The sequence below is a fragment of the Frankia gtarii genome, from assembly GCF_025403375.1.
GTDB lineage: Bacteria > Actinomycetota > Actinomycetes > Frankiales > Frankiaceae > Frankia > Frankia gtarii.
Window position 1 is genome coordinate 1 of sequence record NZ_JAMPTM010000012.1, and the last position, 56808, is coordinate 56808.

A 56808-nucleotide genomic window follows, 5' to 3' on the forward strand; every position below is an offset into this window, starting at 1 on the left:
GGCCTGGGGCCGAAGGCCGAGGGCCTGGGGCCTGGGGTCTGAGGCCTAGGGCCTAGGGCCTAGGGCCGATTCTTGTCGGCCGGCAGGATGGCGGGGGCGTTGCGCCAGTCGTCCAGGCCGTACTCGGCGGTGCCGACGTACACCTTGCCGCCGGAGACCTCGCTCCAGTGCGCGTGGTTGAGCTGGTGCAGGGTGAAGGCGGCGTCGAGCGCCGAGCTGAAGCCCATCGCGTCCTGCGCCTGGTTGACCGACTCCTTGACCAGCAGCGCGGCCATCGTCGGGACCTTCGCGATCCGGGCGGCGAACTCCACCGTCCGCTCGGAGACCTCCTCGACTCCGAAGACCTTGCTGACCATGCCCAGCGCGTGCGCCTCGTCGGCGCCGAGGGAGTCGCCGGTGAGCAGCAGCTCCTTGGCCTTGCGCGGGCCGAACTCCCACGGGTGGGCGAAGTACTCCACCCCGCACATGCCCAGGCGGGTGCCGACGACGTCGGCGAACACGGTGTTGTCGGCGGCGACGATCAGGTCGCAGCACCAGGCCAGCATCAGCCCGGCGGACAGCACGTTGCCGTGCACCTGAGCGATGGTGATCTTGCGTAGGTTCCGCCAGCGCTTCGTGTTCTCGTAGTAGTAGTGCCACTCCTGGCGGGTGCGGTTCTCCGCGCCGCCGTAGGAGGCCCCGTTGCACTGGAACGTCGGGTGCAGGTCGGGGCCGTCCGGATTGCGCTCGGCGACGCTCTCCGGAGTGCCGAGGTCGTGGCCGGCGGAGAACGACGCGCCGGCGCCGCGCAGGATGACCACGCGCACGCCGTCGTCGGCCTCCGCCCGGGTGAACGCCTCCCCGAGCTCGACGAGCAGGCCCCGATTCTGGGCGTTGCGCGCCTTCGGCCGGTTGAGGGTGATCCGGGCGATCCGGCCGTCGGCCAGCGTCTCGTAGTCGATGTAGCGGTAGCTCACGCAGGCACCTCTCGCGGCGCGGCCAGCCGGGCACGCAGCGCCTTCTTGTCGATCTTTCCGGTGGGCAGGACGGGCAGTTCGTCGACGACCACGGCGGACCGCGGTGACTTGTAGCGGGCGATCCGGGTAGCCACGTGTTCGCGCAGCTCGCCCGAGGTGAGCTCGGTGCCGGGCAGGAGGACGACGACGGCGCACACGGCCTCGCCCCAGCGCTCGTCGGGCACGCCGACCACGGCGCACTGCACGACGGCGGGGTGGGTCAGCACAGCGTCCTCGACCTCCAGGGAGTAGATGTTCTCCCCGCCGCTGATGATGACGTCCTTCTTGCGGTCGACCAGGTGCAGCAGGCCCTCGGCGTCGAACACGCCGACGTCGCCGGTGTGGCACCAGCCGTCGGCCAGCGTCACGCCGGTGGTGGCCGAGTCGTTCCAGTAGCCGCGGAACATCGCCGGCGAGGCCACCACGATCTCGCCGGGCACGCCCGGCGGGCATTCGGCCCCGTCGTCGTCGAGGATGCGGATCTCGGTGTCCGGGTAGGGGAAGCCAACCGAGGTGAGCCGGCGGTCCCGGTCGGGCCCGGAGCCGCGGTGCAGCTCGCGGGGCAGCCCGGAGGTGATCACCTCGGTCTGGCCGTACAGGTTGAGGAAGCCGGTGTCCGGCATCGCGGCAAGCGCTGCGGCCAGCGTCGGCGCGGTGATGGGCGCGGCCGAGTAGACGATGGAGCGCACCCCGCGCAGCGCCGCCACCGGCGCCGGGTCGGCGACGCCCGGTCCCGCCCCGGCCTCGGTCAGCACCGCCTGCAGCATGCTCGGCGCCAGGTGCAGCACCGTGATGGCGTCGGCCGGCACCGTGGCCAGCAGCGCCGCCGGCTCGAACTGCCGGTGCAGCACCGCGGTCCCACCGCGGGCGTGCAGGCCGAAGGCCATCGCCATCGCGCCGATGTGGAACAGCGGCATCACCAGCAGGATCCGGTCGTCGCTGCCGGTGCGCATCTCGACGTTCATCGTCTGGCCGACGCGGAACATCTCCCGCTGGCCCATGATGCAGCCCTTCGGCCGACCGGTGGTGCCGCTGGTGTAGATCAGGCAGGCGATGTCGTCGGGCCGGGCGGCGAACGGCAGCTCATCGCCGAGCGCGGCGTCGCGGAACTCCGCCAGGCCCACGACGTCGCCGCCCGCGCCGCCCGCGCCGCCCGCGCCGCCCGCGTCGTCGAGGCGGACGACCAGTTCGAGGCCGAGCTCCGCACGCAGCGTCGCCACGATCGGCAGGAACTCGGCGTCGACGAAGATCGCCCGAGGCTTCGCGTCGGCGAGGATGCGGGCGATCTCGGGTGCCGCGAGGCGGAAGTTGACGGTCGCGACGACGATGCCGCTGAGCTGCCCGGCGGCGAGCACCTCGCCGAAGGCGATGCTGTTGCGACCGAGCAGGGCCACCCGGTCCTGGCGGCGCAGGCCGGCTCGGGCGAGGGCGGCCGCGATGGCCGTCGCGCGACGCAGCAGCTCACGGTGGGTGATGCTGCGTCCCTCGTACAGGTAGGCGGGGACGTCGCCGAAGCGCTCCGCGTTACGGCGAAGGATGTCGGCGAGGCAGGGATCCGGGATGTGTTTCGTCGGCACGGGCTACTCCATCGAAGCTCCGAGCGTTAATGTTTGACGATGATGTCAAACAACGACACCCCGGGCAAGCGCCCCCCGCGGCCGATCGACCCCCGGACCAGCGCGGTCGTTCTGGTGGAGTGCCAGAACGGGGTGCTCGGCCCGGACTCCATGCTGCCCTCGCTCGCGGCGGATTCGGCCGACATCCGCGACGGCCTGCGCCGGCTGGTCACCGCCGCGCGGTCCGCCGGGGTGCTCGTCGTGCACGCGACGTTCGAGGGCTGGCTGGGTTCCACCGACCCCGGGCCCGCGCCGCTGTGGAAGGCCGCCGCCCAGGGCAGCAAGGACTGGGGCCCCGGCCACCCGGCGACCCAGGTCGTGCCCGACCTGCTCGACCCCACCGACCTGATCATCCCGCGCCACCACGGCCTGTCGCCGACCTGGGGCAGTGAGCTGCTGCCGATCCTGCGCGGCCACCGGGTGAACACGGTCGTCTTCGCCGGCGTCTCGCTCAACGTCGCGATCCCGCTCGCGGTGGGGGAGACCGTCCACCAGGGCTTCCACGTCATCGTCCCGCGCGACGCGGCGGCGTCGACCCCGGCCGAGTACGGCCAGCACATCCTGGCGAACACGATCGCCATGCTCGCCCGCGTCACCACCGTCGACGACCTCGCCGCCTCCTGGGCCGCCGCCACCGCCACCGTCTGAGCCGCTGGGGCGTCTGAGCTGCCGGCTCTCCGAGGCGCGGTTGACCGTCGGCGCGGTGCGGACGGTCGCGGGTAGCGGCTTCGTGGCAAGTGTTGGCGGAAGTGTCAACTGTGGTTAGGGTCAGGCGGAGCGCGAGGGCCGCGGTGCCGTGCCCGTGACGGTCCGCCGAGCGTCCTCGCGGACCCGTACCGAACGTGACCGCAGCACCGGACCGGCCGTGGTCCCCGCGGCCGATCCGGCATCCCTTCCCGGAGGCGCCCCATGACCACCAGCACCGAGCCGACGGCGAGCGGCGTCCCGGCGGCATCGCCGTCCGGCCGCCCGGCCCACCATGCCCACGCCGTGCTGCACTGCAACCTCAACACCGTCGACGTCGACCGCTCCGCCGCCTTCCACCTGTCGCTGTTCGCCGGTGAGCCGCGGATGCGCTCGATCAGCACCGACGGCGACACCGCCACCATGGGTCTGGGCTCCGGCACCGCCAGCGTCACCACGTTCCTCTACGACCTGCGCGGCCCGCGCTCGGCCCCCGCCGTCGAGCTGGTCGGCTGGACCACGCCGCACACCACGCCCGCCACCGCCGACCAGCGGCCCACCGGCTTCTCGGCGTTGGGCTACCGCGTCGAGTCCCTGCGGATCGTCTCCGCGCGCCTGGAGGCCACCGGCGTCGCGTTCACCCCGGTGCCCGAGGGCCTAGCGGTCCGCGGCGCCGTGCGCCCGGCGCTGCGGCTGAGCGATCCCGACGACGCCGTCATCGAGGTCGTCGAGATCCCCGCCGCCCCCGGCGACCCGCGCCGGCTGCCGTTGCTGTCCCACGAGCGGATGCGCTGCACCGACCTCGAGCGCACCATCGCCTGGTACACCGGGATCGGCTGGACGGTGCGCGACCGCGGCGAGAGCCCGGCGGGTCCCACCGCGTCGCTGGTGCTGCCCGAGGACCCGACGTTCTCCCTGGAGTTCACCCAGCAGCCCGCGCCCGCGGGGGCCACGGCGACGCCGCCGGCCAACGTCCAGGGCCTGTACCGGATCGCGCTCGCGGTCGAGGACGTCCGCGAGGCGCACGCCTCGCTCGTCGCCGACGGCGCGCTCGGTGACGTCGACGACCCGGTGGTCATGCCGATGCCGGACACGCCGACCGGTGGCTTCACCGTGCTGTTCCTGCACGACCCGGACGGCGCCGTCGTCGAGTTCGTCGACCGTCCCCGCTCGGCGGTGCGCCGCCCCACCGAACCCGCCTGACCCCGCCCGGCGCGTCATCCGCCCGGCGCGCCTGGCCAGCGCCGGGCGCGGGACTTATCCGGCCAGCCGAGGGTGGATCGTGGCGACGAGCAGGGCCGCGGCCTCGGCGATGATGTCGGCCTCGTCCATCCGGATCTCGGTGGCCCGGATCTTGTACCAGCAGCGGTCGAGCATCGCGAGCACGACCAGGCCGACCGCCTCCGGCGAGCCGGCGGGATCGCGCTGGCGGGCGTGCAGCAGCTCGCCGAGCTTGCGGGCGACGCGGACCTGGATGCGGTGGGAGTCGTTGCGGAAGGCCACGTCGGTCGGCGCGGACAGCATCGCGGCCAGCGCGAAGGCCCCGTGCTGGTCGAGGTGGGTGAAGTAGAGCCGGATCCACTCCTCGACGGCGGGGGCCGGCCAGTCGTCGGGCACCGCGGTGAGCCGGGCGACGACGGCGAGGGTGGACTGGTATCCGGCCCGGCCGAGCTCGGCGAAGATCTCCCGCTTGTCCCGAAAGTAGGTGTAGAACCCGGCGCGCGAGATGCCGCACGCCTCGGTGATGTCGGCGACGCTGGTGCCCGCGTAACCATGGCGCAGGAACAGCCCGCGGGCGGTATCGACGATCACCTGTCGGGTGCGTGCGGCGCGCGGTCCGAGGTCCGCCACCGAGGCGGGGACGCGTTGTCGGGGGGTGTCGGGCGGTTGCATGGCATCATCTCGGCGCGTCGACCGGCCATCCCGGCCGGGCCGGACGGCCCCACGGGGCGCCCGGCCCGGCCAGGGCGGCGGTGATCAGATCGCGACGACCGGCTCGAGCTCGGCGCCGCCGAGCAGCTCGGTGCCGAGCTGCTCGGCCAGCGCGCGGTGGTCACCGAGCAGCAGGTCGAGCGCGGCGGTACGGGCGACGAAGCGGTGCAGCTCGCTCTCCAGCGACAGCCCCATCGCGCCGCAGACCTGCACGGCGTGGCGCATGACCTCGGCCTGGGCGTATCCGGCGCGCAGCTTGACCAGCCGCGCCGCCCAGGCGCCGCCGTCCGCGTGCCCGGCGCTGCCCCACGCCACGGTCAGCTCCGAGCGCAGCGACTCGACCGCCACGTGTGCCTCGGCGAGCCGGTGGCGCACGGCCTGGAAGGTCGCGATGGACCGCCCGTACTGGACGCGCGCCGAGGTGTGCGCGACCGCGATCGCGAGCGCCGCCTCGCAGCCGCCGGTGATCTCGGCGGCGAGCGCGCGGCGGCCGGCGGCCACCGCGCGGGTCCATGCGTCGCCGGCCGGGGTGGCCGGGCCCGCCGGTCCCACTGGCGCCGCGGAGACGGTGAGCCAGCCCGCGGCGGTGTCGAAGCCGCGTACCGGCTGCGCCGCCGCCGCGACCAGCTCGGCCGGCAGGATCCGCAGTGTGACGCCGCCGGCGAGCCCGGCCAGGCCGGTCGCGTCCGGCTCGTCGGCGGTGGCGCCCGTGTCGAGGACGGTCGGGACGACGACCTCGGTGATGCCGTCGAGGGGGCCGAGCAGCAGCCCGGTCAGCGGCCCGCGCGGGTCGGCCGGGTGATCGGAGTGCAGCGGGTAGAGCAGCGCCCGCGCCGCGGTGGCGGCGGGCAGGGCGGGGGCGAGTTCGGCGAGCAGGACGTCGTCGAGGACGCGGGAGTGGGCCAGTGCCCGCCCGTGCTCGGTGAACAGCAGGGTGGTGGCGCGGGCCGGGTCGTCGGCGAGCACGTCGGCCCAGCCGAGCTCCGCCAGCGCCGCGGTGAGGTCACCGCCCTCGGCGAGCACCTCCCGCAGGGAACCGGCCAGCAGCTCCGCGGTGGCGTCGTCGAGGCCCGCCGGCGCCGGGGACGCGCCGGCGGTGGGGGCGGCGGTGATGGTGGCCGGACTGGTCACTTCGCCTCCTTCGGCAGGCCGAGGACGTGATCGGCGATGATCGTGCGCTGGACCTCGGCGGAGCCGCCGAGGATCGTCGCCGAGCGGGAGAACCACCACTCGTTGCGCCAGGCCGCGACCTCGTCGGTGGCACCGAGGACGAACTCGGCACCCAGCAGGTCGCGGGCGAGGTCGAACAGGGAGATCTCGACGGTGGCGAGCAGGACCTTGTCGACGCTGGCCTCGGGGCCCACCGTGTCGCCCGCGGCGAGCCGGCGCACGGTGGCGGCACTGCGGGAGCGCAGGGCGATGATCTGCTCGTAGACGGCGCCCAGGCGCGCGGCCGAGCCGTCGGGCAGCCGGGCGCCGGCGGCGAGCCGGGTGGCGACCTGCCCGCGCAGGTCGCGCAGCCGGCGCAGCGCGTCGGCGGCGCAGATCCAGGCGTACATCGCCCGTTCCCACTGCAGCAGGTACATCGCGACGGCCCAGCCCTTGCCCTCGTCGCCCACCAGGTTGGTCGCCGGGACGACGGCGTCGTCGAAGAAGACCTCGGCGAGCTCGTTCTCGCCGCTGGCCAGCGCGATCGGCCGGATGGTGACGCCCGGTGTGTCCGCGTCGAGCATGATCATGGAAAGGCCGCGGTGGCGGGACTCCGGCGTGCCGGTGCGCACCAGGCACACCAGCCGGCTCGAGGTCGCGCCATGGCTGGTCCACAGCTTCGACCCGGACAGGACGTAGGTGTCGCCCTCACGGCGGGCGCGGCAGCGCAGCGACGCCAGGTCGCTGCCGGCCTCCGGCTCGGAGAAACCCTGCCCCCACCACTCGTCGCCGCGCAGGTAGGCCGGCAGGTAGGCGGTGGCGAGCTCGGGGGCGAAGTGCACCACCGGCGGGCCGAGGGTCTCCAGCATCAGGTGCGGGGCGGGGATCGGCAGCCCGGCGGCGGAGAGGGCGTCGTAGAAGATGGCGCGGTGGCGCTCGTCCCCGCCGAGCCCGCCGGCCGACTCCGGCCAGCCGTAGCGGTTCCAGCCGGCGCGGAACAGCACGCCCATGAACCGGCCGTGGTCGGCGATGCGCTCCTCGGTGTTCGGGTAGTGCCGGCCGCGCCACTGGTCCAGCACCGGCTCGCTCGCCAGCCACGCGCGCAGCGCACGGGCGTAGGCGTCGAGGTCGTCGCGCAGGACCGCCGGGTCGATGTCCGCCGGATCGATGACCGTCGGGTCGGCGGCCGTCGCGGTGGTCATGCGGGGCTTCCCGCCGCGGCCGCGCGGGCCTTGGAGCGCTCGAGGAAGCTGCGCACGAGCGCCTGGTGCTCGGGGGTGTCGAAGGAGGCGAACTCCTCGCCGAGGGCGTACTCCAGCACGCCGGCCACCGCCCGCTTGATGTGCATGTTCAGCGCCCGCTTGGTGCTCTGCACGGCCTGCGGCGGCTGGGCGGCGAGCTTGGCCGCGACCTTCAGCGCCTCGTCGAGCAGCTCCGCGTCGGGCACCACCCGGTTGGCCAGGCCCAGCGAGACGGCCTGGTGGGCGGGGATGCGCTCGGAGGTCAGCAGGTACTCCTTGGCCCGCAGCATGCCCATGAGCAGCGGCCAGGTCGGCGCGCCGCCATCGGCCGCGGTGAGCCCGACGCCCACGTGCGGGTCGGACATGAACGCGCTCTCGGCGAGCAGCACGATGTCGCTGCACACCGCCAGGTTGCAGCCCAGGCCCACCGCGGCGCCGTTGACCGCGGCCACCACCGGCAGCGGGAAGTCGACCATCTCGTTGAGCAGGCGGCGGGCGCCGTCGATCTCGGCGCGGCGCAGCTCGCGGTCGTCCCACAGCTCGACGAAGTGCTGGAGGTCGCCGCCGGCGCTGAACGCCCGGCCCGCCCCGGTCAGCACGACCGCGCGCGCGCCCGGGTCCTCCGCCAGGTGGCGCCACACCCTGACCAGGGCGTGGTGCAGCGCTTCGTTCGTCGCGTTGAGCGCCTCCGGTCGGTTCAGGGTGACGAGGCGGACTGGACCCCTCTCCTCGATGAGCAGCTCCGGCGCGAACGGGTTGTCCATCAGTTCTCCTGTCGGTCCTGCTGTGCGCCTGCGATACGTCGGTAGGGTCGGCGGCTGTCCGCGGTGTCCGCCGAGACGGAACCGCAGGCGCGGCGCGCCAGGCCGCGGCGGGGGACGCCCGCGGGCGGGAGGGAAGCCTGCGGGCGGTCGCGTGACCGCCGAGGTGAACCTCTCGTCAACTGTCCACTGCCCTGCCTGGGAACGCCGCCAGTGGCGCGCCACCCCGGCCATGAGACCGTTGTTTGACGGAAATGTCAAGTTCTCCTAGGGTGCAGCTGGTGGGGGCGCCAGCCGCCCCTGAGGTCCAATGTGGGACCTACGGACGACGCCATCGAGGGCGTCGTCCGTCGAGCGCGCGGCCCGGCCGATGCCGTCCACCGCGACGGCGCCGGGGGCCGTGGGAGGAGGCGGCGTGACGGATACACATTCCCCTGCGTACGCAAGGCCCGAGCGACGGCTGCTGCCGCAGCCGACCGCCGAGTCGGCGGCGTTCTGGACCGGCGGGCGCGACGGCCAGCTGCTGATCAGCCGGTGCCGGGCCTGCGGACATTTCTTCCACCCCCCGGGCCCGGTGTGCTGGCGCTGTCGCAGCACCGACGTCGGCCCGGAGCCGGTCTCCGGCCGGGCGACGGTGGCCGCCTACACGATCAACCGCCAGCCGTGGATCCCCGGCTACCCGCCGCCGTACGTCGTGGCGATGGTGGAGCTCGCCGACGAGCCGGACGTCCGCCTCATCACCAACATCGTCGACGTCCCGCTCGACGAGGTGCGCGTGGGCCTGGAGGTAGAGGTGTTCTTCGAACAGTGGCCGGCGCAGCCCGGTCCGGATGACTCGCCGGTGTGGCTGCCGCTGTTCCGGCGGGCCACGGCGACGGTTGGGGGAGCGCGATGAGCGGCGGGCCATTCGACGGCAAGGCGGTCGTCACCGGGGCCGGCAAGTCCCAGGTGGGCCGGCGCCTCGGCCGCACCGGGCTGGATCTGACCATCGAGGCGGTGACCCGGGCGATCGCCGACGCGGGCCTGTCCGTCGACGACGTCGACGGCATCGCCAGCTACCCGGGGCCCGGCGTGCCGGACCTGGGTTTCTCCGGGGCCTCCATCACCGAGGTCCGCAACGCCCTCGGCCTGCGCAGCCGCTGGTACCTGTCCTCGACGGAGACCGCCGGGCAGATCGGCCCGGCGATCGAGGCGTGCATGGCCGTCACCCTGGGGCTGGCCAACCACGTCGTCGTCTACCGCTCGGTGTGGGAGTCGACGGCACAGGCCGGCGCCGGCCGGGCGTCGGTGCTGTTCGGCGGCGGGACGGTGTCCGGGCACCTGGAGTACACGGGGCCCTTCGGCGCGCTGTCCGCGGCGAACTGGCTGTCCATGCCCGCCCAGCGCTACATGCACGACTTCGGGCTCACCCGCGAGCAGCTCTCCGCGATCCCGCTCAACGCCCGCGCCAACGCCGGGCTCAACCCGGACGCGATCTACCGCGACCCGCTCACGCTCGATGACTACCTCAACGCCCGGATGATCTCCGAGCCGCTGTGCCTGTTCGACTGCGACGTGCCCTGCGACGGCGCGACCGCGGTCGTCATCTCCCGGCGCGACGCCGCGGCCGGGCTGCCGCGCCACCCGCTGACGGTGGAGTCGGTCGGCACCGGGATGTTCGAGCGGGCCACCTGGGACCAGCGCGTCGACGTCACCACCATGGCGGCGCACGACGTGGCCGCCACCCTGTGGGAACACACCACGCTGCGTGCCGCCGACGTCGACCTCGCCCAGCTCTACGACGGGTTCAGCTTCCTGACCGTGATGTGGTTGGAGGCGCTGGGCTTCTGCGAGCACGGCAAGGTCGGGCCGTTCATCGAGGGTGGCGAGCGCATCGCCCTGAACGGGCCGCTCCCGCTGAACACCTCGGGCGGGCAGCTCTCCGGCGGCCGGCTGCACGGCATGGGCTTCCTGCACGAGGCGTGTGTGCAGCTGTGGGGCGAGGGCGGCGAGCGACAGGCGCCGAACAGCCCCGAGGTCGCCGTGGTGGGCGTCGGCGGCGGCCCCGTCGGCGGTGCGATGCTGCTCAGCACCCGCTGATCTACCGGGCACCCGCTGAGCCAGCCGGCACCGCCGACCCGAGCATCCGCCGTAACCAGCAGGGAGAACGGACCATGGAGATCTACCGCAGCGCGGCCGACCTGGAGGCCGCGCTCGGCACGGAGATCGGTCCCACCGACTGGCTCACCGTCGAGCAGTCGCGGATCGATCTGTTCGCCGACGCCACCGAGGATCACCAGTGGATCCACGTCGACCCCGAGCGGGCCGCCGGCGGCCCGTACGGCGCGACGATCGCCCACGGCTTCCTCACCGCGTCGCTGGTGCCGTACTTCATGAACAAGCTGCGCACCATCGAGGGCATCCGGATGGGCATCAACTACGGCCTGGACCGGGTGCGCTTCCCCTCGCCGGTGCGGGCCGGCGCGCGCATCCGCGCCCGCGCGACCCTCATCGACCTGCGCAAGCTCGACGACGGAGCCGTCCAGGTCACCAACCGGGTGACGATCGACGTCGACGGCTCCGCCAAGCCCGGCTGCGTCGTCGAGCTGCTGGCCCGGTACTACTTCGCCGACGCCGCCGGTTCCTGAGCCGACGCCGGTTCGTGGGCCGGCGCCGTCCACTCGCGCAGGACCTCGCCGGTGTGCTGGCCCGCCGTGGGCAGCACACCGGCGTCCGGGTCGCCGCCCGTGGCCGGGTCGCCGCCCGTGGCCGGGTCGTGAGTGGCCGGGTCGCGAGTGGCCGGGTCGCCGGCGGCGCGTGGGGCCGGGGCCGGCACGGTCACCGTCATGCCGTCCGGGGTGCGCAGCGTCCGCAGGGCTCGCCGGTGGCGCAGGTGCGGGTCCGACACCACGTCGTGGGCGGTGTTGACGGGCGCCCCGGGCAGCCGGGCGGCGGCGAGGCGTTGCACCGCCTCCGCGCGGTCGAGTCCGCCTGCCCAGATCCGCACCGCCTCGCCGAGTGCCTCGCCGGCGGTCCCGGTCGGCGCGCCGACGACGGCGGCGAGGTCGCGTAGCTGGCGGGGGGTGGAGACGCTCACCGCGAGCCAGCGGCCGTCGGCGCAGGCGAACACGTCGCGCAGCGCCGAGCCCGCGAGCCCACCGCCGAGGCGCCCGGGTGGTTCGGCGCCGGCCGCGAGCTGCGCTGCCGCCGACACCAGCGTCGGACCGACGACGTGCAGCATCGCCTCCACCGGGTTGACGTCGACGACCCGGCCGGGTGCCCCGTTGACCCGCACGTCGTGGCAGGCGGCGGCGACCCCGAAGGCCCCCGCGTAGGCCATCACGGCGTCGCCGAGCGGGACCGAGGGCAGCATCGGTGGGCCGCCCGCGTCGCCGGTCATGTGGGTCAGGCCCGCGAACGCCTCGCCCATCGTCCCGTTGCCCGGTCGCCCCGCGGCGGGGCCGTCGGCGCCGTAGCCGCTCACGTGCGCGACGACGAGGCGCGGGTTGACCGCGAGCATCGTGTCGGGATCCAGGCCGCGCGCCGCCAGCCGCGCCGCGGGCTCGTTGACGACGACGACGTCGGCCACGGCGACCAGGCCGCGCAGCGCCGCCCGTCCGTCCGCGTCGGCCGGGTCGAGCATGATCGACCGCTTGCCCCGCGCGACCAGCGGCCAGAACCCGGTGGCCCGGTAAGCGTCCCCTCCGGGCGGCTCCAGCTTGACCACGTCCGCACCCTGGTCGGCGAGAAGACTCGCGAGCAGGGGCGCGGCGTACAGGGAGGCCGCGTCGAGCACCCGCAGCCCGGCGAGCGGACCGCCGGCGGGGGCGGACGGCCGGGCCGCGGTGCCGCCGCGATCGTCTCGCGGTCCGTCGGGGCCGGCCGCGGCCGGTTCGCCGCCTGCGATCATCAGGTCGTCTCCTTGTGCGGCATCCCTCGGCGCGGTGCGGCATTGCGGTGCGCTTCGTACGGTCCGAGCCCGCAAACCGTACCCACCGCACCGCAACGCGCGCAGCGCGCCGCAACGGCAGGGGTGATCGGACGCCGTCGGAGGCCGATTGCCGGCAGCTCACCTGATATTGACAAAGGATTGAACTTTTTGATGTGGTTGCCCTGGTCAAGCAGAGCATCGTCCGACATCGTCGTCAATCACGGACCCCGCCGCGCCGCCGGAGGCAGCGCGGTCCGCTCGCCGGACCCCGACATCGCCAGGAGGCCGTCATGACGTCCGTGCCGAGCAAGCAGTCCACGGCGGCCGATCCGGTGGCTGCGGCCGATCCGGTGGCTGGGACCGATCCGGTGGCTGGGATCGAGGCGGTGGATCTCGCGCGGGCCGCCGAGCAGTGGCCGTGGCTGCTGACGGCCCCCACGGTCGACGGGTTGGTGGCCCGCCGCTCACAGGCCACCCCCGACGCACTCATGCTGGTCGACGAGCACGACGCGCGGCTGACCTTCGCCGAGTTCGACGCCAGGGTCGACCGGGTCGCGGCCGCGCTGGCGGGTGAGGGCATCACGGCCGGCACCCGGGTCGCCTGGCAGCTCCCGACGCGGATCAGCACCCTGCTGGTGATGATCGCGCTGCGCCGGCTCGGTGCCCTGCAGGCGCCGGTCATCCCCATCTACCGCGAGCGGGAGGTGAGCGCCGCGCTCGCCGCCATCGACGCGGAGGTCTTCCTGGTACCGGGGACGTGGCGGGGCATCGACTTCACGGCGATCGCCCGGGAGGTCGCCGCCGCCGGCGGCCCCGCACCCCGGCTGGTGGAGATCGGCCACGACGCACCGGAGGCCGACCCGCCGCGCGCGGGCGTGCGCCCCGACCATCTCCCCGACGAGGTGCGCTGGATCTACTTCACCTCCGGGTCCACCGGCATCCCCAAGGGCGCGCGGCACAGCGACGGCACCCTGCTCGCACCCGCGGTCTGCTTCGCCGGCCTGAGCGGTCTCGGCCGGGCAGCGGGGGAGGTCGGCGCGGTCGGCTTCCCGGTGGCGCACGTCGGCGGGATCCAGTACCTCATCGCCGCGCTCGCCGGCGGCTTCCCGATCCTGCTGCTGGAGGCGTTCGTCCCCGACCAGGCCGTGGAGCTCTTCCGCGCGCACGGCGTCACCGCCACCGGTGGTAGCACGCCGTTCTACACCGCGCTGCTGGACCTCGCCGCGACCCGTCCGGGGGAGCGGCTGGTCCCGACGCTGCGTTCACTCAAGGGCGGCGGCGCCCCCTGCCCGCCGCACCTGGTCGGCGAGGTGGACCGGGTGCTCGGCGCGGTGCTCGCGCACGACTACGGGATGACGGAGGTGCCGATGGTGGCGGTGGCCTCCATCGCCGATCCGCCCGACGTGCTGGCCGCGACGGACGGCCGGCCGGTGCCGGTCAACCGGCTGCGCTTCGTCGACGAGGGCGGCGCGCCGCTCGCGCCGGGCGCCGTCGGCGAGGTGCAGGTCAGCGGGCACGGGGTGTGCCACGGCTACACCGATCCCGAGGCGACCCGGGCGGCGTTCACCGCCGACGGCTGGTTTCGCACCGGCGACCTCGGCCGGCTGGTTCCCTCCGGTCACATCGAGATCGTCGGCCGGCTGAAGGACCTCATCATCCGCAAGGGCGAGAACATCGCCCCCCAGGAGATCGAGGCCCTGCTTGGTCGCCACCCCGACGTGGCCGAGGTCGCCGTGATCGGACTGCCCGACCTTCAGCGCGGCGAGCGCGTGTGCGCCGTCATCGTCGCCCGCCCCGGCCGGCCGGTGCCGTCGCTGGCGGAGCTGACGGGCTGGCTGCGGGAGGCCGGGCTGATGCGCCAGAAGCTTCCCGAGCAGCTCGAACTGATCGACGTCATGCCGCGCACCGGGCTCGGCAAGGTCGCCAAGGCCCAGCTGCGCACCCGCTTCGAGCCGCGCCAGCCCTGAGCGGCGCCACCGCGCTGAGCGGTGGGCGCGGGCGGCCTCAGGCGGTGAGGACCGCCATGATGAACCCGGCGATGGTGTTGACGACGTCGGCATCGTCGACCGGCAGGCGCTGGCCGTGGCAGTGGTACCAGGTGCGGTCCATCATCGACTGGACCGCGAGGCCCAGCGCCTCGGGGGCGTCGGTGGGCGTGCGCTGGCGGCACCGCAGGTGGACCCCGAGCAGCCAGACCACACGCAGTTGCATCTTGTTGCTCGCGCTGCCGACGGCCTGGTCGTCGGGGCCGGACTGGGCGGACAGGATGAACGCGCCGTGGCGGTCCATGAACGCGAAGTACTGCCACACCCATGTTGCGACGTCCGCGTGGGTGCACGGGCGCGCCATGGTCTCCCACAGGGCCATGACCTGCAGGATCTCGTGGTAGGTGGCCTCGCCCAGAGTGTCGAAGATCTCCCGCTTGTCGCGGAAGTACGTGTAGAAGCCGGCGCGGGAGATACCGCAGGCGTCGGTGATGTTGTTGACGCGGGTGCCCGCGTAGCCGCGCTCGAGGAACAGCCGGCGGGACGCGTCGAGGATGAGGCCGCGGGTGCGGGCCGCGCGGCGGCCCATGCTCCTGCCGTTACCCGTCGCGGAACTCGTCCCGCCACCGGGCGGTGCGGACGCGTCGACGGCGTCGACGGCAGAGGAGTCATCCATAGCTTCTCCCAGTGTAGGAGGGCGTGCCGCGGCCGGGCCTGACGGACCTGTCGATGCTGGTGCCCGCCATCGGTCGAAGTGACCGCGTGACGGCCCACATGTCCGTGTCAGCTACGTTCTGCCAAAGTTGACAGTTTCGTCAAGTCGGCTTAGTGTTGGCTCGCGCAGCAGTACCCGAGACAGCACCGAGGTGGCGAAAGCCCGGTCGCCCACGGCCCATGGCCGGCGGCATGCGGCGGGGCGGCGGGTTCCCCCGGGCAGCGAGGAGCAGCAGCCGTGACGCAGTACACCGACGCGCCGATCTTCGACGCCGACCAGCACATGTACGAGACCCCGGACGCGCTCACCCGGCACCTGCCGGAGCGCTACCGGCGCGCGGTGCAGTTCGTGCAGGTCGGACGGGCGACCCGGATCGCGATCCGGGGAAAGATCACCGACTACATCCCGAACCCGACGTTCGACCGGGTGGCGGCCCCCGGCGCCTGGGAGAAGTTCTTCTCCGGCCAGAACCGCGACGGCCAGTCGCTGCGGGAGATGACCGGGCGGGCCATCGAGTCCCGCCCGTCGTTCCGCGAGCCCGCCCCGCGCCTGGTGGAGATGGACGCCCAGGGCGTCACCGAGGCGCTGGTCTACCCGACGCTGGCGAACCTGGTCGAGCACTCCGCCGCCGAGGACCCCGAGCTCGTCGTCGCCATGATCCACGCGATCAACCGCTGGATGCTCGAGACCTGGGGCTACACCCACGCCGACCGGCTGTTCATGACGCCGGTCATCAGCTGCGCCCTGGTCGACGACGCCCGCCGCGAGCTCGACTACGTGCTGGAGAACGGGGCGAAGGTCGTCCTGATCAAGCCGGCGCCGGTCAAGGGCCTGCGGGGCTGGCGCTCCCCGGCGCTGCCGGAGTTCGACCCGTTCTGGGCGGACGTCGAGCGCGCCGGCATCCCGGTGGTGCTGCACTCCAGCCAGCCGCCGCTGGACGACTACATCAACCGGTGGGAGCCGCCGGACTCCAACGACTTCACCGAGATGAGCGCCTTCCGCTGGGTGACCCTGGGTCACCGCGAGATCGCCGACATGCTCACCAGCCTGATCTGCCACGGCACGTTCACCCGGTTCCCGAAGCTGCGTGTCGCCAGCATCGAAAACGGCAGCGCCTGGATCCACCCGCTGTTCGACGACCTGCAGGCCGCCTACGGCAAGATGCCGCAGGCGTTCCCCGAGCATCCGCTGGAGGTGTTCCGTCGCAACGTGTGGGTCAGCCCGTTCTGGGAGGGCTCCGTCGCCGACGTGATCTCCACGGTCGGCTGGGACCGGGTGCTGTTCGGCTCCGACTTCCCGCACCCGGAGGGCCTCACCGAGCCCCGCGGCTACTACGCCTACGCCGAGGGCATGGACGAGAAGCGGACTCGCGACTTCATGGGTGACAACGCCCGGCGGCTGCTCGGCCTGCCGGTGCGCGACCCCGCCGGCGACCGGACTCCGGTCGCGGTCTGACCGGCCGCCGGCGAACCGAGGAAGGACGACAGTGCAGCTGAACTACCAGTTCCCGACCCGCGCGGTGAAGCACTGGGAGCGGTGGATCGGTGAGCGTGACCTCGCCGACGTGGCGGTCGCCGCCGAGGAGAGCGGATTCGACATCGTCTCCACGACGGACCATCCCTTCCCCTCCAGCGCCTGGATCGAAGGCGGCGGTCACCACTCCTTCGACCCGTTCGTCTCGCTGGCGTTCATGGCGGCGGCGACGCGGCGCGTGCGCCTGCTGACGTTCATCCTCGTCGCCGGCTACCGCAACCCCTACCTGACCGCGAAGTCGGTGGCCAGCCTCGACCTGCTCTCCGGCGGCCGGCTGATCGTGGGCATGGGCGCCGGCTACCAGAAGCCCGAGTTCGACGTGCTCGGCGCGCAGTTCGACGGCCGCGGCGGTCGGTTCGACGCGGCCATCGCCGCGATGCAGGCCGCCTGGACCGGCGAGGTCGTCGAGCGCGACGACCCGCACTTCCCGGCGTCGGGCCACGTCATGCTGCCCCGGCCGGCCCAGCGGCCCGGCCCGCCGATCTGGATCGGTGGCAACAGCCGGGCGGCGATGCGCCGGGTGGCCGAGGTCGCCGACGGCTGGCTGCCCTTCGAGCAGCCCGCGCAGATGGCGGAGATCACCACCACCCCGAGCCTGGCCGCCGACGAGATCGGCGAGCGGATCGCCACCCTGCGCGAGCTGCGCGCGGCGGCGGGCCGTCCGAGCACCTTCGACGTCTGCTTCACCCCGCAGGTCAGCCGGGACCCGGCCCGCGCCGCCGAGGCGCTCGCGGCCGCCGCCCCCGGGTACCAGGCCGCGGGCGTCACGCACCTGTCGGTCGAGTCGCATGCCCGCAGCGTCGACGACTGCCTGGCCGAGATCGAACTGTTCGGCAAGGCCCTCGCGCCCCCGGCGCCCACGCCCACGGCCCTCGCCCCGTAGCCGGGCGGTGGCACCCCCAGACGACGACCGACCATCCGGATGAACGCCGAACGAGGAGAGTTCATGACCACCCTGGCAGCCCCCGGCGACACGGCCGTGCTCCCGTCGCTGGGCTACCCGCTCTACGACGCCGACCAGCACTACTACGAGACGGCCGACGCGCTCACCCGCCACCTGGCGCCCGAGTACAAGCGGCTGATCAAGATTCTGCAGACGCCCGACGGCCGGACCCGGATGGTGATCAACAACAAGCTCTACACCACCAACCCGGACCCGACGTTCCCCACCGTCGCCGCCCCCGGCGTGTTCGAGCAGTACTTCCGCAGCAACAACACCGAGGGCCGGGAGCTGGCGTCCTTCGTCGGCAAGCTGCAGGAGAGCCAGCCCGAGTACACCGACCGCGACGCGCGCATCGCCAAGCTCGACGAGCAGGGCGTCGCCGCGACGATCATGCTGCCGACGGTCGGGGTGGCCGTCGAGGGGCTGCTCACCGACAAGCCCGACGCGCTGCACGCCATCGTCGAGGCGTTCAACCGGTGGATCGAGGACGAGTGGGGCTACTCGTACCAGGACCGCATCATCTCGACGCCGGTGCTGTCGCTGGCCGACCCCGACCTGGCCGTCAAGGAGCTGGAGCGGGTGCGTGACCTGGGCGCGCGGATCGTCGTGCTGGTGCCGGGGCCCGTCCGCGTCGGCGCGATCACCCGCTCCCCGGGTAACCCGGTCTTCGACCGGTTCTGGGCGACCGCGGCCGAGGCCGGCATCGTCGTGTCCTACCACACCGGTGAGGCCGGCTACGAGTGGGTCGCCGAGAAGTGGGGCGAGGGCGCCTTCGAGGGCCTGCGTACCACGCCGCTGCCCGAGATCATGCAGCTCCACGTCGAGCGGCCCATCCAGGACACCATCGCGGCGCTGGTCGGCCACGGCGTGTTCGAGCGGCACCCGGCGCTGAAGGTCGCCACCATCGAGGCCGGTTCCACCTGGGTGCTCGACCTCGTCCGCCGGATCCGCAACGCCTACGGCAAGATCCCGCAGAAGTTCGCCGTCGACCCGGTGGAGAGCTTCCGCGAGCACGTCTGGGTCGCGCCGTTCTACGAGGACGACCTGCTCGCGCTCAAGGACGCCATCGGCATCGGGCACATCATCTTCGGCTCGGACTGGCCGCACCCGGAGGGCCTGCCGACCCCGGGTGCCTTCGTCCGTGACGCCGCGGTGCTCTCCGAGGAGGACCGCAAGCTGATCCTCTCGGACAACCTCAAGTCCCTGCTGCAGCTCTAGCGTCGGCGGGCCCCGGCCGCGGGCTGCCGTCTCCCGGTGGGAGCAGGCAGCCCGCGGCCGCGCTGCGTCCGACCTTGCGGGCCGCGCCCGGGGACCGGCACACCGGTTTACTTTTGACGAAATCGTCAACTACGATGTGCGGGCTGGATCGCACCCCCCGGGCCGCGGTGCGAAGCATCTCGCCGACATCGGTGCGAGCGCCGTCCCGCGGCGGCTGCGCACTCGGAGGAACTCTCATGATCGTCGCCCGCGACGAGGTCGGCTGATGGCCGACCCCCACGACAAGCTGCGCCGGGAGGTCCGCGCGTTCGTCGCCGCGGCCGGCATCGCGGCGCGCAACGACAGCTGGCTGCGCGGCTACGACCCCGACTTCACCCGCGAGCTCGGCCGCCACGGCTGGATCGGCATGACCTGGCCGACCGAGTACGGCGGCGGTGCCCGGTCGAACACCGAGCGGTTCGTCGTCACCGAGGAGCTGCTGCGGGCCGGGGCGCCGGTCACCGCGCACTGGACGGCCGACCGCCAGATCGGCCCGACGATCCTACGGGTCGGCACCGAGGGTCAGCGTGCCGAGCTGCTGCCGAAGATCTGCCGCGGCGAGGTCGTCGTCGGCCTGGGCCTGTCCGAGACCGAGGCCGGTTCCGACCTCGCGGCCGTGCGCACCCGGGCGACGCCCATCGACGGCGGCTGGTCGATCACCGGGGCGAAGGTGTGGACGACGTCGGCGCATCACGCCACCCACCTGTACATCCTCGCCCGCACCGGCGAGGGCGCGTCCAAGCACGAGGGCCTGACCGAGTTCCTCGTCGACGCCGACACCCCCGGCATCACCGTGCGGCCCATCCTCGACCTCGTCGGCGAACACCACTTCAACGAGGTGATCCTCGACGACGTGCACGTGCCCGACGGCCGCGTCCTCGGCACGGTCGGCGCCGGCTGGAAGCAGGTCACCGAGCAGCTCGCCTTCGAGCGCGGCGGGGTGGAGCGCTACCTGAGCACCTACCCCGTGCTCGCCGCGATGATCCGCACGGTCGCGCGCCATCCCGACCGGGCCGCCACCGAGCGCCTCGGCGAGCTGGCCGCGCGCCTCACCGCGCTGCGCCAGCTCGGCCTGCAGCTCGCCGGCGCCATCGACAAGGGAGAGGCGCCGGTGCGCCTGGCCGCGGGGCTCAAGCTCGCCGGCACCCGGTTCGAGAAGGACGTCGTGGAGACCGCCCGGTACGTCTTCGACGTCTGCGAGGGCGACGCCGAGGCCCACCGGCTGCTCGTCGACGGCCTCGCCGTCGTGCCCGGCGCGTCGATCCGAGGCGGTTCCTCCGAGGTCCTGTACACCGTCATCAGCCGGGCGGAGCTACCGCGATGATCTTTGATGCCGATCTGCGTCCCGTCGTCGACGACGTGCTCGGGGCGAACACCGACACCGCCCCCGGCGAGCTGTGGGCGCTGCTGACCGAACTCGGCTGGCCGGTCGTCGGCGTCGCCGAGGACGACGGCGGCGCCGGCGGGGATCTCGCCGCGGTCGCCGAACTCGCCGCCGGCGTCGGCCGCCACGCCGCCGCCGTCCCGCTGATCGAGACCGGCCTGGCCGCCTGGGCGCTGGCCAGCGCCGGGCTGCCCATCACCGCGACCGCCGAGCGCGCCGCCCTGGCGCTGGCGCCCGCCGGCACCGTCGAGGCCCGCCGCGACGGCGCCGACGGCGACTGGATCCTCGACGGCACCGTCCCGCGGGTGCGCTGGGTGCCCGAGGTGCCCACGGTCGTCCTCGTCGTCGAGCAGGCCGACGCCACCGTCGTCGCCATTGTTGACGCCCCGCCGAGCGCCGCGCCGTCCGCCGATCCGACCGCGCCGGGTGGTGCCGCCGGTGCCGCCGGCGGGGTCGAGCGTGACCTGGCCGGCGAACCGGTGGGAACGCTGCGCCTCGACGGCCTGCGGCTGCCCGCCGACCGCGTCGCCGTGGCGCCCGCGGGCCTCGCCGGGGACGTGCTCGCCCGCGTCGCGGTGCTGCGCGCCGCGGCGATCTCCGGCGCCGTCGAGCGGGCCTGCACGCTGACCAAGGACCACGTCAGCACCCGCCAGCAGTTCGGCCGGCCGCTGTCGGCGCTGCCCGCGGTGCGTCAGCTCGTCGCCGGCCTCGCCGTCGAGCGCGACCTGCTCGACGCGGCGCTCACCGTCGCGGTCACCCGTCCGGGGTCTGCCACGGCGGCGGCGGTGCGCGCGGTGGCCGCCCGGACCGCCGGGACGGTGGCCACCGACACCCACCAGTTGCACGGCGCGATCGGCATCACCCAGGAGTACCCGCTGCACCTGGTGACCCGCCGGCTGTGGTCGTGGCGCGACGACGAGGGCACGCAGCGGCGCTGGGAGCGCCTCCTCGGCGACGAGGTGGTCCGCACCGGTTCGGACGAACCGCTGTGGTCGCTGGTCACCGGCGCATCCGCCTGACGGCTCGACCGCTCGACGGCGCGCTCGAAGACTCGAAGGCTCGAAGGAGAGTGGGAATGGCACAGCAGGTACCCCTGGCCGAGGATCTTTTCACCTGGCCGGCGGAGGAACCCGCCCTGATCGGCGGCCGGTCGTCGGACGGCAAGGTCGTCTTCCCGTACCGCAGCCACAAGCTGGTCGGGGGCGTCAACGAGGAGCTGGAGCGGGTGGAGCTGCCGCGCCGCGGCACGCTGTGGACGTTCACCGGCCAGCGGTTCCGCCCGCCGTCCCCGCCGTACGCCGGCGATGACACGCCGAAGACGTTCGAGCCGTTCGCGGTCGGCTACGTCGAGCTGCCCGGCGCGCTGCGGGTCGAGACCCGGCTCACCGAGGCCGACCCCGACAAGCTGCACATCGGCCAGGAGATGGAGCTGCGCATCGTCCCGTTCGGCACCGACGCCGACGGCAACCAGACCATGATCTACGCGTTCGCCCCGGTCGGGGCCGAGGAGGGACACGGCGATGGCTCCGAGTGACGTTGCGATCATCGGCACGGGCCTGCACCCGTTCGGGCGCTACCCCGGCAAGTCGGCGCTGGAGATGGGCGAGGACGCCGTCATCGAGGCCCTCGCCGACGCCGGGGTCGAGTGGTCGGCCATCCAGGCGCTCTACGCCGGCAGCATGGAGGTCAAGAACCCCGAGGCGATCGTCGGGCTGCTCGGTCTGACCGGCGTGCCGGGCCGGGCGGTGTTCACCGGCTGCGCGACGGGAGCGACGTCGCTGGCGATGGCGGCGAACGCGATCCGCCTCGGCGACGCCGACATCGCGATCGCCATCGGCCTGGACAAGCACCCCCGCGGCGCGTTCTCCGACCATCCGTCGGTGTCCGGGCTGCCCGGCTGGTACGGCGAGGCCGGTCTGTTCCTCACCACGCACTTCTTCGGCATGAAGATCAACCGCTACATGCACGACTTCGGCATCACCCCGGTGACGCTGGCCCGGACGGCGGCGAAGGCGTTCCGCAACGGTGCGGCGAACCCGCGGGCGTGGCGGCGCACCCCGATGACCGAGGAGCAGATCCTCGAGTCGCAGTACCTGAACTACCCGCTGACCCAGTACATGTACTGCTCGCCGGACGAAGGCGCCGCCGCGGTCGTGCTCGCCCGCGCGGACCTGGCGTCGAAGTACACCGACAAGCCGATCTACCTGCGCGCCAGCACCCTGTTCTCCCGCCGCGAGGGCGCCTTCGAGCTGCTCAGCCCGTCGCTGCCGCTGGAGACCGCGCCGAGCCCCACCGTCTTCGCCTCCCAGGCCGCCTACGAGCAGGCCGGCATCGGCCCCGAGGACGTCGACGTCGCCCAGCTGCAGGACACCGACGCCGGCTCCGAGGTCATCCACCTGGCCGAGAACGGCTTCTGCAAGGACGGCGAGCAGGAGACGCTGCTCGCCGAGGGCGCCACCGAGATCGGCGGGAAGCTGCCGGTCAACACCGACGGCGGCCTGCTCGCCAACGGTGAGCCGGTCGGCGCCTCCGGGCTGCGCCAGATCCACGAGCTGGTCACCCAGCTTCGCGGCCGCGCCGGGGACCGCCAGGTCGCCGGCACCCCGCGGGTCGGCTACGCCCATCTTTACGGTGCCCCCGGCACCGCCGCCGTCACCATCCTGTCCACCTGACCGAACCGACTGCGAGGGCGAAGGCGTGAGTGTCGAGAGCGGGAAGCTGGCGGAGCTCGTCGAGCCGGGCAGCCGGGTGGCGCTGGCCGACGGGATCGGCGCGCCGCGGTCGGTGTCCGGCGAACTCGCCGCCGCGGCCGCCGCGGCGGGCGGGGTGCGGCTGCTGCTCGGCTGGCTGCCCGTCGCCGACCGCGACCTCGACCTCACCGCCTTCACCGACGTCCGCGCGGTGATGTCCGGCTGGGGCCTGCGCCGCCCGGTGGACGACGGCCGGGTCCACTCGCTGCCGGTGCGGCTGTCGGCGGTGCCGGCGCTGCTGCACGGCCCGCTGCGCCCGGACCTGCTGGTCGCCACGGTCGTGCCGGCTGTCGGCGGCGGGTACGCCTTCGGTACCGAGGTGGCGTGGATGCACGCCGCGATCGCCGCCGGCGCCCGCGTCGCCGGCGTCGTCGCCCACGCCACCCCGCACTGCGACGCCGGCCCCGCGCTGCCCGCCGACCGCCTCGTGCTGGTGGGGGAGACCGACACCCCGCCGGTCGCGCTGGAGTTCAGCGCCCCCGGCGACGAGCACCGGGCGATCGCCGAGCGGGTCGCCGCGCTCATCCCGCCCGGCGCCCGGATGCAGGTCGGGCCGGGGGCGCTCGGCGTCGCCGTGCTGGAGGCGCTGCGCACCCCGGTGCACATGGACTCGGGCCTGCTGCCCGAGGGCGTCGTCGACCTCGACCGCCGCGGCCTGCTCGCCGGCACCCCGGTGACGACCTATCTGGCCGGCGGCCCCGCCCTGCTGGCCTGGGCGGCCGGCCGCCCGCTGCTGCATCCCATCGAGCACACCCACGACCTGGGCCGGCTGTCGAGCGGCCTGCCGTTCGTCGCCGTGAACACCGCGATCGAGCTCGACGAGCAGGCCCAGGTCAACGTGGAGGGCTTCCCCGGTGCGACCGTCGGCGGCGTCGGCGGACACGCCGACTACGCCGCCGCCGGCGCCCGCTCGCCCGGCGGCCTGTCCATCATCGCGATGCCGGCGACCCACCGGGGCCGTCCGACCCTCGTCGAGCGTCTGTCCGCGCCGGTCAGCACCCCCGGCCACGACGTCGACGTCGTCGTCACCGAGCACGGCACCGCCGACCTGCGCGGCCTGGACCGCCGCGAACGCGCCGCCGCGCTGCACCACCTCTGGGACCGCGCCCCGACGAGCTGACTCCGCTATGCGGTGACCGGGTGGGCGCTCTCCCACGTCTGCGCCCCGACCCGTCGCCCGTCTCGCGATCCGCTCAACCACACCACCAGATGTCGCGGAACGTGGCAGCCGGCCAGGGCGGCGAGCATCGGCGCGTCCAGCCGCTCGCGGGCTATCATGGCCGCACCATGAAGCTCTGACACCACCCACGCCCGTGGCCGAGGCAGCGTCCCGGCGGGCGAGAGAAGCGATCCTCTCGGTGGTGTCCGCATGGCCCAGCCCGCGCTGTCCGCGCACGATCTCGTCCGCTCCCTCGGGGGGCGCCGCGTCCTCGACGGGGTGTCGCTCACCGCGGCGCCGGGGCGCCGCATCGGGCTCATCGGTGAGAACGGAGCTGGCAAGAGCACGCTGTTGCGCCTGCTCGCCGGTGTCGACGAACCCGACGGCGGCGCCGTCATGCGGCCCGCCGACCTCGGATTCCTGCATCAGGAGATGCCGTTCGATCCGGCTGCGACGATCGCTGGCGTGCTCGACGAGGCGCTGCGCGAGGCCCGCGAGGACCTCGCCGAGCTCGACCGGCTCACGACCGCACTCGCCGAGACCCCGCCGGACGGCCCCGACCATGCGGCGTTGCTCGCCGCGTACGGCGCGCGGCTGGACCGGGCGCAGGACCATGTGGCCTGGGACGCCGACCGGCGCGCCGAGATCACCCTGGCCGGTCTCGGGCTTGACGGGATCGGTCCGAGCCGGGCGCTGGCGACGCTGTCCGGGGGCCAGCGGGCCCGCCTCGCTCTCGCCGCGCTGCTGGTGCGCCGGCCCACCGCGCTGCTGCTCGACGAGCCGACGAACCATCTCGACGACGACGCCGCCGCCTTCCTGGAGGAGCAGCTGCGTGCCCTGCCCGGCGTCGTCGTCGCGGCCAGCCACGACCGGGCGTTCCTCGACGCCGTCTGCACCGATCTGATCGACCTCGACCCGGCCGTCGACGGCCCGACCCGCTACGGCGGTGGCTACACCGCCTACCAGGCGGCGAAGCAGGCCGAGCGGGACCGCTGGGAGCGGCGCTTCGCCGAGGAGCAGGCCGAACTCGCCGCGCTGCGCCACGCGGTCGCGACCACCTCGCGCACCATCGCGGCGAACCGCGGGCCCCGCGACAACAACAAGATGAGCTTCGGCCTGCTGACGAACCGGGTGGAGCAGCAGATCTCCCGGCGGGTGCGCAACGCCGCCCGCCGCCTCGACGACCTGGAGCGCCACCAGGTCCGCCGCCCTCCGCAGCCGCTGCGCTTCGCCGCCCCGGCGCTGACGAGCCCCGCACCGGACGGGACGCTGCTGGCGCTGCGCGACGTCCGCGTGCCCGGCCGCCTGGCGCTGGAGCGGCTCGACCTGACCGCCACCGACCGGGTTCTCGTCACCGGTCCCAACGGTGCCGGCAAGTCGACGCTGCTCGCCGTGCTGGCCGGGCACCTCGCAGCCGGCGGCGGTGAGGTCCGCCGCCGCGCCAACCTGCGGGTCGGTCTGCTGGCCCAGGACAGCGTGTTCGACCGACCGGAGCGCACCGCGGCCGACACCTACGCGCGAGCGGTGGGGCAGCGCCGGGCCGAGACCGTGCCGCTGGTCGAACTCGGCCTGCTCGCCCCGCGGGAACTGGGCCGCCCGGTGGGGGAGCTGTCCGTGGGTCAGCGCCGCCGCCTGGCCCTGGCGATTCTCGTCGCGGACCCGCCCGACCTGCTGCTGCTCGACGAGCCCACCAACCATCTCTCGCCGCGCCTCGCCGACGAGCTGCAGGACGCGCTGGGCCCCGGCCCCGGCGCGATCGTCGTCGCCTCCCACGACCGCTGGCTGCGTTCCCGCTGGCCCGGCCGCGAACTGCGCCTGCCCGCCCCGGCCTGAGCGGTCAGCGGCGGCTGTCCGGCTTCGGTGGCGTCGGTCGCAGGTGCAGCATGGCGCGGTACATGGCGGTGCGGCTCGGTGGTGGGGGCAGTTCGGCGTGGGCGGTGCCGCTTGCTCCGTCGACGGCGAAGGAGCGCAGCAGGTGGCCGACCAGGCGTCGGGAGGCGGTCTCGGCGGCGGGGCCGCTGGCGGCGACGACGCCGGCGTTGGCCATGAGGATCACGACGAGATCCTGGTGGGCGAAGTCGGGTCGCAGCCGGCCGGCGGCCTGGGCCCGGTCGATGAGCCGGCCGAAGTCGGCCGCAACCTCGTCGCGCTGCGACTCCAGTGCCCGGGTGGTGGGGAAGGTCCGGGTCAGGACCTCCGTGAAGCCGAGGTCGGCGACCTGCATGCCGCAGACGGTCTCGAGGAACCGGGTGAACCCGTGCCAGGGGTCGGGGTCGGCGAGGGCGGCGGACGCGGCGGCGCGGTAGCCGGCCATCTTCGGGGAGAAGACCGCGCCGACGAGGTCGTCGCGGGTGGGGAAGCGGCGCAGCACGGTGGCGATGCCGACGCCGGCGTGCCGGGCGACCTCGTTGGTCGACACCGACAGCCCCTGCCGGGTGAACAGCTCCCGGGCGGCCTCGACGATCCGGTCGCGGTTGCGCCGTGCGTCGACGCGGATCCGCTGGCCGTCATCCGTCACGGCTCCGACCGTACCGCACCATCTGGAGCGCCTTATCCGGTTATCCCGTAGGCTGCGCACATGCTCGAACTCGGGGTGCTTTCGCTCAGTGACACGCAGATCCGGCTGGGTACCGGGGAACGGGTCGGCCACGGCGAGCGGCTGGACGAGATCGTGGGCCACGCGACGCTCGCCGAGCGGGTGGGACTCGACCTGTTCGCCCTGGGGGAGCACCACACCCTCGACTTCGCGGTCTCCTCGCCGGCGGTCGTGCTCGCCGCCATCGCCGCCCGGACCAGCCGGATCCGGCTCACCAGCGCGGTGACCGTGCTGCCGATCCTCGACCCGGTGCGGCTCTACCAGGACTTCGCCACCCTCGACCTGCTCAGCCACGGCCGCGCGGAGATCATCGCCGGGCGCAGCGCGTACGCCGAGCCGTTCGAGATGTTCGGCGAGCACCTCGCCGACGCCGACGCGCTGTTCGACGAGAAGCTCCGCCTGCTGTTGACCCTGCGCGAGCAGGAGCGGGTGACGTGGCGTGGCCGCTTCCGCCCGCCGTTGACCGACGCGCCGATCACGCCGCGGGCCGAGCCCGGTTCGCTGCCGGTGTGGGTCGGGGTCGGCGGGTCGCCCACCAGCGCCGAGCGGGCCGGCCGCCTCGGCCTGCCGATGGTGCTCGGCTACATCGGCGGCCCGCTGAGCCACGCCCGGCGCGCCGTGGACATCTACCGCGCGGCCGGCGAGCAGGCGGGCCATCCCGAGCGGCTGAAGGTCGGCATCTCGACGCACTTCTACGCGGCGGCGTCCGAGCAGGACGCTCGCGCCGTCCACCCGTACTACCACGAGTACCTGCGTCCCAAGACCCCCGGCGGGCGCGGCTTCATCGTCTCCCCGGAGGCGTTCGCCGACGGGATGCGCCGCGGCAACGCCATCATGATTGGCACGCCGGCCCAGCTCATCGAGAAGATCCTCGACGCCCATCAGACCCTCGGCCTGGACCGTTTCTACGGCCAGATCGACTGGGGCGGCCTGCCCCGCGAGCAGGTCGGCGAATCGATCCACCGCTTCGCCGAGGCAGTCGCCCCCGTTGTGCGCGCCCACACCGACAGCCACACCAGCGCCGCCCGCTGACCGTCGCCGCCGAAAGGCGGCTGGGTAGTACCGCGGACCAGGCCGGTCGGGCTCCGGGGCGCGGTTCCGCGGAACACCAAGATCGCCGGGCGGTCGGCGGAGCGGTGATCAGCGCGGCTCGGTGAGGGTGGCCACGAGCTCGCCGATCAGGTTCTCGTCGACGGGTTGGCTGGTGGCGAGGATCCGGTACCAGATGACGCCGAAGACGATGTCGGCGACGGTGCCCGGGGACGGGATCTGCGGCAGGTCGCCTCGGGTTCGGGCGCGGTCGAGGATGATCCCGAGCGCGTCGCGGCGGCGTTGCAGGAACGCGGAGCGGAACCGCTGCTGGAACTCCTCGTCGATCTGGGCGTGGGCCATCAGGGCGCGCAGCGTGTCGACCACCCGCTGGTCGCGGCCCAGCCGGAAGCTGGCGGTGAGGAAGGCGCGCAGGTCGGCGGTGTAACTGCCCTCGTCCGGGATGGGCACATGCAGGTCGGCCTTGATGGCCAGGGCGTCGAGCAGCACGTCCGCCTTGGACGGCCACCAGCGGTAGATCGTCTGCTTGCCTGCGCCGGAGCGGGCGGCGATGCCCTCGATTGTCAGGCCGGCGTAGCCGACCTCGCCCGTCAGCTCGATCGCCGCGGCAAGGATGGCAAGCCGGCTTTCCTCGCTGCGCCTTCGCCCGGGCCGGGCTGGCATGGGGTGGTCGGTCACGGAAACCATGCTAGCCTCAATTCGAGACGAGACGTCACGGTTCGATTTGGGAGATCACATGAGTGAGCGCACCGCACTGATCGTCGGCGGAACATCCGGCATCGGGCTGGCGACTGCTCGGCGGCTGCACACCCTCGGCGCGACGGTGCACGTCGTCGGCCGCGACAAGCAGCGCCTCGACGACGTCGCGGCCACCGATCCGGGGCTGATCGGCCACCGGGCGGACGGCGGACACCGCGCCGAGATCGCCGCCGTCCTCGCCGCCGTCGGCAGCGTCGACTGGCTGATCATCACCCTCAGTGGCAGCGATGGCCCGGGTGCCATCGCCGACCTGGACCTCGATCTGCTCCGCGGGGCGTTCGACGCGAAGTTCTGGGCGCACCTCACCACCATCCAGGCGGCCCTGCCGTACCTCACGCCGACCGGTTCCATCACGCTGCTCGGCGCAATCAGCGCCCGCGTCGGGATGCCGGGAACCGCGGGTATCGCGGCCCTCAACGGCGCCGTCGAGGCCCTGGTCAAGCCGCTCGCCGTCGAACTCGCGCCGATCCGGGTCAACGGCGTTTCCCCCGGTCTGGTCGACACCCCCTGGTGGAGCGGCATGCCCGACGACGCACGGCAGTCGTACTTCGCGCAGGCCGTGCAGGCTCTGCCGGCGCAGCGGATCGCGACCGCGGACGACATCGCCGAGGTCACCGTCGTCGCGGCGACCAATCCGAATGTCACCGGCACCGTCATCGAGACCGACGGCGGGGCGCGGCTGGTGTCGATGGGGTGAGCCGGGGCTCGTCCTCAGCGGCGGGGGCCCCAGGGGGTGTCGGCGCGCAGGCGGGCCTTGTCGACCTTGCCGGCGGCGTTGCGGGGCAGTGGCTCGGTCAGGATGGCCACGAACTGGGGAATCTTGAAGTCGGCGAGGCGGCCGGCGGCATGGGTGAGCAGGGCGTCGACGTCGACGGTCGTGCCGGGGCGGGGCACGATCGCCGCGGCGACCCGCTGGCCCAGGCGCGGGTCGGGCACGCCGACGACGGCGACCTCGCCGACGCCGCCGAACGCGGCCAGCACCCGTTCGACCTCGATGCTGTAGACGTTCTCCCCGCCGCGGTTGATCATGTCCTTGATCCGGTCGAGCAGGTGGATGCGCCCGGCGTCGTCGATGCGGGCGAGGTCCCCGGTGTGCAGCCAGCCGCCGTCGAGGACCTCGGCGCTCACCTCGGGCCGGCGCCAGTAGCCGCTCATGAGCTGCGGGCCGCGCACGAGGAGCTGGCCGACACCCGCCGCCGCCCCGGGGCCGTCGAGGCGCAGCTCGGTGGCGGCCACCGCGGGCCCGACCGTGTCGGCGTGGGCGAGGACCTCGTCGTGGTCCAGGCCGCTGACGCAGGCGGCCTCGGTCAGCCCGTAGCCGGGGCCGAACCGGGCCGCGGGGAACGCGGCGAGCAGCTCCGCGACCTGGCTCGGCGGGGTCGGCGCCGCGCCGTAGCTGACCAGTCGGACGTGGGAGACGTCGGTGCGGGGGAAGTCGGGGTGGCGCAGCGCCTGCCAGTACATCGCCGGCACGCCGTTGAGCACGTCGATGCGCTCGTCGCGGATCGCCCGCAGCCAGGCGCCGGTCTCGAAGTGGGTGGCGATGACGACGGTGCCGCCGGCGAGCAGGGCGGGCAGCCACTGCATGCCGAAGGCGAGGACGTGGAACAGCGGCGCGGCGACGAGCGTCCGGGTCACCTCCGTCGGGCCGAGGTGCAGGGCGCGGCGGCACTGCTCGGCCGCGGACAGCAGTGCCCGGTGCGACAGCATCGCGCCCTTGGGCACACCGGTGGTGCCGGAGGTGTAGAACAGCGCCGCCAGCGCCTCCGGGTCCTCGGCGAGGCGGACGGTGGCCGGGCCGTCGGGCAGCGCGCCCGGGTCGTCGACGACCAGCGTGGCGCCGGAGTCGGTGACGATGTGGGCGACCTCGGCCGGGGTCAGCCGGGTGTTGACCGGCACCGGGACGGCGCCGGCGAGGATCGCGCCGAGCACCGCCGCGCACCAGGGGGCGCCGTTGGGCAGCCGCACGGCCACCCGGTCGCCCGGGTCGACGCCGGCGGCGACGAGGCCGCCGGCGACCCGGGTCGCGGCGTCCCACAGCTCGCGGTAGCTCAGCCGCCGGCCGGTGGCGAGGTCGACAAGCGCCTCGGCGTCGGGCACCCGCTCGACGGTGGCGCGTGCGCCGTCACCGACGGTCGCCGCGAGGCCGGTGAAGCGCAGCCCCGCCGCGGTGCGCACCGTGCCCGCGACGTCCGGGCCGGGACCCGGTGCGGCAAGCCCCGGACCCGGCTGCGGCGCGGTGGGTGGGACGACGGTGCCCGTCCCCGCGCCGGGCGCGGTGGCCGGATCCGGGGCGGCGCTCACACGCCGGCCTTCGCCAGCAGCCGCTCGTAGTAGACCGCCGGGCCGCCGAACAGCAGCTGGGAGGCCTTCGCCCGCCGGTAGTACAGGTGTGCGGCGTGCTCCCAGGTGAAGCCGATGCCGCCGTGGACCTGGATGTTCTCGGTGGCCACGGCGAGGAACGCCTCGGAGCAGACGGCGTGCGCGACGGCCGCGGCCACGCCCGGGTCGGGGGCGTCGGCGACGCCGTCGACGGCGCGGGCGGCCTCGCGGGCCGCGGCGTCGGCGACCTGGACGCGGGTGAGCATGTCCGCGGCCTTGTGCTTGACGGCCTGGAAGCTGCCGATCTGCCGGCCGAACTGGACGCGGTCCTTGGCGTAGGTGGTGCTCGCCTCCAGGCACGCCCGCGCGCCGCCGACCTGCTCGGCGGCCAGCGCCGTCGTCGCCACGTCGAGGACCCGGTCGAGGATCGCCGCCGCGCCGCCGGCCGCGCCGACCAGACGGGCCGGGGCGGCCGCGAAGCTCACCTTGGCGATGCGGCGGGTCAGGTCCAGCACGGGCAGCGAGGTGCGGGTCAGCCCGGCGGCGCCGGCGTCGACGGCGTACAGGCCGGGCCCGGCCGGGCCGCCCGCGACGACGAGGAGCACGTCGGCGCCGGCGCCGTCGAGGACGAGCGGCGCGGTGCCCTCGAGGGTGACCTCACCTGTGCCGGCGCTCGCGGTGACGGCCAGGGCGTCGCCGGCGCCGCGCCCGCCGAGCGACCAGCCGCCGTCGACGGACGGCGGGGCGAGGGTGGCGGTGGTGGTGCCGGCGGCGATGCCGGGCAGGATCCGCCCGGCCTCGTCCCCGCCCGCGGCGACCAGCGCGGTGCCGGCGAGCACCACCGAGGACAGGAACGGCGAGGGCAGCAGCGCCCGGCCCATCTCCTCCAGCACCACGGTGAGCTCGACCAGGCCGTAGCCGTCGCCGCCGTGCTCGGTGGGCAGGGCGAGCGACTGCAGGCCGAGCTGCTCGGCCATCTGCGCCCAGACCTTGTCGTCATAGCCGCGCTCGGAGTCGATCGCGGCGCGCACGGCGCGCTCGTCGGCCTTGGCGGCCATGAAGTCGCGTACCGCCGAGCGCAGCTCGTCCAGCTCGGTGCTGGTGGTGTCCTCGGTGCTCATTCTCCAGACCTTCCCGATCCCGTGGAACCGACCGACCGACGGAGCTCCCGGAACGGCGACCTGGTGTCGATGCCGGGCTCCTTGGGCAGACCGAGCACCCGCTCCGCGAGGATGTTCTTCATGATCTCCTCGGTGCCGCCGAGGATGCGCAGCGCCGGGGTGGACAGCAGCAGCTCCGTCCACGAGTAGGTGCCCCACTCGCCGGTGTCGGCGATCAGGCGGGGGCCGATGATCTCGGCGGCGAAGTGGGTGCCCCGGGTGAGGTTCTGGGCGTACATCAGCTTGGACACCGACGCCTCGGGGCCGGGCTGCTCACCCGCGCGGAACTTGCGGATCATCTGGTGGTTGAGGTACTCGGTGGCGAGGGTGTCGGCGTGCAGCTCGGCGAGGCGCCGGCGGGCGGCGCCGTCGTCGAGGCGGCCGTTGGCACGCAGCAGCTCGGTGAGGAACGGCAGGGCGACGGCGCGGCCGACGGGGCCCGCGCCCTCGCCGCCGACGCTGGCCCGCTCGTTCATCAGGGTGGTCAGAGCCACCCCCCAGCCGCCGTCGACCGGGCCGAGGCGGTGGTCGTCGGAGACGTGGACGTCGGTGAGGAAGACCTCGTTGAACTCGGAGCCGCCGCTCATCTGGCGCAGCGGGCGGATGTCCACCCCGGGGGCGGTCATGTCGACGATGAACGCGGTGATGCCCCGGTGCTTGGGCTTGTCGGGGTCGGTGCGGCACAGCGCCAGCCCGATCGCGGCGTGGTGCGCCACCGACGTCCAGACCTTCTGCCCGTTGAGCACCCAGCCGTCGCCCTCGCGCACGGCCTTCGTCTCCAGGCCCGCCAGGTCGCTGCCCGCGGCCGGCTCGCTGAACAGCTGGCAGGCGATGATCTCGCCGCTGTAGAGCCTGGGCAGGTAGCGCTGCCGGAGCTCGTCGGTGCCGTGGGCGAGGATCGTCGGGCCGATCATGCCGAGGCCGATGAGGGAGAGCACCCCGGTCTCGGGCACCTCGTAGGCGGCCTCCAGGCCGTCGTAGACGAGGTCGTGCAGGGTGGTCAGGCCGCGCCCGCCGAACGCGGTCGGCCCGGTGAGCCAGCCGAAGCCGTTGTCGTAGCGGGTGCGCTGCCATGCCTTCGCCGCGGCGACCTTGGCGTTCTCGACGTCGGGCGGGTCGGTGCTGAAGTAGGTGATCCGGTCCTCGCCCTCACCCCAGGCGACGTCCTCGGCCGCCCGGGCGCGGCGGGTGGCATGTGTGTCGAGGAACGTGGTGACCTCGGCGACGAACTGGTCCATCTCGCTCGGCATGGGCAGTCTCCTCGGGGGTCGGTGGGGTGCCTGCGCCGGCCCACCGGAGGCGGCCGCGGTGCCGGAAACCCAGATGCCGACTGGGGTGTCAAGTATGGCGGAAAATCCCGGCTTACAGGGGCACGCCGGGGCGGCATGAGCAAGGATTATGGCCTCATGACACTAAGGTTTGACGAATATGTCAAGTAGCCCCTAGAGTCGCCAGCGTCGCCGTGCGGACTGACCGGGCAGAGGAGCTTACGGGTGCAGCAACAGGGTGAGGGTCTGCTGGCGGGACGCGTCGTCATCGTGACGGGCGGGGGCCGGGGAATCGGTCGCAGCCACAGCCTCGAACTGGCCGCGCACGGGGCAACTGTCGTGGTCAACGACCTGGGCGTCGGCGTCCGCGGGGAGAACTCGCAGGAGGAGCCGGCCGACGCCGTCGTCGCCGAGATCGAGGCCTCCGGCGGGGTCGCGGTGCGCGACACCGGCAACGTCACCGACTGGGCGGCGGTGCGCTCCCTCGTGGCGAACACGGTCGAGCGGTTCGGCCGGCTCGACGCCATCGTCAACAACGCCGGAATCCTGCGGGACGCGACGATCACCTCGCTCACCGAGCAGGACTGGGACGCGGTGATCGGCGTCCACCTCAAGGGCACCTTCGCCCTGACCAAGCACGCCTGCGACTACTGGCGGGCCGAGTCCAAGGCGGGCCGCCCGGTCGCCGGGCGGATCGTCAACACCACCTCCGGCACGGGCCTGGCGGGCAACGTCGGCCAGGCCGCCTACGGCGCCGCCAAGGCCGGCATCGCGAACCTGACGCTCACCACGGCGCTGGAGGCCGGCCGCTACGGCGTGACCGCCAACTGCATCTCGCCGGTCGCCGCGACCCGGATGACCGCCGGCACGGGCCTCGCCCAGCCCGGCGCCGCCGAGGGGTTCGACCGGTTCGACCCGGCGAACTCCTCCCCGGTCGTCGCCTGGCTGTGCTCGCAGGCGTCCGGCTGGCTGACGGGGCGGGTCCTGCGCATCGACGGCAACACCGTGCATCCGGTCGACCCGTGGAGCGTGCGCCGCGGCTACAGCGCCGCCCGTGGCGGGCGCCTCGACGCCGCCGAGCTCGACGCCGGACTGCGCGTCGTGCTGGGCACCGCCCCGGCGGGCCTGGCCGGGCTGAGCATCGTGTCCTGAGCGGTGGGCGCGGCGAACGGTCGTGACCCGAACGGTCGTGACCCGAACCGGTCGTGACCCGAGCGGTCCCGGCCTGATCGGCGAAAGTCCTGGCTGGCGGCGAGAGGAGAAACGCGATGACGACGGTGGCCGCTGTCGGTACGTATCTGCCCCCCTGGGGCAGCGCGCGGGGACGGGTCCTGGGGCCTGATGAGGACGCGCTGACGCTGGCCGTCGCCGCCGCCCGGGCGGCGCTGGCGGGCGCCGGCTCGGAGCCGGACGTGCGCCGGGTGGTCTTCGTGACCCGGGAGTTGCCGCTGCTCGTCGGCGGCAACGGCGCCGCGCTGCTGGCCGGCATCGGGCTGCCCGACGACGCCTCCGTCGTCGAGCAGGTCGGCGGTGGGCCGGCGGTGTTCGACGCGCTGGCCGGCGCCGAGGCTGGCACGCTGGTGGTCGGCGTCGACGCGACCGAGACCGGCGCGGTCGGCGCGGCCGCGGCGCTGGTCGCCGCCGGTGACGGCGTCGGCGTGGAGCTGGTCGGCCGGGTCGTGCGCAGCCTGCCGGTGCACAGTCGCGAGACCGGCGGTGGCGTGCGCGACTACTCCGACGCCCGGCTGGAGCGCGAGCGCGGCGTCGGGGTCGCCATCGAGCGCCTCGACCTGCCCGACAAGCCGGTCGTCGTGGCGGGGCTGCCCGCCAAGCAGGCCCGCGCGCTGTGCGCCGGGGTGCCCCCGACGCTGCCGACGACCGGCGCGAGCGCGGCGCTGTTCGCGCTGGCGGCGCTCGCCGAGGTCGGCGCCGGCGGGCTGGTCCTCGCCGTCGAGCAGGGCTCGGCGACGGCGCTGCGCGTCGACGGGGTGCCCACGGTGCACCGCGACGAGCCGGCGCTGCTGGCCCCGGAGAAGCTGACCCGCACCCCCGGCCCGGACATCGCGATCTCGCTGGCCGCCTACGAGCGGGCCTTCGACGCGAAGCTGCGCTGGGACGCGGGCAAGTGCGACGCCTGCGGCACGCTGGCGCTGCCGCCGCGCCGGCGGTGCATCACCTGCGGCTCGGAGGACGGCTGGTCGCTGACCCCGCTGCCGCGCACCGGCGAGGTGTACACGACCGTCACCGTGCACGTCCCCGTGCCGGGCCTGCCGACGCCGTACTCGCTGGCGATCGTCCAGCTCGACGGCGTCGAGGTGCGCGCGCTGGTGAAGGTGACCGGTGCCCCGGCCGGAACGGTGCAGATCGGCGACCGTGGCCGGCTGGTGCTGCGCCGGGTCGCGGTCCGCTCAGGAATTCCGGACTACGGATATGCGCTGTATCCGGATACGGCCGACGCGGCCGCGGGTGCGGGTGCGGGTGTGACCGAGGGAGCGGTGCGATGAGACGGGTGGCGGTGGTCGGCGCCGGCATGACGGCGTTCGGCGAACATTTCGACCTGGGCATCAAGGAACTGCTGCCGATGGCGGTCTCCGAGATGGCCGCGCACGTGGACAAGGGACTGGACCGCGCCGACATCCAGGCGGCCTGGTTCGGCGAGCTGACGACGTCGGACGGTTTCCCCACGGGCATCCTCGCGGACACCTGCGGGCTGCTCGACATCCCCGTCACCCGGGTGGAGAACGCCTGCGCGACGGGGAACGACGCGGTGCGCAACGCCTTCTACGGCGTCGCGTCCGGGGCGTTCGACGTGGTGCTCGTCGTCGGCGCGGACAAGGTGCGCGAGTCCTCGGCGCGCAGCACGTTCTGGGAGTGGGCGGGGCTGACCCGCGACATGGCCTGGGACTACCCGCTCGGCCTGGTCGCCCCGGCGAACTTCGCCCTGCACGTCGCCCGCTACCTGCACGAGTCGCCGGCGACCAAGGAACACCTCGCGATGGTCGCGGTGAAGAACCACAAGCACGCCGTGCCGAACCCGAAGGCGCAGCTGCGCTACGAGATCACCGTCGAGCAGGCGATGAACTCGCCCGTGGTCGTCGCCCCGTTCAACCTCTACGACTGCACCCCGCAGAGCGACGGCGCGGCGGCGCTGCTGCTCGTCTCCGAGGACGTCGTCGACCGTTACACCGACCGTCCGGTCTGGGTGCGCGGTGTCGGGCTCGGTCTTGACCGGGTCATGCACCAGCACAAGAAGGACATGACGACCTTCCCGCCGACGGTGAAGGCGTCGAAGGCCGCCTACGCGATGGCCGGGATCGGCCCGGCGGACATCGACGTCGCCGAGGTGCACGACTGCTTCACCGGTGTCGAGCTGATCAGCTACGAGGACCTCGGGTTCGCCGAGAAGTTCGGCGCGTACAAGCTCATCGAGAACGGCGTGACCTCCGTCGGCGGCGCCAAGCCGGTCAATCCCAGCGGCGGTCTGAAGGCGAAGGGGCACCCGCCGGGCGCCACCGGCGTCGCGCAGTGCGTGGAGCTGTTCGAGCAGCTCCGCGGCGAGGCGGCCAACCAGGTCGACGGCGCCCGCACCGCGCTCGCGCACAACATCGGTGGCCCCACAGCGGTGTCCGCGGTGACAATTCTGTCGTCCCAGCGGGGCTGAACGACACACAGACGGGAAAGGGACCGGATGGAACTGGCAGGCAACGTCGCCCTGGTGACCGGCGGCGCCGGCGGCCTCGGCGAGGCCACGGTACGGGCGATCGTCGCCGCGGGCGGGTCGGCGATCATCGCCGACCTCAACGACGAGCGCGGCGAGAAGCTCGCCGCCGAACTCGGCGACGCGGTGAAGTACTCGCGCACCAACGTCCTCGACGACGACTCGGTGCTCGCGACGATCGAGGCGGCCGGCGAGCTCGGCACGCTGCGCTTCGCGGTGGCGTCCCACGGCGGCTTCGGCGTCGCCGAGAAGGTCGTGCAGCGCGACGGCTCGCCGGCGTCGATGGACGGCTTCCGCAAGACCGTCGACCTGTACCTCAACGGCACGTACAACGTGCTGCGCCTGACCGCCGCGGCGATCGCGCGCACCGAGCCGGGCGAGGACGGCGAGCGCGGCGCGGTCGTGACCACGGCCAGCATCGCCGCCTTCGAGGGTCAGATCGGCCAGTCGTCGTACTCGGCGGCCAAGGGTGGCGTCGTCGGCCTCACCCTCGCCGCGGCCCGCGACCTGGGCTCGCTCGGCATCCGGGTGGTCTGCGTCGCCCCGGGCACCATGCGCACGCCGATCATGGAGTCGGTCGGGCCGGAGGCGCTGGCGAAGTTCGGCGCGGCGGTGCCGTTCCCGAAGCGCCTGGGTCACCCGTCGGAGTACGGCGCGCTGGTCACCCACATCCTGACCAACCCCTACCTCAACGGCGAGACGATCCGCCTGGACGGCGCGCAGCGCTTCGGGCCCCGTTAGGGCCCGCGGCCGCGGGACCGCCCGCCGCGCCCGGCCCTGCCCGGGTCCGGGCGCGGCGGCGACGGCGTTCCCGCGGCCGGTCCATGTTTCATCCGAGCCTGAGCCGAGCCTGACCCGGGCCTGACACGGGGAGTGGCGATGATCAGAGCAGGCCATCCCGGCCATGGGCCGCGCATCCCGGCGGCGGCCGCCCCCCGGCGCCGGCCGGGCTCGATCCGGCGTACCAGTACCGTCGACATCGCGGGCGGCCGGGCGCTGTCCGGCCCGCTGGTGCTGCGCGGGCGGGGCCGTGACCTGCTCACCGATCCGTCCGGGACCGGGTTCGAGCGGGCGCACGCGGCGGTCGAGGTCGAGATCGACCGCGCGGCGCGCCCCGCCGTCGCCCGCGTCACCGCCGACCCGCCTCTGCCCGGCGTCGAGGCGCTGGTCGGGGCGAGCGTGCCCGGCGGTTTCCGCAAGGCCATCGCCGCGGCCCTGCCGGCCGAGGCATCCTCGCTGGGGCACCTGCTGCTCGACGACGTGCCCGGCGCGGTCATCATCTCCGGCTACGCCTGGGCGGTGGAGCCCGGCGAGAACGGGCCGCATCCGGGCGGCATGGCCCAGGCCGACATCTGCTCGGGCTGGCGCTCCGACGGCACGATGATGATCTCCATGCGTACCGAGGGCGGGTTGCCGCCGATGGCCGGCCCCGTGGCCCCCGACCTCGCCGACCCCGACGACCCGGCCGCCTGGCACGAGCTGCCACCGCTGGGCGTGAACGGGGTGCGCCGCCGTCGGCGCCTCGACCTCACCGTCCGCGACGGGCTGCTCGACATCGACGCGATGTTCCGCGACACCTACGTCGACTCCGACGGCGACGAGACCGTCGTCCACGAGTACGGCCTGACCGCCGAGATCGACGCCGCGACGTTCACCGTCGTCACGGTCGCCGCGCAGCCGCGGGTGCTGCCGTGGGTCGAGTGCCCGCTGGCCGGCGCGAGCGCGGACCGCCTCGTCGGCACCGACGTCCGCGCCGTGCGCGGGCTGGTCGGCGGCGCCTTCCGTGGCATCTCCACCTGCACGCACCTCAACGACCTGCTGCGCTCCCTCGGCGACGTCGAAGCCCTGGCCGCCGCGCTCGCCCCCACGCCGGCCGCCAGCTCCTGACCCGGCTGGTCTCCTGACCTCCTGGCCCACGGGGCGGAATGAATTCCGTGGTGGTGTCGCCGCGGTATTCTTGTAGTACCGTCCAGGAATGGTCAGGGATATTCGTGAAGTCACCCCGGAAGAACACTGGAAGCAGTTCGAACAGGCCTGGACGGCCTTGCTCAGCTACCGGTATCTGGGAAAGCTGAGCCCCGATCTCGACAGTGCCGTCGAACTCGAGACGATGCCGCTGCGCCACGACATGCGCAACTCCACCGGCGGCATCATGGCGGCGCCGCTGTGCATCGCCTCGCCCGAGCCCTACTGGCTGGACAGCCAGTGCGTGCCGGCGCCGGTGGTCATGTCCTACGACATCCTCGACAGCGCCCGCGACGTCCGCGGTGTCGTCGTGCACCGCGACGTCATCCATCTCGGCCGCACCATGGGCTTCAGCCGGTCGCTGACGGTCGACGCCGACGACCCGAGCCGGGTGATCGCCGTGTCGTGCGGTACCGGGGTGAGCCTCGGCGACGTCCCCGAGGACTACCAGAAGGTCGCCAATCCGCCGGTCCCGGTCGTGGACTCGCCGTCGCTGCCGCCGCTGCACCAGGTGTTCGGGGCGCGCCGCGGCGAGGACGGGTTCTGGCGGCTGCCCGAGGTCACCCCGGAGCTGTCCTCGCCGCACGCGGCTCTGCACCTCGGACCGATCAACATCGCTTTCGAGGCCGCGGCGATGGACGCCGCCGCCGCGCACGCGGGCACCGACGCCCTGCAGGTCGACAGCTGGATCGTCATGTTCGTCCGTCCCGGTGTCGCCGGGCCGTTCCGGGTCGAGGCCGAGGTCGTCAGCGGGCGCTCCGAGCGGATCGCGACGCAGCTGACCCTGCGCGACGAGGGCCGCGCGGATCGTGTCGTCAGCGTCGCCCGTGCCGTCTTCCGTCGGGTCTGATCCTGTCGCGGACACACGTCGAGTAAGCGGGCTGCTCCGGGGCGTCCCGTCATTGACGCTACTTGCGACGGTTTCATAGAATAACGTTCTACGCTCGGCGAATTGGTGTCCTCCGTATCCTGCGCCGGGATTCCTCCGCCATTCGCGGGAATCTCGTCTGCGTCGGTTCCACCTGCCGAGGCGCATCGAGTTCGAGGGGTGCTTCGCGTGCCGGTCTCCGTCATCAATGACGCCGCCACCTGGTGGGAGTTGATCGAGCGCCGGGCGCGGGCGACCCCGGATCTGGCGATGCTCGTCGACGCGGGCGGGCGGCGGCTGACCCACCGCCAGTTCCGCGATCTCGCCGAGCGGGCCGCCGCCGGGCTGTGGGAGCTGGGAGTGCGCCCGGGGGAGACGGTGAGCTGGCAGTTGCCGACGACGATCGAGGCCGCCGTGCTCATGTCCGCGCTGGCCCGCCTCGGCGCGGTGCAGAACCCGCTCATCCCGGTCCTGCGCGAGGCCGAGGTCGACTTCATCGTCGGCCAGCTCGGGACGCGCTGGATCGTCGTCCCCGAGCTCTTTCGCCGATTCGATCACCGGACGATGGCGGAGAAGGTCGCCGCCCGCCACGACGCCCGCGTCCTCGTCTGCGATCCGGGCGCAGTGCCGGCCGCGGCGTCGACCGCGATGCCGGGGGCGGGGTCGGGCGCCGCGGCGGGGATCGCGATCGCGTTGCCGCTGGGCGATCCGGCCGTGCTGCCGCCCGCCGGCGCCGACGGCGACGCGGTGCGCTGGGTGTTCTACACCTCGGGCACCACCGGCGTGCCCAAGGGTGTGCGGCACACCGACCGTTCGGTGCTCGCCAGCTCCAACGGGATGGTCTACCAGCTCGGGTTCACCGACGCCGACGTCGCCTCCATCCCCTTCCCGCTGGCGCACATCGGCGGCCCGGGGATGCTGGGCCTCATGGCCAGGGTCGGGTGTTCCGGCGTGCTCGTGGAGACCTTCGACCGGGAGACCACCCCGGGGATGCTCGCCCGCCACGGCGTGACGATGCTCGGCAGCGCCGCCCCGTTCTTCCACGCCTACCTCGACGCGCAGCGCCGCCACGGCGCCGAACCGCTGTTTCCCCGGCTGCGGCTGTGCGTCTCCGGCGGGGCGCCCAACGAACCGGGTCTGCACACGCGGATCCGCGCCGAGCTCGGCGGCGCCGGGATCTGCAACGGCTGGGGCCTCACCGAGCATCCGGTCGTCGGCTACGCCGCGCCCGGGTCCCCGGACGACCGGATGGAACGCACCGCCGGCCGCCCGGCGCCGGGGGTCAGCGTGCGGGTCGTGCGCGCCGACGACACGCCCGCCGCCCCGGGGGAGGAGGGCGAGCTGCGCCTGCGCGGCCCGCAGCTGTTCGCCGGCTACACCGATCCCGCCCTCGACGCGGACGCCTTCGACGAGGCCGGCTACCTGCGCAGCGGCGACCTCGGCTATGTCGACGCCGACGGCTGGCTGCACCTGACCGGGCGGCTGAAGGACATCATCATCCGCAACGCGGAGAACATCTCGGCGCTGGAGGTCGAGGCGGTCGTGCTGCGCCATCCGGCGGTCGCCGAGGTCGCCGTCGTCGGGCTGCCCGACGCCCGCACGGGCGAGCGCGCCGTCGCCGTCGTCGTGCCCGACCCGGACCAGCCGGCGCCGACGCTCGCGGCGCTCGTGGCGTTCTGCCGCGCCGAGGGCCTCGCCCCCTACAAGATCCCCGAGCAGCTCGAACTGGTCGCCGAGCTCCCCCGCAACTCCATGGGCAAGGTCCTCAAGCGCCAGCTCCAGCTCGCCTTCTGACGCGGTTCCGCGGAACACCATGATCATCGGGCCGGGGCTGGTGTCAGGCGACCTGGCGCGGACGTTACGCATCATGACGCTGGCGATGCCGATCGGCACATCGACGGCGCGGTCGCCGGAAATCATGCGAGTGTGGATATCGACCCCACCGCAACCGACTCGCAATCCGGTCGAGTCCCGCGGCGGGGATGGTGTCCTGGCCTACAGGGTGACAGCGCGGATGCCGCGGGCGGTCCTTGTGCTCCCCGGCGTACAGGTCGTCAGCACCGTCGAGCACCGCCAGGCGCCGGACGCGGTGGGGAATACGTGTCCGGTGTTCGACCTCGCCGTCCTGTCTCCCACGGCCCGGTCCGACGTCTGGAAAAGCTGGCAGCGCGAGCATGGTTCGTCATGAGCCGCGGTGCCCGTCCGCGCCTGACTCGCGTCCATGGGGCGTCGAGAACTGACTGAGCTGCATGAATAGACGAATTAGGGTGGGCCGTAGGGCGATTTCGGTGGAGACTTCGGCAGGAGGGCATGGGATGAGCGGCGCGTATGACGGCGTGCGGGTCCTCGACGCGAGCGGGGCGATCGCGGGCGCGATGGCCGCGATGTACCTCGCTGACCAGGGCGCCGACGTCGTGCGATTACTCCCGCCGGGGCGGGGCCCGCTCGACGATGGCCCGGGCCGGCTGTGCTGGGACCGCAACAAGCGGCTGTGCGCCCTCGACCGGACGAGCCCCGCCGGGGCGGCGCAGCTTCGCCGGCTGCTCGGCGCCGCCGACGTGCTCGTCGTCGACGGCACCCCCGACGACCTCGACCGCGACGGCCTCGACCCGGACCGCGTGCGCGCCGCGCAGCCGGACCTGATCCACCTGTGGCTGCCGTTGCTCGCCCCGGCGGCGCCGTGGGGCGGGCTGCCGGCCGACCCGCTGCTCGCCGACGCCGTGTCCAGCGCGTCGGGTGAGCACGGCTCCTACGACGGTCACCCGCTCGCGCTGGTCACCCCGATCGTCGCCTACGGCCAGGCCATTCTCGGTGCGACCGCCGCCGCGGCCGCCCTGCTGGGCCGCGACGGTGCCGGCCGCGGGCGGGCGGTGCTGGTCAGCGGGCTGCACGCGACGGCGGCGATGGAGGCCGCGAGCCTCACCGACGCCGAGGGGATCATCCGCGCGAGCCAGCCCGGCGGCGGTGGCTCGTCGGCGAACTACCGGCTCTACCGCTGCTCCGACGACCGCTGGCTCTACCTCGGCGCGCTCACCGAGCCGCTGTTCCTCACCGCGCTCGACGTGCTCGACCTGTTCGAGGTACTGACGATGCCGGGCGTGGACGGCTTGATGCTGAACATGCTGCGCCCCGGGGTCGGCGCCCCGGTCGTCGAACGGTTCGCGGCGAGGTTCGCCGAGCAGCCGCTGGCCCACTGGGAGCGGGTGCTGACCGAGGCCGGGGTGCCCAACGCCCCGGCGCAGACCCGCGACGAATGGTGGACGGGCGACGTCGTGGCGTCGAACGGGATGCGCCGGGTGCACGTCCATCCTGACCTCGGCTCGGTGGAGATCCCCGGTGATCCGATCCGGTTGAGCCGCACCCCGGGGGCGTTCTCCCACCTACCGAGCGCGCAGGCGTTCGTCGACGTCGCGCGGGTCTGGACCGATCCCCGCCCCGCCGCGGCCGGGGCGGCCGGGGCGGCCGGGGCGCAACCGCCGGCGCCGCTGGCCGGGCTGCGCGTGCTCGACCTGGGCAGCTTCGTCGCCGGGCCGTTCGGCTCGACGCTGCTGGCCGACTACGGCGCCGAGGTCATCAAGGTCGAGGGGCCCCACGGCGATCCCTACCGGATCTACACCGTCTCCTTCCTCGCCTTCCACAAGGGCCAGGACGACATCGTGGTCGACCTGAAGACGCCCGCCGGCCGGGAGACCTTCCACGACCTGGTGCGCAGCGCCGACGTTCTGCTCGACAACGTTCGCCCGGGGGTACGCGAGCGCATCGGCACCGACTATGCGACCCTCGCCGCGATCAACCCGCGACTCGTGCGCGGCACGGTCACCGCCTGGGGCACCGGCAACCCGCTGAGCGCGACCCCCGCCTTCGACCCGCTGCTGCAGGCCCGCTCCGGGCTCATCGCCGCTCAGGGCGGCGCCGGCGCACCCTGCCAGAGCGCCATGCTCGTGCACGACATCGGCACCGGGTCGCTCGTCGCGTTCGGCATCCTCGCCGCGCTGTACGCCCGCCGGCGCGACGGGCTCGGGCAGGAGGTCGTCACCACGATGGTGAACTCCTCGGTGATGATGCAGGCCGGGGAGTTCGTCCGCTACACCGGCCGGCCCGCGCCGGCGGTGGGCGGCCACGAGTACGTCGGCGACACCGCCGTGCACCGGCTGCACCCGTGCAGGCAGGGCTGGGTCGCCGTCGCCGCCACGACGCCCGAGCACGCCGCCGCCCTCGCGACCGCCCTCGACCTCGATGCCGTGCCCGACCGTGGCGGCGTGGGGCACGGGGGAGGGGAGGTCGGCGCCGCGGCGTTGCTGCGGGCGCCGGCCGCGGGGCCGGTGGCCGACCGGATCACCGCGGCGCTCGCCGGCCTGACCGGTGCAGAGGCTGCGAGTCTGCTCGCCGCCGCGGGCGTGCCGGCCGCCCCCGTCCTCGACCGCGGCGGGTTCCTGACCGATGCCTGGTTCGCCGCGGCGGGCATCCTCACCCGCATCGACGAACCGGACCTCGGGCCGTGCACGGTCGTGCGCCGCTACGCCGACTGGTCCGGCAACCCGGTCGAGATCACCGCGGCGGCTCCGCCCCCGGGGGCGGGCACCCGCCGGATCCTCGCGGGCCTGGGCTACTCCGGCGACCGCATCGCCGAACTCCTCGCCGCGGGGGCGGTCCGGGAGCACGCCGCGCCGTGATCCAGCCTCGGGGAGGCCCGACGCCAGGGCGGTGCCGCGCGGTTCCGCGGAACATCATGATCGTTGAGCTGGCCGGCGTCAGGCGGGGTTCGTCCGCGGCAGGTCGCCGGCCTCGCTCAGCGCGAAGACCGTCCGGGAGTGGTAGGTGTCGTTGAACTCCCACAGCCGGCCGATGCGCTCGCCCGAGAACTCGAACAGGAAATGGTAGGCCTGGTCGTAGCGCTTGCCGGCGACGGTGACCGCGTGGCCCTCGGTGAGGGCTGCGACCCGGTCGTCCTCGGCGGTGAGCGTGGTGACGGTCTGCTGGATCGGTGCCCGCAGCAGCTCGGTGTTGACCCATTCGATCGACGCGCGCATCTGGTCGCGGTCGGAGAACCGCCGCGTCGACAGGCTGAACCAGGTGGCGTCGTCGGTGAGCAGATCGAAGGCGCCGGCCACGTCGCCGGCGTTCATCCGGTCGAAGAACGCCCGCACCGCCGCCTTGTTCCGCGCCGCCGTACCGGTCTCGACCACCTCGGGATTCCTTTCGTCTGGCCGGCCCTATGCTGAACATTCGTTCAGCTGGCTGGACGGCGATGTGAGAGGGGATGGGGATGTCAACGCAGTTGACCGGGCCGGAGGATCTCACCGCGAAGGCGCGCATCCGGGGGGCGGCCTTCGCCCTGGTCGCCGAGCGGGGGGTGCACGCGACGACGGTCCGCGCGATCGCCCAGCGCGCGGGTGTCTCGCCGGCGCTGGTGATCCACCACTTCGGGTCGAAGCAGGGGGTCGTCGACGCGATCTCGACGTGGATCGTCGAGTACCTGCACCGCAACACCCGCGAACTCGATCGCGGCGGCGACCCGGCGCAGGCGCTGCAACGCCGGCTCGTCCGCTTCGAGCGGATGGTCGCTGAGGTGCCGCTGCTCGGCGCCTACGTCCGCCGGATGCTGCTCGACGGTCAGCCCGACGGCCTGGACTGGTTCCGCCGGGCGGTGGACCTGTCCGCCGAGGAGCTCGCCCACCGGGAGCGCATGGGCAAGGCCCGCCCGTCGACGGATCTGCGCTCCGAGGCGGCGATGCTGCTCATCCTCGGCTTCGCCCCGGTCCTGCTCGGGCCGTTGTTGGAACACGCCCTGGACGTCGACTTCGACGACGAGCGGTCCTGGACGCGGTGGCGCGACGCCGAGTCCGAGCTGCTGACCTCCGCGCTCTACCCCGGTGCCGCCGCCGACACGCCCTGAGCGGCAGCCCCGCGCGGGCCGGGTGGCTCGCGCGGGGCAGGGCCGCTCAGGATGCGGAGTTCGCTAGGAGCGGAGTTCGCTCAGAGGCCGGAGTTCGCTCAGAGGCCGGAGTTCGTTCAGGAGCGGGGGAAGTTGAGCATCGTGCGGGCGTTGGTCTCGGTGATCTTCACGACCTCGTCGTCGGGAATGTTCGCGAGAACCTCGGCGGCACGCTTGCGGCTGTTCGGCCAGTTCGAGTCGGAGTGCGGGTAGTCGATCTCCAGCATGATCCGGTCGATGCCGACCTTGTGCCGGTTCTCCAGGCCGAACTCGTCGTCGATGAAGCAGCCCCAGAAGTGCTTGCGGAACAGCTCGGAGGGGCGGGCGTCGAAGTCGATCGGCTGGTAGTAGCGGTGACGCTCCCAGACGAAGTCGGCGCGCTCGAGGATGTAGGGAATCCAGCCGATGCCGCCCTCGGCCAGGGAGAACTGCAGCTTCGGGTGCCGCTGGAGGACCCCGGAGAACAGCAGGTCGGTGGCCGACCACATGAGGTTGGTCGAGAAGATGGTGATGGCGACGGCGAACGGGGCGTCGGGGAGAACGACCTCACCGGGGATGGCGCGGGTGGCGGCGAAGGAGAATCCGGGGACGTAGCTGCCCGAGCCGAAGTGCAGCGAGATGACCATTCCGGTCTCCTCGCACGCCTCCCACACGGGCTCCCAGGCGGCGTTGTGGAAGGAGGGCAGCCCCAGGGGGACGGGGCTGTCGGGGAAGGAGATGGTCCGGGCGCCCTTGGCTGCGGTGCGGCGGATCTCCGCCGCGGCCAGGTGCGGGTCCCAGGTGGGGATCAGGGCGAGGGGGATGAAGCGGTCCGGCGCGGACGCGCACCACTCGTCGATGTGGAAGTCGTTCCACGCCTGCACGCACAGCAGTGCGAGGTCCTTGTCGGGCGCCCGCTGGAACACGCCGCCGCCGAAGCCGGGGAAGGACGGGAAGCACAGGGCGGCCTGGATGCCGTCGAGGTCCATGTCCTTGACCCGGGCGACCGGGTCGTAACAGCCGGGGATCATCTCCTCGTAGCGGACCGGGTCGATGCCCCACTCCTGCGGCGGGCGGCCGGCGACCGCGTTGAGCCCGACGGTCGGGAAGACCGAACCGTCGTAGTGCCAGACGTGCTTGCCGTTGAGCTCCTCGATGCGCGGGCCCTGCTCGCGCAGCGCCGCCGGCAGCCGGTCCTGCCAGACGCGCGGATGTTCGATGAGGTGGTCGTCCACCGAGACGATCTGATGATGATCCTGCAGCGGCATAAGACGCGCTCCTCGTCGGTGTAGCGGTTTGGCGCGTAGCAGCGTACCCAATGTTGACGAAAGCGTCATCTGATGGCTGTCCGCTGATTACGCGGTTGCGTAGGGCATCCGGGTGCCGACGGGCCGTGCCTGCAGGGCGTTTGTCGCGAGTAACCGGGAGTGGCGCTCGGGCGGCTCGGCAGGCTGGTCTGTCCGGTAGTCCGCCGGGGCAGGTCGTTGGCGGTGCCGTCAACTACCGTTGTACTCCCTTGGGTCGCCGTCGGGACGTCCCTCGCTCGCCGTAGAGTGATGTTCCACGCGCCGTGCCTGGCTGCCCGCCTGCGCCGACGAAGGGAACGTCGATGGCGAGTCCGCTGCGCTACCTCGACGATCCCGTCGCCCTGGAGCGGGAGCGCCAGGCGTTCATCGCCGCGGCCCTCGATCTGCTCGCCGCGACCGACACGGTCGACCTGCGGGTGAGCTGCATCGTGGCGCGCGCCGGGCGGCACAACGCCGCCTTCTACCGGGTGTTCGGGTCGAAGGACGGGCTGACCCTCGCCGTGGTCGAGGAGGCGACGCGGCGCACGGCCGTGGTGGTGGAGCGCCGCGTTGCCACCGCCGGGCCGCCGGTCGAGGCGGTGCGGACCTGGGCGGTGGCGCTGCTGTCGCTGGCGCGGGGTGAGGCCGCGCGGGCGATCCGAGCCCTCGCGCTGGACCGCTACCGCCTGTTGCACCGCTTCCCCCAGGCCGAGGCCACGCTCACCCTCCCGCTGCGCCAGCCCCTGGCCCACACGTTGCGACACGCCCGGCTTCCCCGGGCGGAGCTTCTCGCCGACGCCGCGTTCGAAATGGTCATGAGCCGTCAGGCGGCCTGGATCGCCCTCGACCACCAGCCCGACGCCGACGAGGTCGCCGCCTACGCCGAGCTGGTCCTGGACCTCGTCGGCCTGTCCCGGCGCGGCGCCGTCCGGTAGCCGGCGGGCGAACGCAGAGGTGCCCCGGGGCCGATGGCCCCGGGGCACCCGTCTGCGTGTGCTGCCCGCTACCTGGCGGGCGGGACCGTCAGCTCGCGCCGAGCTTGAAGATCCCCGTGGTGTCGAGGGAACGGAAGTTCGTCAGCGTGCCCTCCTTGTCCGCGTCCGCGATGAATCCCGTGGTGGAGCAGATGTTCGGCGAGACCGCGTTGGCCTTGCCGTTGCACTGGAAGGTGGAGCCGCCGCCGAGCGGGTACGTGGTGGCCGGCATGGTGTGCAGCGCCGTGGCGATGGCCGCGGGGGTGACATCCGTGCCGGGCGCCGCGTTCACGCCCCGCACCAGGCTCAGCATGCCCTGGTAGCCGCTCATGCTGATCGCGTCGAACTTCAGGCCCTTGCCGTAGGCGCTGAGCACGGCGTCGAACAGCTTGAACTCGGGCGTGGAGGGGTCGACGTTGGCCTGCGCGATGATGTTGACGCCGGAGTAGCCGCCGGGGATCGACGCGCCGTGGTCGGCGCCGATGCAGCGATCCAGCGCGGTGATCGGCTGGGTGATGCCGAGTGCCTTGATCGCCTTGATCGCGCTGGAGCAGAACGTCGGGTCACCGATCACGTGGTACATCGCCGGCTTGTTCTTCAGCGCGGTCTGGACCTGTGGGGTCATGTCGGCGGTGCCCGGCGGGATCGCGATCACCTGGGTCTTGGCGCCGGCGTTGGCGAAGAACGGCGGGACGAGCTGCTTGGCCGGGTCGCTGGCCGCGGGCACGTCGATGACGAACACGGCGGCGCTGGTCAGCTTCTTGTCCCGGGCGAAGGCGGCCGGCGTGCCGAAGGAGGCCAGGGGGTTGCCCCAGATGAACACGTTCTTCGTCGACAGGGTGGCCTGGGTCGCGACGAGGTTCATGCCCACCGGGATGCCCGCCGGTGCGACGATCTTCAGCCAGGGGTCGGTCTGCCCGGGGCTGCCGGCCCCGACCGCGGCGACCTTCTCCCGCAGGAACTGGTTACCGCAGGCCTGCGCGTTGGCGGGGACGGACTTGTCCTCGCAGGTGACGAGCTCGATCTTGTGGCCGCGCAGGCCGCCGAGGTGGGCGTTGGCGTAGTCGGTCACGGCCTGGGCGGCCCGGATCTCGCCGGAGGTGTCGACGGCCTGCGTCTGGCCGGTGCTGACCCAGCCGATCTTGACCGGGGTGCCGGTGGCGGCCTTCGCGGGGCCGAGCAGGCTGACGTCGGCCTTCGCCGCACCGTTCGTGCTCCCGCCACCGCCGCCGCCGTCGCTGCCGCTGCTGCCGCAGGCCGCCACGCCGGTGGCGACCGCCACGGCGAGCGCCACGGCCGACAGACCGGCGCGGGCGCGCCCGCCTGATCGGGACAGGTGACCGTGGGGACGGGTCGGACATGTGCGCCGAAGCGGTAATCGCGACCTGGAGATATGCACGCTGGAACTCCTCGTTGTGTTCGGGAAATGACCGGGGGTTGGCCCGGGTGGTGCTGGAGGGGCTCGTGGGCGACGCGGCGGGTGGGTTCGTCGAACCTCCGACGCTTCTCCCGGCCGGCGGGCGGCGTGGTCCGCGTGAGAACGGCGCGCGGGACCTGTGGCTGCATCCGGACGCCAGTAGGCCGACGCCCGGTCGCGATTGTGGCTTAGGTCACGTTGAGTTGTCAATCGACTGTTGTGATCACTGTTGTGGGCGTCCGGTCGGCGCGCGTGCCAGGATGGGGAACACCGTTCCCGACCGGTGGGCGCGGGACTCGGCGGCAGGGGCGGAACCGTCTCGGAGGAGAAGCAGGCTGTGGACCTTGGCATTCGCGATCGGGTGGCGCTCGTCGTCGGCGGCAGCAAGGGGATCGGGCTCGAGGTGTCGAGGATGCTCGCGGCGGAGGGCAGCCGCGTCGCCGTCGTCGCGCGCACGCAGCGCCACATCGACTCCGCCGTCGAGTCGATCGCGCAGGCCGGTGGCGAGGCGGTCGGGGTGTCCGCGGACATGAGCACCGCCGAGGGCATCGAGTCCGCCGTCGCCGAGGTCACCGACCGCCTCGGGCCCCCGCTCATCGTGGTCACGCAGGCGGACTTCCACGTGCGCGGCTTCTTCGCCGAGATCACCCGGGCGGAGGACTACGTCGACTCCTACCGGGTCTACACGCTCAGTCAGGTGCACATGCTGCGCGCGGTCCTGCCGGGGATGCAGGAGGCCGGGTTCGGGCGCTACGTGCACATCGGCTCGGCGACCGCCAAGGAGCCGCAGAGCAAGCCACCGCACACGGTGGCCAACGCCACCCGGCCCTCCACCGTCGGCCTGCTCAAGAGCGTCGCCGACGAGTACGCCCGCCACGGCATCACGATCAACACGATCGCCCCGGGCTGGATCGCCACGAAGACGACGAACTGGTACCTGTCGACGCACGAGGGCCTGACCGAGCCGGCCGCGCGCCGCGAGTGGATGATCGACACGGCGGGGGTGCCGGCGGCCCGGCTCGGCGAGCCCGAGGAGATCGCCTCGTCGATCGTCTACCTGTGTTCACGCCAGGCCGGCTACCTCACCGGGCACTACATCGCCGTCGACGGGGGCCACCACCGCTCGGCCTTCTGACGGCGCTCGGGCCACCCGCGCGGGGCGCTGCGGACGCAGCGTGACGGGGGCCGCGTCACGGGGGGCGCAGCGGCCCTGCGCCGGGCCGCGAACCCCCCGTTTGCCGGTCGTTCTGCCGCAGGTCACGGCATCGCTTGACAGGCTGTGAAGTAGCACACAACAATCCAATGAGTTTAACTCAATCGGGGGGCTGGCAAGATCCGTCACGCGCCCCGACGGTCCTGTCGAGGCGCGGTGATCCGTGACCTGCGCAGGCCTGAGCGCCCCTCCCGCTCTGGGACGACCTGCGGAGTGACTTTTGAGTCAACATATTGTTTTCCTGCTCCTCGGCCTCGGCAACGGTGCGGTGTTCGGTGCGCTCGCGCTCGCCCTCACCATCACGTACCGAAGCTCGGGGATCATCAACTTCGCGACGGGCAGCATCGCGCTGCTCGCCGCCTACATCTATGCCTACCTGCGTTCCGGCGAGCTGATCAACCTGATCCCCGGCACGCCGACGACCATCGACATCGGTGGTGACTTACCGATGGGTGCCGCGCTGCCGATCGCGGTGGCGCTCTCCGCCCTGCTCGGCCTCGGGCTGCATCTGGCGATCTTCCGGCCGCTGCGCAACGCACCGCCGGTCGCGAAGGCGGTGGCCTCGCTCGGCGTCTCGCTGGCCATCACCGCCCTGATCGCGGCGCGGATGGGGACCACCGCCGTCGCGGTCGACCCGATCTTCCCGACCGACCTGTGGAAGGCCGGCTCGATCAACGTCCCGGGCGACCGGGTCTATCTGGCGATCACGGTGCTCGTGCTCGCCACCGCGGTATCGATCGTGTTCGCCCGCACCCGCTTCGGCCTCGCCACCCGCGCGACGGCGTCGAGCGAGAAGGGCGCCTACGTCAGCGGCATCTCCCCGGACCGGGTCGCCGCCGGCAACTGGATGATCTCCTCTGCGGCGGCCGGGCTGGTCGGCATCCTCATCGCGCCGATCGTCCCGCTGATCCCCGTCTCCTACACCCTGTTCATCGTCCCCGCCCTGGCGGCGGCGATCATGGGTCGGTTCCAGCACGTCCTGTGGGCGACGATCGCCGGCATCGTCATCGGCGCCCTGCAGTCCGAGGCCCAGTACCTGCAGAACAGCTACGGCTGGCTGCCCTCCTCCGGCCTGCCGGAGCTGGTCCCGCTCATCCTGATCCTCGTCGTCCTCGTGGTGCGCGCGCAGCCGCTGCCCGGCCGAGGCGCGGTGATCACTCGTAACCTCGGCCGTGCTCCTCGACCTCACAACGTGGTGCTGCCGACCGTGGTTCCGACCGCGCTCGGTGTCGTGGGCCTCATCGCCTTCACCGGCGACCTGCGCGACGGGCTGATCTCCACGTTCGTCTACGCCGTCATCGCACTGTCGGTCGTGGTCGTCACCGGCTACGCCGGGCAGGTGTCGTTCGCGCAGCTCCCGCTGGCCGGGGTCGCCGCCTTCCTGGTCGGACCGATCTCCGAGCACCTGCACATCGCCTTCCCCTTCGCACCGATCGTCGCCGCGCTCGGCGCGACCGTGGTCGGCGTGGTGATCGGCCTGCCCGCGCTGCGCATCCGCGGGCTGACGGTCGCGGTGGTGACCTTCGCGCTGGCGTTCGCGCTGGAAGCGCTGTGGTTCCGCAACCTCGACTTCGTCGGCTCGTCGGGCGCCTCCGTGCCCAACCCGGAGATCTTCGGGTGGAACCTCGGCGTCGGCAGCGGTTCGGACTTCCCCCGGGTGACCTTCGGGGTGCTCTGCCTGCTCGTGCTCGTGCTCGTCGGGCTCGGCGTCGCCTGGCTGCGCACCAGCACGCTGGGCTCCCAGATGCTCGCCGTGCGCGCCAACGAGCGCTCCGCCGCCGCGGCCGGCGTCAACGTGGTGCGGGTCAAGCTCGCCGCGTTCGCGCTGGGGGCGTTCATCGCCGGCATCGGCGGGGCGCTGCTCGCCTACAAGTTCGGCAACGTCACCAACGACCCGTTCACCGCCATCGTCGGGCTGACCTTCTTCGGCACCGTCTACCTGGCGGGCACCACCTCGGTCTCCGGCGGCATCCTCGCCGGGGTCACCGTCGTCAACGGGCTGCTCTACGCACTCGTCGACAAGGTCGTCTCCACCGGGGTCTGGTACGAGGCGGTGGCGGCGCTGCTGCTGATCCTCACCGTCATCCTCAACCCCGAGGGCATCGTCGGCCCCGCCCACCAGGTGATCGAACGCCGCCGCTCGCGGGCCGCGGGCACCCGGTCGGACGCGCTCGTCGCGCCCGAGGACGCCGTGGTCGCTCAGGCCGGCGAGATCGTCGCCGACGCCGCGGCGGCCTCGGGGCCGGCCATCGTCTTCGACGACGGGGCCGAGCCTGTGCTGACGGTCCGCGACCTCACCGTCCGCTACGGCGGTGTGCTCGCCGTCGACAACCTGTCCCTGTCCGTGCCACCGGGGCGGATCGTCGGCCTCATCGGCCCGAACGGCGCCGGCAAGACGACGGCGATCGACGCGATCAGCGGGTTCGCCCGGGCCACCGGCAGCGTCGCGCTCGCCGAACAGAACCTGTCGGTACTGCGCCCGCACGAGCGGGTCCGCGCCGGACTCGGCCGGACCTTCCAGGCGATCGAGCTCTACGAGGACCTCAGCGTCCGGGAGAACGTCAGCGTCGGGCTGACCGCGGGCGCCTCGCGGCGCCAGACCGGCAGTTCCAGTTCCGAGGAGGTCGCGGCAACCCTCACCCTGCTGCGGCTCACCGCCGTCGCCGACCGTCCCGCTGGCGAGCTCTCCCAGGGCCAGCGCCAGCTCGTCTCCATCGCCCGGGCCCTCGTCGGGCGCCCCCGCGTGCTGCTGCTCGACGAACCCGCGGGTGGCCTCGACACGGTCGAGAGCCACTGGCTCGGCCAGCGGCTGCGCGACATCCGGGCCAGCGGCGTCACGATCCTCATGGTCGAACACGACATGAGCCTCGTGCTCAGCCTCTGCGACGAGATCCACGTGCTCAACTTCGGCAAGGTCATCGCGCACGGCACCCCGGCGGACATCCGCAGCCATCCCGCGGTCGCCCAGGCCTATCTCGGCAGCACCCACGCGGAGGAGGTGTCGGCATGACCGCGACGAACGAGCCGACTGCGACGGACAAGCCGATCGTGAGCGAGCCGGCTGGGACGAAGGACGCGGCGGCGACCAGTGAGCCGGCTGCGGCGGACAAGCCGATCGTGAGTGAGCCGGCTGCGGCGGACAAGCCGATCGTGAGTGAGCCGGCTGCGGCGGACAAGCCGATCGTGAGTGAGCCGGCTGGGACGAAGGACGCGGCGGCGACCAGCGAGCCGGCCGGCACGACCGAACCGGTCCTGGTGAAGGAGCCGGCCGCGGCGAGCGGACCGGTCGCGGTGAAGGAGCCGGCCACACAGAGCCCGGTGACGGGCACCGCCCCGTCCTCTGCCGGGGCGGGCGCGGTCACCCCGCTGCTGGACGTGCGCGGGCTGGAGGCCGGCTACGGCGCGGTGCGGGTCGTCCGCTCGCTGGACCTGACCGCCGACAGCGGGACCGTGCTGGGTGTCCTCGGCCCGAACGGCTCCGGCAAGACCACGATGATGATGACCCTCGCCGGGCTGCTGCCGCGGCTGGGCGGCGAGGTGCTGGTGGACGGCACGCCCGTGCCCGGGGGGCGGCCGGCGGCGGCGAACCGGGCCGGCGTCGTGCTCGTCCCCGACGACCGGGCGCTGTTCTCCGACCTCAACGTCCGGGAGAACCTCGTCGTCGCGCGGCGTTCCGGCGGATACAGTCTCGATGACGTCATGGAGCTGTTCCCGAGTCTGGGCAAGCGGCTCGACGTTGCGGCGGGTGCGCTGTCGGGTGGCGAGCAGCAGATGCTCGCCGTTGCCCGGGCACTCGTTCAGAAGCCGCGCGTGCTGCTCATCGACGAGATGAGCATGGGTCTCGCGCCGGTGATCGTCGAGGGGCTGCTGCCCGTGGTCCGCCGGATCGCCGACGAGACCGGGGCCGTCGTCATCCTTGTCGAGCAGCACGTCCAGCTCGCGCTGGAGGTCGCAGACCAGGCCGTCGTGCTCGTCCACGGCGAGGTCGTCCGCAGCGGGCCGGCCGCGGACCTCGCCGCCGACCGTGCGGGCCTCGAGGCCGCCTACCTGGGAGCCGAGGCGGGCGCTTCCGCCTGACTCCCCATCTTCTTTCCGGCCCGCAGCACGCACCATCCGCGCGGTCCGTGGGCCGTCTGGTCCACGGACCGCGTAACCATGTAGTGATCAAATGACTAAGGAGCACCACCGTGCGTTTGTTACCGCTTCGTTTCACCGCGGCCGGCCGGCTGGCCGCGCGACCGCGTACCCGCACCGCGCTGACCGGCGTCCTGCTTGCCACCTCGCTGGTGGCCGCCGCCTGTGGTGGTGGTAGCAGCGGCGGTGGTAGCAGCGGCGGCGGGACGGTGAAGGCCGACTCGGCCCTGCTCGGTCCGGCGAAGGCCGCCACCGGCACCCCGGTGAAGATCGGCTGGATCGGCACCGGCCGCACCCAGGCGGTGGACGCCTCCGCGGAGGAGAAGTCGGCGCAGGCCGCCGCCGACTACGCCAACGCCCACCTCGGCGGGCTGCGCGGGCACCAGATTCAAATCGTCAGTTGTGAGGACAAATCTGTCCCCGCGGACGCCCAGGCATGTGGCAACACGTTCGTCCGGGAAAAGGTCTCCGCGGTGGCCGGCGGTAGCCCGGGGCAGGCCGACCCCTGGATCAAGATCGTCTCTCCCGCCGGGATTCCGACGGTGCTGAACCTCGTCGCGACGCAGACCGCGCTGTCGACGAAGAACGTGTTCCTGCTCGGCAACCCGCTCGGGCCGTTCGGCACCGCGGCGGCGTACGCCCGCGAGGCCAAGCTGTCCAGCGCGGTCGTGCTCGTCATCGATGTGCCCGCGGCCAGTGGCCCGGCCAAGGCGCTCTCGCCGATCTTCTTCGCCAACGCGGGGAGCAAGGCCAAGGTCATCGCGATCCCGCCGGGTACCGCGGACATGACCCCGCAGATCCAGTCCGCGCAGAAGGACAAGCCCGCGCTGTACCACGTCACGGGTGACCCGACCTTCTGCGCCAGCGCGATCAAGGCGATCAAGGCCCTCGGCATCAAGGCCACGATCACCGCGCTGGACCGCTGCGTCGGCACGGACAAGGGGGCCTCGATTCCCGGTGGCTTCGAGGGCGTGAAGATCATGGGTCAGGCCAACCAGGACCCGACCACCGCCGAGTACAAGCTGTACTCGGCAGTGGTCGACGCCTATGGCAAGGGCCTGAAGACCAACGACGCCTACACCATCAGCGGCTACCAGGGCATGCTCGGCCTCATCCGCTCGGTCAACGCCGTCGCGGGCACCGACGTGACCCCGGCCGGGGTCGCCAAGGCGATCCAGACTGCGCCGGCCACCCCCTACCCGATCGGTGGCGGGGCGACCTTCCAGTGCAACGGCAAGGCGAGCCCGGTGTCGCCGAACATCTGCTCGACCACCGGATTCGTCGCCGACGCGTCCAAGACCGGGACGTTGTCGAACTTCCGCACCATCGACGCGACCGGAATCTACAAGCTCGGCGCGAACTGACCCGCTCGTGAGCTGACCGCCGAGGGCGTGGGCCGCGTGACCCGCGGTTCACGCCCTCAGGCGAGCAGGTCCAGGGTGGCGGCGTTGCGGCCGCCCCCGTCGAGGTAGGCGGCACCGGCGCGCAGATGGCGCCGCCACAACGCCTGCGCGCCCGCGGCGTCCCGCTCCTCGAGCAGGTCGACCAGGGCGTGATGCGCCCGAACCGCCGCCCGCTCGGTGTCGGCCTGCACCGACGTCCCGAGGTCGCTCTCGACCGCGGACCAGGTGGCGCGGTCGACGATCTCCCTGAGCATGCCGACGAGCAGCTCCAACGTCTCGTTGCCCGCCAGCCGGACGACGAGGGCGTGAAAGTCGTTGTGCAGCCGGACCGTCTCGGCCGGATGGGCACCGCGGCGCTCCACCGCCGCGCGCAGCAGGCTCAGGTCGGCACGGGTGCGCCGGCGGGCCAGCAGCCCCGCGACCGGCGGCTCCAGATACAGCCGCGCCTCCCACACGTCGGCGACGGTCGTGCCGCGATGCTCCAGCACCAGCCCCGCGTAGCGAGCCGCGACCCGAGGGCTCGGCGTCTGCACCCGCGCCCCGCCGCCCGCGCCGCGGCGCACCGTGATCAGCGACTCCGCCTCCAGGATGCGCAGCGCCTCCCGCAGCGTCGGCCGGGACACCCCGTACTGCGCGACGAGCAGTGCCTCCGTCGGCAGCGCCTGCCCCTCGACCAGCTCGCCGCGCACGATGCGCTGGCGCAGGTCGGCCGAGACCAGCTCGGCCATCTTCGGCACCCGCATCCGC

48 protein-coding genes are annotated in these 56808 nt (G+C 73.3%); 31 read left to right on the forward strand and 17 right to left on the reverse strand.

The window, feature by feature from the left end; all coding sequences use genetic code 11:
• Positions 1-59 precede the first annotated feature (59 nt).
• Both NBZ83_RS03835 and NBZ83_RS03840 read right to left on the reverse strand, forming a co-directional pair.
• The gene (locus NBZ83_RS03835) at positions 60-956 is read right to left on the reverse strand and encodes an enoyl-CoA hydratase (protein WP_261566464.1); all 897 of its coding nucleotides are present in this window, start codon (positions 954-956) and stop codon (positions 60-62) included.
• On the reverse strand, positions 953-2572 hold the full coding sequence (locus NBZ83_RS03840; protein ID WP_261566463.1) for a class I adenylate-forming enzyme family protein: 1620 nt from the start codon (positions 2570-2572) through the stop codon (positions 953-955). The genes NBZ83_RS03835 and NBZ83_RS03840 overlap by 4 nt, the downstream gene beginning before the upstream one ends.
• 42 nt (positions 2573-2614) lie before the next feature.
• Between NBZ83_RS03840 and NBZ83_RS03845 the strand changes: the two genes are divergently transcribed.
• Complete coding sequence (locus NBZ83_RS03845; RefSeq protein WP_261566462.1) at positions 2615-3259, forward strand: cysteine hydrolase family protein; 645 nt, start codon at positions 2615-2617, stop codon at positions 3257-3259.
• A 261-nt stretch (positions 3260-3520) separates the two neighbouring features.
• Positions 3521-4498, forward strand: coding sequence for a VOC family protein (locus NBZ83_RS03850; protein WP_261574352.1), 978 nt, complete (start codon positions 3521-3523; stop codon positions 4496-4498).
• A gap of 54 nt (positions 4499-4552) precedes the next feature.
• Here the strand turns inward: NBZ83_RS03850 and NBZ83_RS03855 are convergent, their stop codons facing one another.
• From NBZ83_RS03855 to NBZ83_RS03870, 4 genes are all read right to left on the reverse strand, one after another.
• The gene (locus tag NBZ83_RS03855; protein WP_261566460.1) at positions 4553-5188 is read right to left on the reverse strand and encodes a TetR/AcrR family transcriptional regulator; all 636 of its coding nucleotides are present in this window, start codon (positions 5186-5188) and stop codon (positions 4553-4555) included.
• 84 nt (positions 5189-5272) lie between these two features.
• Positions 5273-6358, reverse strand: a complete 1086-nt coding sequence (locus tag NBZ83_RS03860; protein WP_261566459.1) for an acyl-CoA dehydrogenase family protein — start codon at positions 6356-6358, stop codon at positions 5273-5275.
• Positions 6355-7578 carry an acyl-CoA dehydrogenase family protein gene (locus tag NBZ83_RS03865; RefSeq protein WP_261566458.1) on the reverse strand — a complete coding sequence of 408 codons (1224 nt, stop codon included), beginning with the start codon at positions 7576-7578 and terminating at the stop codon, positions 6355-6357. Before NBZ83_RS03865 ends, NBZ83_RS03860 begins: the two co-directional genes overlap by 4 nt.
• Positions 7575-8381: an enoyl-CoA hydratase/isomerase family protein gene (locus NBZ83_RS03870; protein ID WP_261566457.1), complete on the reverse strand. Its 807-nt coding sequence runs from the start codon at positions 8379-8381 to the stop codon at positions 7575-7577. Before NBZ83_RS03870 ends, NBZ83_RS03865 begins: the two co-directional genes overlap by 4 nt.
• 412 nt (positions 8382-8793) lie before the next feature.
• Between NBZ83_RS03870 and NBZ83_RS03875 the strand changes: the two genes are divergently transcribed.
• The 3 genes from NBZ83_RS03875 (at position 8794) to NBZ83_RS03885 (ending at position 11005) form a co-directional block, all read left to right on the forward strand.
• A complete protein-coding gene (locus NBZ83_RS03875) occupies positions 8794-9273 on the forward strand; it encodes a Zn-ribbon domain-containing OB-fold protein (RefSeq protein ID WP_261566456.1) in 480 nt (159 codons plus the stop codon).
• Positions 9270-10457: a thiolase family protein gene (locus NBZ83_RS03880; RefSeq protein WP_261566455.1), complete on the forward strand. Its 1188-nt coding sequence runs from the start codon at positions 9270-9272 to the stop codon at positions 10455-10457. Before NBZ83_RS03875 ends, NBZ83_RS03880 begins: the two co-directional genes overlap by 4 nt.
• Before the next feature lie 74 nt (positions 10458-10531).
• A complete protein-coding gene (locus NBZ83_RS03885; protein WP_009738322.1) occupies positions 10532-11005 on the forward strand; it encodes a MaoC family dehydratase in 474 nt (157 codons plus the stop codon).
• On the opposite strand, the gene NBZ83_RS03890 is transcribed toward NBZ83_RS03885, so the two are convergent.
• Positions 10978-12267, reverse strand: a complete 1290-nt coding sequence (locus tag NBZ83_RS03890; protein ID WP_261574353.1) for a CoA transferase — start codon at positions 12265-12267, stop codon at positions 10978-10980. The two genes, NBZ83_RS03885 and NBZ83_RS03890, sit on opposite strands and share 28 nt — an antisense overlap.
• A gap of 311 nt (positions 12268-12578) precedes the next feature.
• Between NBZ83_RS03890 and NBZ83_RS03895 the strand changes: the two genes are divergently transcribed.
• The gene (locus tag NBZ83_RS03895; protein ID WP_261574354.1) at positions 12579-14255 is read left to right on the forward strand and encodes an AMP-binding protein; all 1677 of its coding nucleotides are present in this window, start codon (positions 12579-12581) and stop codon (positions 14253-14255) included.
• A 37-nt stretch (positions 14256-14292) separates the two neighbouring features.
• Here NBZ83_RS03895 and NBZ83_RS03900 read toward each other — a convergent pair whose 3' ends face one another.
• On the reverse strand, positions 14293-14949 hold the full coding sequence (locus tag NBZ83_RS03900) for a TetR/AcrR family transcriptional regulator (RefSeq protein ID WP_261574355.1): 657 nt from the start codon (positions 14947-14949) through the stop codon (positions 14293-14295).
• A gap of 276 nt (positions 14950-15225) precedes the next feature.
• On the opposite strand from NBZ83_RS03900, the gene NBZ83_RS03905 reads away from it, so the two are divergent.
• The 9 genes from NBZ83_RS03905 to NBZ83_RS03945 all read left to right on the forward strand — a co-directional run bounded on the left by NBZ83_RS03905 (position 15226) and on the right by NBZ83_RS03945 (position 25847).
• Positions 15226-16443: an amidohydrolase family protein gene (locus NBZ83_RS03905; protein ID WP_261566451.1), complete on the forward strand. Its 1218-nt coding sequence runs from the start codon at positions 15226-15228 to the stop codon at positions 16441-16443.
• Positions 16444-16474: 31 nt separating this feature from the next.
• Entirely contained in the window at positions 16475-17404 is a 930-nt protein-coding gene (locus tag NBZ83_RS03910; RefSeq protein ID WP_261566450.1) for an LLM class F420-dependent oxidoreductase, read from the forward strand.
• Between the two features lie 63 nt (positions 17405-17467).
• A complete protein-coding gene (locus NBZ83_RS03915; protein ID WP_261566449.1) occupies positions 17468-18682 on the forward strand; it encodes an amidohydrolase family protein in 1215 nt (404 codons plus the stop codon).
• Between the two features lie 265 nt (positions 18683-18947).
• Complete coding sequence (locus NBZ83_RS03920; RefSeq protein WP_261566448.1) at positions 18948-20045, forward strand: acyl-CoA dehydrogenase family protein; 1098 nt, start codon at positions 18948-18950, stop codon at positions 20043-20045.
• Positions 20042-21124, forward strand: coding sequence for an acyl-CoA dehydrogenase family protein (locus NBZ83_RS03925; protein ID WP_261566447.1), 1083 nt, complete (start codon positions 20042-20044; stop codon positions 21122-21124). Before NBZ83_RS03920 ends, NBZ83_RS03925 begins: the two co-directional genes overlap by 4 nt.
• A gap of 56 nt (positions 21125-21180) precedes the next feature.
• On the forward strand, positions 21181-21639 hold the full coding sequence (locus tag NBZ83_RS03930) for a Zn-ribbon domain-containing OB-fold protein (RefSeq protein WP_261574356.1): 459 nt from the start codon (positions 21181-21183) through the stop codon (positions 21637-21639).
• Complete coding sequence (locus NBZ83_RS03935; RefSeq protein WP_251749772.1) at positions 21626-22777, forward strand: thiolase family protein; 1152 nt, start codon at positions 21626-21628, stop codon at positions 22775-22777. The genes NBZ83_RS03930 and NBZ83_RS03935 overlap by 14 nt, the downstream gene beginning before the upstream one ends.
• A gap of 25 nt (positions 22778-22802) precedes the next feature.
• A complete protein-coding gene (locus NBZ83_RS03940) occupies positions 22803-23975 on the forward strand; it encodes an acetyl-CoA hydrolase/transferase C-terminal domain-containing protein (protein ID WP_261566445.1) in 1173 nt (390 codons plus the stop codon).
• Positions 23976-24224: 249 nt separating this feature from the next.
• Positions 24225-25847, forward strand: a complete 1623-nt coding sequence (locus NBZ83_RS03945) for an ABC-F family ATP-binding cassette domain-containing protein (RefSeq protein WP_261566444.1) — start codon at positions 24225-24227, stop codon at positions 25845-25847.
• A gap of 4 nt (positions 25848-25851) precedes the next feature.
• On the opposite strand, the gene NBZ83_RS03950 is transcribed toward NBZ83_RS03945, so the two are convergent.
• Positions 25852-26532: a TetR/AcrR family transcriptional regulator gene (locus NBZ83_RS03950; RefSeq protein WP_261566443.1), complete on the reverse strand. Its 681-nt coding sequence runs from the start codon at positions 26530-26532 to the stop codon at positions 25852-25854.
• A gap of 60 nt (positions 26533-26592) precedes the next feature.
• On the opposite strand from NBZ83_RS03950, the gene NBZ83_RS03955 reads away from it, so the two are divergent.
• A complete protein-coding gene (locus tag NBZ83_RS03955; RefSeq protein ID WP_261566442.1) occupies positions 26593-27642 on the forward strand; it encodes an LLM class flavin-dependent oxidoreductase in 1050 nt (349 codons plus the stop codon).
• A 108-nt stretch (positions 27643-27750) separates the two neighbouring features.
• Here the strand turns inward: NBZ83_RS03955 and NBZ83_RS03960 are convergent, their stop codons facing one another.
• A complete protein-coding gene (locus tag NBZ83_RS03960) occupies positions 27751-28347 on the reverse strand; it encodes a TetR/AcrR family transcriptional regulator (protein WP_261566441.1) in 597 nt (198 codons plus the stop codon).
• A gap of 49 nt (positions 28348-28396) precedes the next feature.
• Between NBZ83_RS03960 and NBZ83_RS03965 the strand changes: the two genes are divergently transcribed.
• Positions 28397-29116: an SDR family oxidoreductase gene (locus NBZ83_RS03965; RefSeq protein ID WP_261566440.1), complete on the forward strand. Its 720-nt coding sequence runs from the start codon at positions 28397-28399 to the stop codon at positions 29114-29116.
• 14 nt (positions 29117-29130) lie between these two features.
• Here NBZ83_RS03965 and NBZ83_RS03970 read toward each other — a convergent pair whose 3' ends face one another.
• The 3 genes from NBZ83_RS03970 to NBZ83_RS03980 are packed head-to-tail and all read right to left on the reverse strand — an operon-like array spanning position 29131 to position 33151.
• Positions 29131-30723 (reverse strand): class I adenylate-forming enzyme family protein, encoded by a 1593-nt coding sequence (locus NBZ83_RS03970; protein WP_261574357.1) that lies wholly within the window; start codon positions 30721-30723, stop codon positions 29131-29133.
• Complete coding sequence (locus NBZ83_RS03975) at positions 30720-31862, reverse strand: acyl-CoA dehydrogenase family protein (protein ID WP_261566438.1); 1143 nt, start codon at positions 31860-31862, stop codon at positions 30720-30722. The genes NBZ83_RS03970 and NBZ83_RS03975 overlap by 4 nt, the downstream gene beginning before the upstream one ends.
• On the reverse strand, positions 31859-33151 hold the full coding sequence (locus NBZ83_RS03980; RefSeq protein WP_261566437.1) for an acyl-CoA dehydrogenase family protein: 1293 nt from the start codon (positions 33149-33151) through the stop codon (positions 31859-31861). Before NBZ83_RS03980 ends, NBZ83_RS03975 begins: the two co-directional genes overlap by 4 nt.
• A 243-nt stretch (positions 33152-33394) precedes the next feature.
• On the opposite strand from NBZ83_RS03980, the gene NBZ83_RS03985 reads away from it, so the two are divergent.
• The 8 genes from NBZ83_RS03985 to NBZ83_RS04020 all read left to right on the forward strand — a co-directional run bounded on the left by NBZ83_RS03985 (position 33395) and on the right by NBZ83_RS04020 (position 44393).
• Entirely contained in the window at positions 33395-34321 is a 927-nt protein-coding gene (locus tag NBZ83_RS03985; protein ID WP_261562228.1) for an SDR family NAD(P)-dependent oxidoreductase, read from the forward strand.
• Between the two features lie 116 nt (positions 34322-34437).
• Positions 34438-35673 carry a Zn-ribbon domain-containing OB-fold protein gene (locus tag NBZ83_RS03990; protein WP_261566436.1) on the forward strand — a complete coding sequence of 412 codons (1236 nt, stop codon included), beginning with the start codon at positions 34438-34440 and terminating at the stop codon, positions 35671-35673.
• Entirely contained in the window at positions 35670-36830 is a 1161-nt protein-coding gene (locus tag NBZ83_RS03995; RefSeq protein WP_261566435.1) for a thiolase C-terminal domain-containing protein, read from the forward strand. The genes NBZ83_RS03990 and NBZ83_RS03995 overlap by 4 nt, the downstream gene beginning before the upstream one ends.
• Positions 36831-36857: 27 nt before the next feature.
• Positions 36858-37628: an SDR family NAD(P)-dependent oxidoreductase gene (locus NBZ83_RS04000; protein WP_261566434.1), complete on the forward strand. Its 771-nt coding sequence runs from the start codon at positions 36858-36860 to the stop codon at positions 37626-37628.
• A 138-nt stretch (positions 37629-37766) separates the two neighbouring features.
• Entirely contained in the window at positions 37767-38774 is a 1008-nt protein-coding gene (locus NBZ83_RS04005) for a DUF2889 domain-containing protein (protein ID WP_261566433.1), read from the forward strand.
• 88 nt (positions 38775-38862) lie between these two features.
• Positions 38863-39702 carry a hypothetical protein gene (locus NBZ83_RS04010; protein WP_261566432.1) on the forward strand — a complete coding sequence of 280 codons (840 nt, stop codon included), beginning with the start codon at positions 38863-38865 and terminating at the stop codon, positions 39700-39702.
• 207 nt (positions 39703-39909) lie between these two features.
• On the forward strand, positions 39910-41514 hold the full coding sequence (locus tag NBZ83_RS04015; RefSeq protein ID WP_261574358.1) for a class I adenylate-forming enzyme family protein: 1605 nt from the start codon (positions 39910-39912) through the stop codon (positions 41512-41514).
• 521 nt (positions 41515-42035) lie between these two features.
• A complete protein-coding gene (locus NBZ83_RS04020) occupies positions 42036-44393 on the forward strand; it encodes a CoA transferase (RefSeq protein ID WP_261574359.1) in 2358 nt (785 codons plus the stop codon).
• Between the two features lie 78 nt (positions 44394-44471).
• Here NBZ83_RS04020 and NBZ83_RS04025 read toward each other — a convergent pair whose 3' ends face one another.
• The gene (locus tag NBZ83_RS04025) at positions 44472-44906 is read right to left on the reverse strand and encodes a nuclear transport factor 2 family protein (protein WP_261574360.1); all 435 of its coding nucleotides are present in this window, start codon (positions 44904-44906) and stop codon (positions 44472-44474) included.
• An 80-nt stretch (positions 44907-44986) separates the two neighbouring features.
• Between NBZ83_RS04025 and NBZ83_RS04030 the strand changes: the two genes are divergently transcribed.
• Positions 44987-45616 (forward strand): TetR/AcrR family transcriptional regulator, encoded by a 630-nt coding sequence (locus NBZ83_RS04030; RefSeq protein ID WP_261574361.1) that lies wholly within the window; start codon positions 44987-44989, stop codon positions 45614-45616.
• A 116-nt stretch (positions 45617-45732) separates the two neighbouring features.
• Here NBZ83_RS04030 and NBZ83_RS04035 read toward each other — a convergent pair whose 3' ends face one another.
• Complete coding sequence (locus NBZ83_RS04035; protein ID WP_261566427.1) at positions 45733-46902, reverse strand: amidohydrolase family protein; 1170 nt, start codon at positions 46900-46902, stop codon at positions 45733-45735.
• A 341-nt stretch (positions 46903-47243) separates the two neighbouring features.
• Here NBZ83_RS04035 and NBZ83_RS04040 point away from each other — a divergent pair, with 341 nt between their 5' ends.
• Positions 47244-47855, forward strand: coding sequence for a TetR family transcriptional regulator (locus tag NBZ83_RS04040; RefSeq protein ID WP_261566426.1), 612 nt, complete (start codon positions 47244-47246; stop codon positions 47853-47855).
• 88 nt (positions 47856-47943) lie between these two features.
• Here the strand turns inward: NBZ83_RS04040 and NBZ83_RS04045 are convergent, their stop codons facing one another.
• Positions 47944-49188: an ABC transporter substrate-binding protein gene (locus tag NBZ83_RS04045; protein WP_261574362.1), complete on the reverse strand. Its 1245-nt coding sequence runs from the start codon at positions 49186-49188 to the stop codon at positions 47944-47946.
• A 460-nt stretch (positions 49189-49648) separates the two neighbouring features.
• Here NBZ83_RS04045 and NBZ83_RS04050 point away from each other — a divergent pair, with 460 nt between their 5' ends.
• From NBZ83_RS04050 to NBZ83_RS04065, 4 genes are all read left to right on the forward strand, one after another.
• The gene (locus NBZ83_RS04050) at positions 49649-50446 is read left to right on the forward strand and encodes an SDR family oxidoreductase (protein WP_261574363.1); all 798 of its coding nucleotides are present in this window, start codon (positions 49649-49651) and stop codon (positions 50444-50446) included.
• Positions 50447-50744: 298 nt separating this feature from the next.
• Positions 50745-53534, forward strand: a complete 2790-nt coding sequence (locus tag NBZ83_RS04055) for a branched-chain amino acid ABC transporter permease/ATP-binding protein (protein WP_261574364.1) — start codon at positions 50745-50747, stop codon at positions 53532-53534.
• 308 nt (positions 53535-53842) lie between these two features.
• Positions 53843-54601, forward strand: a complete 759-nt coding sequence (locus tag NBZ83_RS04060; protein ID WP_498041038.1) for an ABC transporter ATP-binding protein — start codon at positions 53843-53845, stop codon at positions 54599-54601.
• Positions 54602-54711: 110 nt separating this feature from the next.
• Positions 54712-56022, forward strand: coding sequence for an ABC transporter substrate-binding protein (locus tag NBZ83_RS04065; protein WP_261574365.1), 1311 nt, complete (start codon positions 54712-54714; stop codon positions 56020-56022).
• A 56-nt stretch (positions 56023-56078) separates the two neighbouring features.
• Here NBZ83_RS04065 and NBZ83_RS04070 read toward each other — a convergent pair.
• Positions 56079-56808 (reverse strand): FadR/GntR family transcriptional regulator (locus NBZ83_RS04070; RefSeq protein ID WP_261574366.1); only part of this gene is annotated, 730 nt, incomplete at its 5' end.

Coding starts and splice junctions, on each gene's coding strand:
- NBZ83_RS03845 (WP_261566462.1), top strand. CDS start 2,615: ATGTCAAACAACGACACCCCGGGCAAGCGCCCCCCGCGGCCGATCGAC.
- NBZ83_RS03850 (WP_261574352.1), top strand. CDS start 3,521: ATGACCACCAGCACCGAGCCGACGGCGAGCGGCGTCCCGGCGGCATCG.
- NBZ83_RS03855 (WP_261566460.1), bottom strand. CDS start 5,188: ATGCAACCGCCCGACACCCCCCGACAACGCGTCCCCGCCTCGGTGGCG.
- NBZ83_RS03865 (WP_261566458.1), bottom strand. CDS start 7,578: ATGACCACCGCGACGGCCGCCGACCCGACGGTCATCGATCCGGCGGAC.
- NBZ83_RS03870 (WP_261566457.1), bottom strand. CDS start 8,381: ATGGACAACCCGTTCGCGCCGGAGCTGCTCATCGAGGAGAGGGGTCCA.
- NBZ83_RS03880 (WP_261566455.1), top strand. CDS start 9,270: ATGAGCGGCGGGCCATTCGACGGCAAGGCGGTCGTCACCGGGGCCGGC.
- NBZ83_RS03885 (WP_009738322.1), top strand. CDS start 10,532: ATGGAGATCTACCGCAGCGCGGCCGACCTGGAGGCCGCGCTCGGCACG.
- NBZ83_RS03890 (WP_261574353.1), bottom strand. CDS start 12,267: ATGATCGCAGGCGGCGAACCGGCCGCGGCCGGCCCCGACGGACCGCGA.
- NBZ83_RS03895 (WP_261574354.1), top strand. CDS start 12,579: ATGACGTCCGTGCCGAGCAAGCAGTCCACGGCGGCCGATCCGGTGGCT.
- NBZ83_RS03900 (WP_261574355.1), bottom strand. CDS start 14,949: ATGGATGACTCCTCTGCCGTCGACGCCGTCGACGCGTCCGCACCGCCC.
- NBZ83_RS03915 (WP_261566449.1), top strand. CDS start 17,468: ATGACCACCCTGGCAGCCCCCGGCGACACGGCCGTGCTCCCGTCGCTG.
- NBZ83_RS03920 (WP_261566448.1), top strand. CDS start 18,948: ATGGCCGACCCCCACGACAAGCTGCGCCGGGAGGTCCGCGCGTTCGTC.
- NBZ83_RS03925 (WP_261566447.1), top strand. CDS start 20,042: ATGATCTTTGATGCCGATCTGCGTCCCGTCGTCGACGACGTGCTCGGG.
- NBZ83_RS03930 (WP_261574356.1), top strand. CDS start 21,181: ATGGCACAGCAGGTACCCCTGGCCGAGGATCTTTTCACCTGGCCGGCG.
- NBZ83_RS03935 (WP_251749772.1), top strand. CDS start 21,626: ATGGCTCCGAGTGACGTTGCGATCATCGGCACGGGCCTGCACCCGTTC.
- NBZ83_RS03945 (WP_261566444.1), top strand. CDS start 24,225: ATGGCCCAGCCCGCGCTGTCCGCGCACGATCTCGTCCGCTCCCTCGGG.
- NBZ83_RS03955 (WP_261566442.1), top strand. CDS start 26,593: ATGCTCGAACTCGGGGTGCTTTCGCTCAGTGACACGCAGATCCGGCTG.
- NBZ83_RS03960 (WP_261566441.1), bottom strand. CDS start 28,347: ATGGTTTCCGTGACCGACCACCCCATGCCAGCCCGGCCCGGGCGAAGG.
- NBZ83_RS03965 (WP_261566440.1), top strand. CDS start 28,397: ATGAGTGAGCGCACCGCACTGATCGTCGGCGGAACATCCGGCATCGGG.
- NBZ83_RS03975 (WP_261566438.1), bottom strand. CDS start 31,862: ATGAGCACCGAGGACACCACCAGCACCGAGCTGGACGAGCTGCGCTCG.
- NBZ83_RS03980 (WP_261566437.1), bottom strand. CDS start 33,151: ATGCCGAGCGAGATGGACCAGTTCGTCGCCGAGGTCACCACGTTCCTC.
- NBZ83_RS03990 (WP_261566436.1), top strand. CDS start 34,438: ATGACGACGGTGGCCGCTGTCGGTACGTATCTGCCCCCCTGGGGCAGC.
- NBZ83_RS03995 (WP_261566435.1), top strand. CDS start 35,670: ATGAGACGGGTGGCGGTGGTCGGCGCCGGCATGACGGCGTTCGGCGAA.
- NBZ83_RS04000 (WP_261566434.1), top strand. CDS start 36,858: ATGGAACTGGCAGGCAACGTCGCCCTGGTGACCGGCGGCGCCGGCGGC.
- NBZ83_RS04005 (WP_261566433.1), top strand. CDS start 37,767: ATGATCAGAGCAGGCCATCCCGGCCATGGGCCGCGCATCCCGGCGGCG.
- NBZ83_RS04010 (WP_261566432.1), top strand. CDS start 38,863: ATGGTCAGGGATATTCGTGAAGTCACCCCGGAAGAACACTGGAAGCAG.
- NBZ83_RS04020 (WP_261574359.1), top strand. CDS start 42,036: ATGAGCGGCGCGTATGACGGCGTGCGGGTCCTCGACGCGAGCGGGGCG.
- NBZ83_RS04030 (WP_261574361.1), top strand. CDS start 44,987: ATGTCAACGCAGTTGACCGGGCCGGAGGATCTCACCGCGAAGGCGCGC.
- NBZ83_RS04035 (WP_261566427.1), bottom strand. CDS start 46,902: ATGCCGCTGCAGGATCATCATCAGATCGTCTCGGTGGACGACCACCTC.
- NBZ83_RS04040 (WP_261566426.1), top strand. CDS start 47,244: ATGGCGAGTCCGCTGCGCTACCTCGACGATCCCGTCGCCCTGGAGCGG.